This window comes from Burkholderia sp. lig30 (assembly GCF_000687455.2).
Taxonomy (GTDB): domain Bacteria; phylum Pseudomonadota; class Gammaproteobacteria; order Burkholderiales; family Burkholderiaceae; genus Burkholderia.
Genome location: NZ_JGVW01000080.1, coordinates 54,834 through 112,504, shown reverse-complemented (window position 1 = coordinate 112,504; position 57,671 = coordinate 54,834). Strand labels below are relative to the sequence as shown.

The 57,671-nt window shown below is 67.4% G+C and carries 49 protein-coding genes (2 of these 49 cut by a window edge); 31 read left to right on the top strand and 18 right to left on the bottom strand.

The genetic code is table 11. The annotated features are described in order from the left end of the window. Positions 1-1,340: the 5' portion of a threonine ammonia-lyase, biosynthetic gene (gene ilvA / locus LIG30_RS13985; RefSeq protein ID WP_038713144.1), read on the bottom strand. 184 nt of this gene lie to the left of the window's left edge; the window shows 1,340 of its 1,524 coding nt (coding positions 1-1,340); it begins with the start codon at positions 1,338-1,340; its stop codon lies beyond the left edge, outside the window. Positions 1,341-1,916: 576 nt separating this feature from the next. Here ilvA and LIG30_RS13980 point away from each other — a divergent pair. The 23 genes from LIG30_RS13980 (at position 1,917) to LIG30_RS13870 (ending at position 29,451) form a co-directional block, all read left to right on the top strand. Next, entirely contained in the window at positions 1,917-5,927 is a 4,011-nt protein-coding gene (locus tag LIG30_RS13980) for a DUF3683 domain-containing protein (protein ID WP_038713143.1), read from the top strand. Positions 5,928-5,956: 29 nt separating this feature from the next. After that, on the top strand, positions 5,957-6,400 hold the full coding sequence (locus LIG30_RS13975; protein WP_038713141.1) for an HIT family protein: 444 nt from the start codon (positions 5,957-5,959) through the stop codon (positions 6,398-6,400). Next, complete coding sequence (locus LIG30_RS13970; protein ID WP_038713140.1) at positions 6,397-6,810, top strand: gamma-butyrobetaine hydroxylase-like domain-containing protein; 414 nt, start codon at positions 6,397-6,399, stop codon at positions 6,808-6,810. Before LIG30_RS13975 ends, LIG30_RS13970 begins: the two co-directional genes overlap by 4 nt. A gap of 52 nt (positions 6,811-6,862) precedes the next feature. After that, positions 6,863-7,594 (top strand): bifunctional demethylmenaquinone methyltransferase/2-methoxy-6-polyprenyl-1,4-benzoquinol methylase UbiE, encoded by a 732-nt coding sequence (gene ubiE / locus LIG30_RS13965; protein WP_038713137.1) that lies wholly within the window; start codon positions 6,863-6,865, stop codon positions 7,592-7,594. A 41-nt stretch (positions 7,595-7,635) separates the two neighbouring features. After that, on the top strand, positions 7,636-8,646 hold the full coding sequence (locus tag LIG30_RS13960; RefSeq protein WP_038713136.1) for a Tim44 domain-containing protein: 1,011 nt from the start codon (positions 7,636-7,638) through the stop codon (positions 8,644-8,646). Positions 8,647-8,765: 119 nt separating this feature from the next. Next, positions 8,766-9,392, top strand: a complete 627-nt coding sequence (locus tag LIG30_RS13955) for a ubiquinone biosynthesis accessory factor UbiJ (protein WP_038713135.1) — start codon at positions 8,766-8,768, stop codon at positions 9,390-9,392. Positions 9,393-9,404: 12 nt separating this feature from the next. Then, the gene (gene ubiB, locus LIG30_RS13950) at positions 9,405-10,982 is read left to right on the top strand and encodes a ubiquinone biosynthesis regulatory protein kinase UbiB (RefSeq protein WP_038713133.1); all 1,578 of its coding nucleotides are present in this window, start codon (positions 9,405-9,407) and stop codon (positions 10,980-10,982) included. Between the two features lie 18 nt (positions 10,983-11,000). Continuing rightward, complete coding sequence (locus LIG30_RS13945) at positions 11,001-11,627, top strand: hypothetical protein (protein ID WP_038713131.1); 627 nt, start codon at positions 11,001-11,003, stop codon at positions 11,625-11,627. A 96-nt stretch (positions 11,628-11,723) separates the two neighbouring features. Next, positions 11,724-12,062 carry an FmdB family zinc ribbon protein gene (locus tag LIG30_RS13940; RefSeq protein WP_038713129.1) on the top strand — a complete coding sequence of 113 codons (339 nt, stop codon included), beginning with the start codon at positions 11,724-11,726 and terminating at the stop codon, positions 12,060-12,062. A 67-nt stretch (positions 12,063-12,129) separates the two neighbouring features. Further along, on the top strand, positions 12,130-12,783 hold the full coding sequence (locus tag LIG30_RS13935; RefSeq protein ID WP_038713126.1) for a DUF502 domain-containing protein: 654 nt from the start codon (positions 12,130-12,132) through the stop codon (positions 12,781-12,783). A 63-nt stretch (positions 12,784-12,846) separates the two neighbouring features. Continuing rightward, the gene (gene aspS, locus LIG30_RS13930) at positions 12,847-14,649 is read left to right on the top strand and encodes an aspartate--tRNA ligase (RefSeq protein WP_038713125.1); all 1,803 of its coding nucleotides are present in this window, start codon (positions 12,847-12,849) and stop codon (positions 14,647-14,649) included. 143 nt (positions 14,650-14,792) lie between these two features. Continuing rightward, on the top strand, positions 14,793-15,269 hold the full coding sequence (gene nudB, locus LIG30_RS13925) for a dihydroneopterin triphosphate diphosphatase (protein WP_038713204.1): 477 nt from the start codon (positions 14,793-14,795) through the stop codon (positions 15,267-15,269). Further along, positions 15,266-16,540 carry a cardiolipin synthase ClsB gene (gene clsB, locus LIG30_RS13920; protein ID WP_038713123.1) on the top strand — a complete coding sequence of 425 codons (1,275 nt, stop codon included), beginning with the start codon at positions 15,266-15,268 and terminating at the stop codon, positions 16,538-16,540. The genes nudB and clsB overlap by 4 nt, the downstream gene beginning before the upstream one ends. A gap of 218 nt (positions 16,541-16,758) precedes the next feature. Further along, entirely contained in the window at positions 16,759-17,358 is a 600-nt protein-coding gene (locus tag LIG30_RS13915) for a TetR/AcrR family transcriptional regulator (RefSeq protein WP_038713121.1), read from the top strand. 56 nt (positions 17,359-17,414) lie between these two features. Next, the gene (locus LIG30_RS13910; RefSeq protein WP_038713119.1) at positions 17,415-19,202 is read left to right on the top strand and encodes an acyl-CoA dehydrogenase C-terminal domain-containing protein; all 1,788 of its coding nucleotides are present in this window, start codon (positions 17,415-17,417) and stop codon (positions 19,200-19,202) included. Positions 19,203-19,317: 115 nt separating this feature from the next. Further along, positions 19,318-21,753, top strand: a complete 2,436-nt coding sequence (locus LIG30_RS13905) for a 3-hydroxyacyl-CoA dehydrogenase/enoyl-CoA hydratase family protein (RefSeq protein WP_038713116.1) — start codon at positions 19,318-19,320, stop codon at positions 21,751-21,753. Positions 21,754-21,822: 69 nt separating this feature from the next. Then, positions 21,823-23,022 (top strand): acetyl-CoA C-acyltransferase, encoded by a 1,200-nt coding sequence (locus LIG30_RS13900; protein WP_038713114.1) that lies wholly within the window; start codon positions 21,823-21,825, stop codon positions 23,020-23,022. A gap of 90 nt (positions 23,023-23,112) precedes the next feature. Then, positions 23,113-23,880: an enoyl-CoA hydratase gene (locus LIG30_RS13895; protein ID WP_038713113.1), complete on the top strand. Its 768-nt coding sequence runs from the start codon at positions 23,113-23,115 to the stop codon at positions 23,878-23,880. A gap of 456 nt (positions 23,881-24,336) precedes the next feature. Continuing rightward, complete coding sequence (gene cyoA, locus LIG30_RS13890; protein WP_038713110.1) at positions 24,337-25,227, top strand: ubiquinol oxidase subunit II; 891 nt, start codon at positions 24,337-24,339, stop codon at positions 25,225-25,227. 3 nt (positions 25,228-25,230) lie between these two features. Beyond that, the gene (cyoB, locus tag LIG30_RS13885; protein WP_038713109.1) at positions 25,231-27,243 is read left to right on the top strand and encodes a cytochrome o ubiquinol oxidase subunit I; all 2,013 of its coding nucleotides are present in this window, start codon (positions 25,231-25,233) and stop codon (positions 27,241-27,243) included. Continuing rightward, positions 27,243-27,854, top strand: coding sequence for a cytochrome o ubiquinol oxidase subunit III (cyoC, locus tag LIG30_RS26330; protein WP_038713108.1), 612 nt, complete (start codon positions 27,243-27,245; stop codon positions 27,852-27,854). The genes cyoB and cyoC overlap by 1 nt, the downstream gene beginning before the upstream one ends. Further along, the gene (cyoD, locus tag LIG30_RS26325) at positions 27,855-28,187 is read left to right on the top strand and encodes a cytochrome o ubiquinol oxidase subunit IV (protein ID WP_038713106.1); all 333 of its coding nucleotides are present in this window, start codon (positions 27,855-27,857) and stop codon (positions 28,185-28,187) included. A gap of 88 nt (positions 28,188-28,275) precedes the next feature. Then, positions 28,276-29,451: a fatty acid desaturase gene (locus LIG30_RS13870; protein WP_038713104.1), complete on the top strand. Its 1,176-nt coding sequence runs from the start codon at positions 28,276-28,278 to the stop codon at positions 29,449-29,451. On the opposite strand, the gene fdhD is transcribed toward LIG30_RS13870, so the two are convergent. Next, the gene (gene fdhD / locus LIG30_RS13865) at positions 29,436-30,260 is read right to left on the bottom strand and encodes a formate dehydrogenase accessory sulfurtransferase FdhD (protein ID WP_038713102.1); all 825 of its coding nucleotides are present in this window, start codon (positions 30,258-30,260) and stop codon (positions 29,436-29,438) included. The genes LIG30_RS13870 and fdhD overlap by 16 nt on opposite strands. A gap of 123 nt (positions 30,261-30,383) precedes the next feature. Between fdhD and LIG30_RS13860 the strand changes: the two genes are divergently transcribed. Then, a complete protein-coding gene (locus LIG30_RS13860) occupies positions 30,384-30,863 on the top strand; it encodes a nitrate reductase associated protein (protein WP_038713100.1) in 480 nt (159 codons plus the stop codon). Positions 30,864-30,931: 68 nt separating this feature from the next. Here the strand turns inward: LIG30_RS13860 and LIG30_RS13855 are convergent, their stop codons facing one another. Beyond that, entirely contained in the window at positions 30,932-31,345 is a 414-nt protein-coding gene (locus LIG30_RS13855) for an acyl-CoA thioesterase (protein WP_200929685.1), read from the bottom strand. Positions 31,346-31,518: 173 nt separating this feature from the next. On the opposite strand from LIG30_RS13855, the gene LIG30_RS13850 reads away from it, so the two are divergent. Continuing rightward, positions 31,519-33,390: an ABCB family ABC transporter ATP-binding protein/permease gene (locus LIG30_RS13850; RefSeq protein WP_038713096.1), complete on the top strand. Its 1,872-nt coding sequence runs from the start codon at positions 31,519-31,521 to the stop codon at positions 33,388-33,390. Between the two features lie 52 nt (positions 33,391-33,442). Here the strand turns inward: LIG30_RS13850 and murU are convergent, their stop codons facing one another. Continuing rightward, positions 33,443-34,162 (bottom strand): N-acetylmuramate alpha-1-phosphate uridylyltransferase MurU, encoded by a 720-nt coding sequence (gene murU, locus LIG30_RS13845; RefSeq protein ID WP_038713094.1) that lies wholly within the window; start codon positions 34,160-34,162, stop codon positions 33,443-33,445. Positions 34,163-34,164: 2 nt separating this feature from the next. Next, on the bottom strand, positions 34,165-35,199 hold the full coding sequence (locus LIG30_RS13840; protein ID WP_038713093.1) for an aminoglycoside phosphotransferase family protein: 1,035 nt from the start codon (positions 35,197-35,199) through the stop codon (positions 34,165-34,167). Positions 35,200-35,414: 215 nt separating this feature from the next. On the opposite strand from LIG30_RS13840, the gene LIG30_RS13835 reads away from it, so the two are divergent. The 4 genes from LIG30_RS13835 (at position 35,415) to rsmA (ending at position 41,084) form a co-directional block, all read left to right on the top strand. Continuing rightward, positions 35,415-37,778: an LPS-assembly protein LptD gene (locus LIG30_RS13835; RefSeq protein WP_038713090.1), complete on the top strand. Its 2,364-nt coding sequence runs from the start codon at positions 35,415-35,417 to the stop codon at positions 37,776-37,778. Between the two features lie 78 nt (positions 37,779-37,856). After that, complete coding sequence (locus tag LIG30_RS13830) at positions 37,857-39,215, top strand: peptidylprolyl isomerase (protein WP_038713089.1); 1,359 nt, start codon at positions 37,857-37,859, stop codon at positions 39,213-39,215. Positions 39,216-39,226: 11 nt separating this feature from the next. After that, complete coding sequence (gene pdxA / locus LIG30_RS13825) at positions 39,227-40,222, top strand: 4-hydroxythreonine-4-phosphate dehydrogenase PdxA (RefSeq protein ID WP_038713086.1); 996 nt, start codon at positions 39,227-39,229, stop codon at positions 40,220-40,222. Positions 40,223-40,256: 34 nt separating this feature from the next. Continuing rightward, positions 40,257-41,084 carry a 16S rRNA (adenine(1518)-N(6)/adenine(1519)-N(6))-dimethyltransferase RsmA gene (gene rsmA, locus LIG30_RS13820; protein WP_038713084.1) on the top strand — a complete coding sequence of 276 codons (828 nt, stop codon included), beginning with the start codon at positions 40,257-40,259 and terminating at the stop codon, positions 41,082-41,084. Between the two features lie 101 nt (positions 41,085-41,185). On the opposite strand, the gene LIG30_RS13815 is transcribed toward rsmA, so the two are convergent. Continuing rightward, on the bottom strand, positions 41,186-42,121 hold the full coding sequence (locus LIG30_RS13815) for a DMT family transporter (protein ID WP_038713202.1): 936 nt from the start codon (positions 42,119-42,121) through the stop codon (positions 41,186-41,188). A 292-nt stretch (positions 42,122-42,413) separates the two neighbouring features. Here LIG30_RS13815 and gloA point away from each other — a divergent pair, with 292 nt between their 5' ends. Continuing rightward, complete coding sequence (gloA, locus tag LIG30_RS13810) at positions 42,414-42,803, top strand: lactoylglutathione lyase (protein ID WP_038713082.1); 390 nt, start codon at positions 42,414-42,416, stop codon at positions 42,801-42,803. Between the two features lie 77 nt (positions 42,804-42,880). Here the strand turns inward: gloA and LIG30_RS13805 are convergent, their stop codons facing one another. The 12 genes from LIG30_RS13805 to LIG30_RS13750 all read right to left on the bottom strand — a co-directional run bounded on the left by LIG30_RS13805 (position 42,881) and on the right by LIG30_RS13750 (position 56,634). Next, entirely contained in the window at positions 42,881-43,741 is an 861-nt protein-coding gene (locus LIG30_RS13805) for a M48 family metallopeptidase (RefSeq protein ID WP_038713201.1), read from the bottom strand. Between the two features lie 46 nt (positions 43,742-43,787). Beyond that, entirely contained in the window at positions 43,788-44,552 is a 765-nt protein-coding gene (locus tag LIG30_RS13800) for a lysophospholipid acyltransferase family protein (RefSeq protein WP_038713200.1), read from the bottom strand. A gap of 43 nt (positions 44,553-44,595) precedes the next feature. Beyond that, entirely contained in the window at positions 44,596-45,159 is a 564-nt protein-coding gene (gene gmhB / locus LIG30_RS13795; protein WP_038713080.1) for a D-glycero-beta-D-manno-heptose 1,7-bisphosphate 7-phosphatase, read from the bottom strand. A 10-nt stretch (positions 45,160-45,169) separates the two neighbouring features. After that, complete coding sequence (gene glyS, locus LIG30_RS13790; protein ID WP_038713078.1) at positions 45,170-47,269, bottom strand: glycine--tRNA ligase subunit beta; 2,100 nt, start codon at positions 47,267-47,269, stop codon at positions 45,170-45,172. A 17-nt stretch (positions 47,270-47,286) separates the two neighbouring features. After that, positions 47,287-48,291: a glycine--tRNA ligase subunit alpha gene (glyQ, locus tag LIG30_RS13785; RefSeq protein ID WP_083494036.1), complete on the bottom strand. Its 1,005-nt coding sequence runs from the start codon at positions 48,289-48,291 to the stop codon at positions 47,287-47,289. A gap of 244 nt (positions 48,292-48,535) precedes the next feature. After that, positions 48,536-50,203 (bottom strand): apolipoprotein N-acyltransferase, encoded by a 1,668-nt coding sequence (gene lnt / locus LIG30_RS13780; protein WP_038713075.1) that lies wholly within the window; start codon positions 50,201-50,203, stop codon positions 48,536-48,538. Between the two features lie 70 nt (positions 50,204-50,273). After that, positions 50,274-51,161 (bottom strand): HlyC/CorC family transporter, encoded by an 888-nt coding sequence (locus LIG30_RS13775; RefSeq protein WP_038713074.1) that lies wholly within the window; start codon positions 51,159-51,161, stop codon positions 50,274-50,276. A gap of 237 nt (positions 51,162-51,398) precedes the next feature. Next, positions 51,399-52,031: a gamma-glutamylcyclotransferase gene (locus LIG30_RS13770; RefSeq protein WP_038713072.1), complete on the bottom strand. Its 633-nt coding sequence runs from the start codon at positions 52,029-52,031 to the stop codon at positions 51,399-51,401. Between the two features lie 15 nt (positions 52,032-52,046). Further along, entirely contained in the window at positions 52,047-52,826 is a 780-nt protein-coding gene (ybeY, locus tag LIG30_RS13765; RefSeq protein WP_038713071.1) for an rRNA maturation RNase YbeY, read from the bottom strand. A 199-nt stretch (positions 52,827-53,025) separates the two neighbouring features. Further along, positions 53,026-54,069, bottom strand: a complete 1,044-nt coding sequence (locus LIG30_RS13760; RefSeq protein ID WP_038713070.1) for a PhoH family protein — start codon at positions 54,067-54,069, stop codon at positions 53,026-53,028. A gap of 25 nt (positions 54,070-54,094) precedes the next feature. After that, entirely contained in the window at positions 54,095-55,468 is a 1,374-nt protein-coding gene (gene miaB / locus LIG30_RS13755; RefSeq protein WP_038713067.1) for a tRNA (N6-isopentenyl adenosine(37)-C2)-methylthiotransferase MiaB, read from the bottom strand. 233 nt (positions 55,469-55,701) lie between these two features. After that, on the bottom strand, positions 55,702-56,634 hold the full coding sequence (locus tag LIG30_RS13750) for a LysR family transcriptional regulator (RefSeq protein ID WP_038713066.1): 933 nt from the start codon (positions 56,632-56,634) through the stop codon (positions 55,702-55,704). A 140-nt stretch (positions 56,635-56,774) separates the two neighbouring features. Between LIG30_RS13750 and LIG30_RS13745 the strand changes: the two genes are divergently transcribed. Further along, positions 56,775-57,671, top strand: the 5' portion of a protein-coding gene (locus tag LIG30_RS13745; RefSeq protein ID WP_038713197.1) for an MFS transporter. Its footprint extends 279 nt past the window's final position; only the first 897 of its 1,176 coding nucleotides appear in the window; its start codon is at positions 56,775-56,777; its stop codon lies off the right edge, out of view.

Genomic DNA, 57,671 nt, shown 5'->3' with positions numbered 1-57,671 from the left:
ATCGACGACAGGAACTTCATCAGCGCGCCCGGCCGCTCGGGGAATTCGAAACGGAACAGGCGCTCGTCGAGCGCGAGCGGCGAGCGGCCGCCCACCATGTAGCGGATGTGCTGCTTCGACAGCTCGTCGCCCGTCAGATCGACGGCCGTGAAGCCGTGCGCGTCGAAATTCGCGGCGATTTCCGCCGATTCGCCGCGCCGCTTGATCTGCACGCCGACGAAGATGTGCGCCGACTGCGCATCGGCGATCCGGTAGTTGAACTCGGTGACGTTGCGGTCGCCGACGAGCGAGCAGAAGCGCTTGAAGCTGCCGCGCTCCTCGGGGATCGTCACCGCGAACACCGCCTCGCGCGCCTCGCCGACCTCGGCGCGTTCGGCGACGAAGCGCATCCGGTCGAAATTCATGTTCGCGCCCGACGTGATCGCGATGAGGGTCTGGTTCTCGATCCCTTCACGCTCCGCATAGCGCTTCGCGCCCGCGACCGCGAGCGAGCCGGCCGGCTCGAGCACGCTGCGGGTGTCCTGGAACACGTCCTTGATCGCGGCGCACAGCGCGTCGGTGTCGACCGTCACGACGTCGTCGAGATATTCGCTGCACAGCCGGAAGGTCTCCTCGCCGACGAGCTTCACCGCGGTGCCGTCCGAGAACAGGCCGACCTCGCTCAGCTCGACGCGTTTGCCGGCCTTGAGCGACTGCGCCATCGCGCACGAATCCTCGGTCTGCACGCCGATTACCTTGATCTCCGGGCGCACCGCCTTCACGTACGCGGCGACCCCGGCCGCGAGCCCGCCGCCGCCGATCGGCACGAAGATCGCGTGGATCGGCCCCTGGTGCTGGCGCAGGATCTCCATCGCGACCGTGCCCTGGCCCGCGATCACGTACGGATCGTCGAACGGATGGACGAACGTGAGGCCGCGCTCTTCCTGCACCTTGACCGCGTGCGCGTACGCGTCGCTGTACGATTCGCCCGCCTGGATCACCTCGACGGTCGGGCCGCCGTGCGTGCGCACCGCGTCCACCTTCACCTGCGGAGTCGTGACCGGTACGACGATCACCGCCTTCACGCCGAGGCGGGCCGCGGAGAACGCGACGCCCTGCGCGTGGTTGCCCGCCGACGCGGTGATGACGCCGCGCCCGAGCGCGTTGGCCGGAATGTGCGCCATCTTGTTGTATGCGCCGCGCAGCTTGAACGAGAACACCGGCTGGTTGTCCTCGCGCTTCAGGTAGACGGGGTTGCGCAGCCGGGCCGACAGGTTCCGGGCGGATTCGAGTTCTGTCTCGATCGCGACGTCGTAGACGCGTGCGGTGAGGATTTTCTTCAGATAATCGTGGGAGGCCATGGACGCTCGCGTGCAGTGCGGATGCAGACGTAAAAGATCAATGATAGCGCCTGGGCCCGCCTCGCAGCCGATTTCCCGGCATTCGCGCGCGCGTCGCCCCCGCGTTGCGGCTGCGCAAAAACACTCCGGCCCCCGATTTTTCGCGCTTAACCGGCTGGTTACCGACCGTCCGGACGGCCAGCGGGCGGCGAAAACCTTGCCCGGCGCGGCGCGGCGGGGTGCCGGGCGGCCCCGTGCGGCCGATTCTACGCCCCACGCGATGCCCGATCATGGGTTAGAATTCCGTTTTGAATCAAGGATCGGAAGATGCAAAGGCACCCTCGGATCGTCCATTTGAAGCCGTCGCCGCGCGCCGCCAGTCCAGCGGCGGAGCGGCACGCGCGCTGTGCGCGATCGTGCTGATGGCTCCGAGCGCCGCCAGGGCGCGTCGATCCGGAGCAGCGCTTCAGCGCTTGCTGCGGCCCCATGCGAAGCAGTCGCGCGCCTGGTAAGAGAACAGATTTCCCCAAGATTGCGCCCATGCGCTTGACCGACCGCCCCTTGTTAGCGGCGAGCGGCCCTCCGAGTCGTCCGAACATGAACGCACCACAAGTTTTCGATCCGCACGGCGCGGCTGCTGTTGTCGCCGCCGACCCCGCGCCCCGCCTGCGCGAGATTCCGTACAACTACACCTCGTTCTCTGATCGCGAGATCGTGATCCGCCTGCTGGGCGAGGAAGCCTGGGCCGTGCTCGACGAGCTGCGCGCCGAGCGTCGCACCGGCCGCTCGGCCCGGATGCTGTACGAAGTGCTGGGCGACATCTGGGTCGTGCGCCGCAACCCGTACCTGCAGGACGACCTGCTCGACAACCCGAAGCGCCGCGTGCTGCTGATCGAGGCGCTGAATCACCGCCTGACCGAGATCGAGAAGCGCCGCCGCGCCGACCTGTCCGCGAATCAGGACGACGCCGCCCGCGAACGCGCGGCCCGCGTGCAGATGCTCGCGGACGCCGCGCATCGCGCAGTCGACGCGTTCGCGCAGGAATTCGACCAGATGGCGGAATTGCGCCGCCGCGCGACGAAGGCGCTCGGCCGCTGCACGCAGAAGGACAACATCCGCTTCGACGGGCTGTCGCGCGTGTCGCACGTGACCGACGCGACCGACTGGCGGGTCGAGTACCCGTTCGTCGTGCTGACGCCGGACACCGAGGCCGAGATCGCCGGCCTCGTGAAGGCCTGCTTCGAGCTGGGCCTGACCGTGATCCCGCGCGGGGGCGGCACCGGCTACACGGGCGGCGCGGTGCCGCTCACGCCGTTCTCGGCCGTCATCAACACCGAGAAGCTCGAGCAACTGGGCGCGGTCGAGCTGACCGAGCTGCCGGGCGTCGCGCACAAGGTGCCGACGATCTTCTCCGGCGCGGGCGTCGTCACGCGCCGCGTGACCGAGGCGGCCGAAGCGGCCGGCTACGTGTTCGCGGTCGATCCGACCTCGCTCGACGCGTCGTGCATCGGTGGCAACGTCGCGATGAACGCGGGCGGCAAGAAAGCCGTGCTGTGGGGCACCGCGCTCGACAACCTGGCCTGGTGGCGGATGGTCGACCCGGACGGCAACTGGCTCGAAGTCACCCGTCTGGAGCACAACCAGGGCAAGATCCACGACATTCCTGTCGCCCGCTTCGAACTGAAGTGGTTCGACGGCGCGAGCGCGCCCGGCGAGAAGCTGCTGCGCAGCGAGACGCTCGACATCGAAGGGCGCCGTTTCCGCAAGGAAGGCCTCGGCAAGGACGTCACCGACAAATTCCTCGCCGGCCTGCCGGGCGTGCAGAAGGAAGGCTGCGACGGGCTGATCACGTCGGCGCGCTGGGTGCTGCACAAGATGCCCGCGCACACGCGCACCGTCTGCCTCGAATTCTTCGGCCAGGCGCGCGAGGCGATCCCGAGCATCGTCGAGATCAAGGATTACCTGTTCGAGACGTCGAAGAAGGGCGGCGCGATCCTCGCGGGCCTCGAGCACCTCGACGAGCGCTACCTGCGCGCGGTCGGCTACGCGACCAAGAGCAAGCGCAACGCGTTCCCGAAGATGGTGCTGATCGGCGACATCGTCGGCGACGACGCCGATGCGGTGGCCGCCGCGACGTCCGAAGTCGTGCGCATGGCGAACGGCAAGAGCGGCGAGGGCTTCGTCGCGGTGAGCGCGGAGGCGCGCAAGCGCTTCTGGCTCGACCGCAGCCGCACGGCCGCGATCGCGAAGCACACGAACGCGTTCAAGATCAACGAGGACGTCGTGATTCCGCTCAACCGGATGGGCGAATACACCGACGGCATCGAGCGGATCAACATCGAGCTGTCGCTGAAGAACAAGCTGCAGCTCGTCGACGCGCTCGAGGCGTTCTTCAGGACCGGCAACCTGCCGCTCGGCAAGACCGACGACGCAAGCGAGATCCCGAGCGCGGAGCTGCTCGAGGACCGCGTCCAGCAGGCGCTGGAGTTGCTCAAGCGCGTGCGCGCGCGCTGGGAATTCGTGCGCGACCGGCTCGACATGCCGTTGCGCGAGGCGCAGCACTACCTCGTGCAGCTTGGCTACGAGGCGCTGGCCGAGAAGTTCGCGGACCGCGTCGACGCGCAGCCGGGCGTGAACGTGTTCCACGTCGCGCAGGACCGCACGGTGCGGATCTCGTGGAAGCAGGAGATCCGCGCCGAGCTGCGCGCGATCTTCAACGGCGGCGCGTTCAAGCCGATCCTCGACGAGGCGCAGGCGATCCACAAGCAGGTGCTGCGCGGCCGCGTGTTCGTCGCGCTGCACATGCACGCGGGCGACGGCAACGTCCATACGAACCTGCCGGTCAACTCCGACAACTACGAGATGCTGCAGGACGCCCACGCGGCGGTCGCGCGCATCATGACGCTCGCGCGCTCGCTCGACGGCGTGATTTCCGGCGAGCACGGCATCGGCATCACGAAGCTCGAGTTCCTGACCGACGACGAGATCGCCGAATTCCGCGCATACAAGCAGCGCATCGACCCGCAGGGCCGCTTCAACAAGGGCAAGCTGCTCGACGGCGCGGACCTGCGCAACGCGTATACGCCGAGCTTCGGCCTGATGGGCTACGAATCGCTGATCATGCAGCAGTCCGACATCGGCGCGATCGCCGATTCGGTGAAGGACTGCCTGCGCTGCGGCAAGTGCAAGCCGGTGTGCGCGACCCACGTGCCGCGCGCGAACCTGCTGTACAGCCCGCGCAACAAGATCCTCGCGACGTCGCTGCTCGTCGAGGCGTTCCTGTACGAGGAGCAGACCCGCCGCGGCGTGTCGATCAAGCACTGGGACGAGTTCAACGACGTGGCCGACCACTGCACGGTGTGCCACAAGTGCGCGACGCCGTGCCCGGTGAAGATCGACTTCGGCGACGTGACGATGAACATGCGCAACCTGTTGCGCAAGATGGGCAAGAAGAAGTTCAATCCCGGCAGCGCGGCGGGCATGTTCTTCCTGAACGCGACGAATCCGCAGACGATCAACGCCGCGCGCAGCGTGATGATGGGCTTCGGCTACAAGGCGCAGCGCTTCGCGAACGACGTGTTGAAGAAGGTCACGACGAAGCAGACGCAGCATCCGCCCGCGACGACCGGCAAGCCGCCCGTCGTCGAGCAGGTGATCCACTTCGTCAACAAGAAGATGCCGGGCAACCTGCCGAAGAAGACGGCGCGCGCGCTGCTCGACATCGAGGACAACAAGATCGTGCCGATCATCCGCAACCCGAAGACGACGAGCGTCGATTCGGAGGCGGTGTTCTACTTCCCGGGCTGCGGCTCCGAGCGCCTGTTCTCGCAGGTCGGCCTGGCGACGCAGGCGATGCTGTGGGAAGCGGGCGTGCAGACCGTGCTGCCGCCGGGCTACCTGTGCTGCGGCTATCCGCAGCGCGGCGCGGGCCAGTACGACAAGGCCGAGCAGATCGTCACCGACAACCGCGTGCTGTTCCACCGGGTCGCGAACACGCTGAACTACCTCGACATCAAGACGGTGGTGGTATCGTGCGGCACCTGCTACGACCAGCTCGCGGGGTATGAATTCGACAAGATCTTCCCGGGCTGCCGGATCATCGACATCCACGAGTTCCTGCTCGAAAAGGGCATGAAGCTCGATGGCGTGAAGGGCACGCGCTACATGTACCACGACCCGTGCCACACGCCGATCAAGACGATGGACCCGGTCAAGCTGGTCAACGAGCTGATGGGTTCCGAGAAGGACGGCTACAAGATCGAGAAGAGCGAGCGCTGCTGCGGCGAGTCGGGCACGCTCGCGGTCACGCGGCCGGACATCTCGACGCAGGTGCGCTTCCGCAAGGAAGAGGAAATCCGCAAGGGCGCGGCGAAGCTGCGCGCCATTCCGGTCGTCGCGGGCGATGCGCCGGCGACGGGCGGCGCGGACGTGAAGATCCTGACGAGCTGCCCGTCGTGCCTGCAGGGCCTGTCGCGCTACAACGAGGACGCGAACATCGAAGCCGACTACGTCGTCGTCGAGATCGCGCGCCAGGTGCTCGGCGAGAACTGGATGGCCGATTACGTCGCACACGCGAACGACGGCGGCATCGAGCGCGTGCTGGTTTGATACGGGTGGTGCCTGCACAAGGAGCGACGATGGAATGCGTGTTTTGTCGTGAAGAGGGTGGCGAGGTGCTCTGGCGGGACGACGCGCTGCGCGTCGTCCTCGCGACGGGCGAATCGGACTATCCGGGCTTTTGCCGGGTGATCTGGCACGACCACGTCGCGGAGTGCTCGGATCTCTCGGACGCCGACCGCAGCCACCTGATGAACGTGGTGGTCGCGGTCGAGCGCGCGGTGCGGCGCGTGATGCAGCCGACCAAGGTGAATCTCGCCAGCCTCGGCAACATGGTGCCGCACATGCACTGGCACGTGATCCCCCGCTTCTCGAACGACGCGCATTTCCCGCAACCCGTCTGGGCGCCGCGCCAGCGCAGCGTGTCCGACGCGCTGCTGCGCGCGCGGGCCGCGCAAGCCACGTTGCTGCACAATGCGGTGCGCGAAGAGATTCAACGATTGTCCGATCCGAGGCAGGCATGAGCGGTTTGACTTCCACGACGCCGATTCCGTCAGGCGTCGTCGTGCACGCGGTGTCGCGCGTGCTCGAATTGCAGTACCCGAACGGCGAGAACTACCGGATTCCGTTCGAGCTGATGCGGGTCTATTCGCCGTCCGCGGAGGTGCGCGGACACGGGCCGGGGCAGGAAACGCTGCAGACCGGCAAGCGCGACGTGACGATCACGGCGCTCGAGGGCGTCGGCAACTACGCACTGCAGCCGACCTTCTCCGACGGTCACTCGACCGGCATCTATTCCTGGGATCTGCTGTACGACCTGGCGACCCGCCAGGATGCGCTCTGGCGCGACTATTTCGACAAACTGAAGGCGGCGGGCGTCGATCGCGACGCCCCGATGCCGGCGGCGGGCACGCCGCACGGCCACTGCCACTGAACGACGGCGCCGGTTTGCGGCGCCGTCTTGCCATTTACTGAGGATCAACGCGATGAGCAAAACCCACTTCGGCTTCGAGAGCATCGAGGAAACCGAAAAAGCGAAGAAAGTGGCGGGCGTGTTCCATTCGGTCGCAAGCAACTACGATTTGATGAACGACCTGATGTCGGCGGGCATGCACCGCGCATGGAAGGCATTCACGATCGCGCAGGCGAACGTGCGCCCCGGCTTCAAGGTGCTCGACATCGCGGCCGGCACCGGCGACCTGACGAAGGCGTTCGCGAAGGCCGCCGGGCCGACGGGCGAGGTCTGGCACACCGACATCAACGAGTCGATGCTGCGCGTCGGCCGCGACCGCCTGCTCGACAAGGGCATCGTGACCCCGTCGCTGTTGTGCGATGCCGAGAAGATTCCGTTTCCGGACAACTACTTCGATATCGTCACCGTCGCGTTCGGGCTGCGCAACATGACGCACAAGGACGCCGCGCTCGCCGAGATGCGCCGCGTCGCGAAGCCGGGCGGCCGCGTGATGGTGCTTGAATTCTCGAAAGTCTGGGAGCCGCTGAAAAAAGCCTACGACCTGTATTCTTTCAAAGTATTACCGTGGCTTGGAGACAAGTTCGCGAAAGATGCCGACAGTTACAAGTATCTTGCCGAATCTATCCGCATGCACCCCGATCAGGACACGCTGAAGACGATGATGGAACAAGCGGGCCTCGATGCCGTCAAATATTACAATTTGTCAGGTGGCGTGGTAGCTTTACACCTTGGAACCAAGTACTGAGGGGTTCTGTCCATACATTTGTCTTACATCTGGAGAAGCCGATGTCCGAATCTCGTTCGTTGTTCAACCGTAAAGAGCCGTCGAAGCCGTGGGCGCGACGGGTCGGCACGCTGCTGATGGTCGGCCTGCTGACGGCCGGCACGTTCGCGTCGCTCGATGCAGAGGCCAAGCGGATGGGCGGCGGGCGCAGCGTCGGCCGCCAGTCGCAGTCGATTACCCAGCGGCAGGCCACGCCGCCGGCGCAGCAGCCGATGCAGCAGGCCGCGCCGTCGCAGGCGCAGCGCGCGCAGCCGGGCGCGGCGGCACCCGCCGCGCAGCCGAACCGCTCGCGCTGGCTCGGGCCGATCGCCGGCCTCGCGGCGGGGCTCGGCATCGCGGCGCTGCTGTCGCACTTCGGCCTCGGCGGCGCGTTCGCGAGCATGATGGCGAACGTCATCGTGATCGCGCTGCTCGCGATGGTCGGCATCTGGGTGATCCGCAAGATCATGAACCGCCGCCGTTCGAACGAGCCGGCGTACGCGGCGGGCGGCACGGCGTCGTCGGCCGGCGGCCCGGGCGGTTACTCGCAGCAAGGCACGTCGTTCCAGTCGGGTTCGGGCAGCGGCTATGCGAGCGAGGCGCAGCAGGTGTTCGGCGGCGGCGCGCCGGCTGCGGCGCCCGCCGCAGCAGCGGTCCAGGTGCCGGCGGGTTTCGACACCGAGGCGTTCCTGCGCAGCGCGAAGGTGTATTTCGTGCGCCTGCAGGCCGCGTGGGATCAGGGCAACATGGCTGACATCCGTGAATTCACCACGCCGGAAATGTTCGCCGAGATCAAGATCGACCTCGACGGGCGCGGCAACGAGAAGAACCAGACCGATGTCGTGCAGCTCGACGCAGAGCTGCTGGAGGTCGATGATCGCGGCATCGGGCAGTCGGCGAGCGTGCGCTTCCACGGCCTGATCCGCGAATCGGCGGGCGCGCCGGCCGCGCCGTTCGAGGAAGTCTGGAATCTGTCGAAGTCGGGTGGGCAGGGCTGGCTGCTGGCCGGCATCCAGCAGCTCGGCACGCATTGACGGAATCGGCCCGGCCTGCCGCCGAGGCTTGCACTCGGACAGAGGGCTCGGCTGATCCGACGTTACAATAGAAACCCGCGCGGGCGTCCTGTCTGCGCGGGTTTTTCTTTCCTAACCCGATGACCTTTGCCGCCAAGCCTTTTGCTGCTGCTGTCAATCACCTGCTCGCGCGCGAATCCTGGGCGCGCGATCGCCTGATTCCCTACGCGGGCAAGACTGCCCGGCTCGACGTTCCGCCCGTGTCGCTGATGCTGCTCGTGCAGCCCGACGGCTATCTCGCCGCGGTCGAAGCCGGCGACGCAGGCCGTTTCGACGTGTCGATCGCACTTGCGGGCGATACCGTGGCGGCGTTCCTGCAAGGCGGGCAGGCGGCGGTGATGAAGCACGTGAAGATCGACGGCGACGCGGAGTTCGCGACGCAGATCGCGAAGCTCGCCGAACATCTGCGCTGGGAGCCGGAAGAGGATCTCGCGAAGCTGATCGGCGATGCGGCCGCGCACCGGATCGCGACGTTCGCGCGCGATGCGGGCGAACGCGCGCGCCGGACCGGACGCAACGTGCTCGATTCGCTTGCCGAGTATTGGCTCGACGAGAATCCCCAGGTCGTCCGGCGTGCGTCGCTCGCCGATTTCGACACCGAACTGGTGCGCGCGCGCGATGCGCTGGCGCGCGTCGAAAAGCGGATCGAACGACTCGAACACAGTATCGGCGCGCGTGCGGGCGGCAGCCCGCGCAGCGCGCATTGAGGGCCGCAGGGCATGCGCATTTTCCGTTTCATCAAGATTGTCTACACGGTCATCCGCTTCGGCCTCGACGAGGTCATGCTGTCGCGCATTACCGACCGGCGGCTGAAGCTCCTGTTGCGCATCACGACGATCGGCCGTCGCTATTCCGATCCGCCGGCGGTGCGCCTGCGCCGCGCGCTCGAGAGCCTGGGGCCGATCTTCGTGAAGTTCGGCCAGGTGCTGTCGACGCGGCGCGACCTGCTGACGGTCGATTTCGCGAACGAGCTGGCGAAGCTGCAGGACCAGGTGCCGCCGTTCGATTCGTCGGTCGCGATCTCGATCATCGAGAAATCGCTCGGCGCGCCGGTCGACGAGCTGTTCGACGCGTTCGAGCGCAACCCGGTCGCGAGCGCGTCGATCGCGCAGGTGCATTTCGCGAAGCTCAGGCAGGGCGTGCATGCGGGCAAGGCGGTCGCGGTGAAGGTGCTGCGCCCGAACATGCTGTCCGTGATCGACTCTGACCTCGCGCTGATGCGCGACATCGCGATCTGGACCGAGCGCCTGTGGGCCGACGGGCGGCGGCTGAAGCCGCGCGAGGTGGTCGGCGAATTCGACAAGTACCTGCACGACGAGCTCGACCTGATGCGCGAGGCCGCGAACGGCAGCCAGTTGCGCCGCAACTTCGCGGGCCTCGACCTGCTGCTCGTGCCGGAGATGTTCTGGGACTACTCGACGCCGAACGTGCTCGTGATGGAGCGCATGTCCGGCGTGCCGATCAGCCAGGTCGAGACGCTGCGCGCGGCCGGCGTCGACATCAAGAAGCTCGCGCGCGAAGGCGTCGAGATCTTCTTCACGCAGGTGTTCCGCGACGGCTTCTTCCACGCGGACATGCACCCCGGCAACATCCAGGTGAGCCTCGATCCGAATACCTTCGGCCGTTATATCGCGCTCGATTTCGGGATCGTCGGCGCGCTGTCCGATTTCGACAAGAACTATCTCGCGCAGAACTTCCTCGCGTTCTTCAAGCGCGATTACCACCGGGTCGCGACGCTGCACCTGGAGTCCGGCTGGGTGCCGCCGGACACGCGCGTCGAGGAGCTGGAAAGCGCGATCCGCGCGGTGTGCGAGCCGTATTTCGACCGTGCGCTGAAGGACATCTCGCTCGGCCAGGTGCTGATGCGGCTGTTCTCGACGTCGCGCCGCTTCAACGTCGAAATCCAGCCGCAACTCGTGCTGCTGCAGAAGACGATGCTGAACGTCGAGGGGCTCGGCCGCTCGCTCGACCCCGAGCTCGATCTGTGGAAGACCGCGAAGCCGTATCTGGAGCGCTGGATGACCGAGCAGATCGGCCTGCGCGGCTGGTTCGAACGCTTGAAGGTCGAGGCGCCGCAATGGAGCAAGACCTTGCCGCAGCTGCCGCGGCTGATCCATCACACGCTGGCGGCGCACCACAACGCACCGCGCGCCGCGAGCGAGGACCTGATGCGGCAGATCCTGGTCGAGCAGAAGCGCACCAACCGGCTGCTGCAGGCGTTGCTGCTGTTCGGGATTGCCGTGGGCGTCGGCGCGCTCGTCGCGCGGGTGCTGCTGGCAATCACGTACGGCACCTGACCGAAAGGAGACGACACGATGACCGATGCGACCCGCGCGACCCCGCCGTCCGCCGCAGATTTTTCGACACGCGATCCGGGCGATGCGTCGTTCTGGAACGAACGCTTCGAGCGCGGCATGACGCCGTGGGATCTCGCCGGCGCGCCGGCGGAGTTCCGCGCGTTCGCGTCGCGCCACCCGCAGTGTCCGGTCCTGGTGCCGGGCTGCGGCAGCGCGCACGAGGCGCTTTGGCTCGCGCAGGCCGGGTGGCCGGTGCGCGCGATCGACTTTGCCGAGCAGGCGGTCGCGGCGGCACAGGCGCAACTGGGCGAGCACGCGGGCGTGGTCGAGCAGGCGGACTTTTTCGGCTATGTGCCGCCGTTCGCCGTCCAGTGGGTATACGAGCGCGCGTTCCTGTGCGCGCTGCCGCGCGACCGGCGCGCAGACTACGCGGCGCGCATGGCCGAACTGCTGCCGGCGGGCGGCTGGCTGGCCGGGTACTTTTTCACCGGCGCGACGCGCACCGGGCCGCCGTTCGGTATCGACCGTTCGGAACTCGACGCGCTGCTCGCACCGTATTTCGAATTGGTCGAGGATCTGCCGGTCGAGGAATCGCTGCCGGTGTTCGCGGGGCGCGAGCGCTGGCTCACGTGGCGCCGCCGCTGACACGGTGCGCGTCGTCGCCGTTGCCGGACAGCGTCGGGCTTTCGGCTATAATTCAAGGTTTTGCAAGCCGTTTCTAGTTTCTGCGGGAAAAATATCATGCCGATCTACGCCTATCGATGCGAAGCGTGCGGTTACGCGAAGGACGTGCTCCAGAAGATGAGCGACGCGCCGCTGTCTCAATGCCCTGAATGCGGGAAGGACACGTTCCGCAAGCAAGTGACCGCCGCCGGCTTTCAGCTGAAGGGCTCGGGCTGGTATGTCACCGATTTCCGCGGCGGCGCGGGCGGCACCAGCGCAACGTCGACGTCGACACCGTCCGCATCGGGCGACGCGGCACCGGCGGCGCCGGCGGCATCCGGCACGGACGGCGCGGCGAGCGCCGCGCCCGCGGCTGCGGCCGCGCCGGCCGCCAAGCCCGCGACGAGCAGCAGTTGACCGCCGCGCGGCCCGCAGGGGCCGCGCCCACTCCGTACCGCGCGCCGGCGCGGCACTTTGACGGCAGATGATGAAAAAGACGACCCTGAAATCGGTGTTTCTGACCGGCCTGCTGGTTCTCGTCCCGCTCGCGATCACGCTGTGGGTGCTTGGCCTCATCATCGGGACGATGGACCAGACACTGCTGCTGCTGCCGGAATCGTGGCAGCCGGAGCGGGTCTTCGGCTTCCGCCTGCCCGGCATCGGCGCGGTGCTGACGCTCGCATTCATCTTCATCGTCGGGCTGGCGACGCGGAACTTCATCGGCCAGAAGCTCGTCACCTGGTGGAACGTCGTCGTGCGTCACATCCCGGTGGTCGGGCCGATCTACACGAGCGTCAAGCAGGTGTCGGACACGCTGCTGTCGAGCAGCGGCAATGCGTTCCGCAAGGCGCTCCTGATCGAGTATCCGCGCCGCGGCTCGTATACGATCGCGTTCCTGACCGGCACGCCGGGCGGCGACGTGGTCAATCATCTGACGGAAGAGTACGTGAGCGTGTACGTGCCGACGACGCCGAATCCGACGTCCGGCTTCTTCCTGATGCTCCCGAAGAGCGAAGTCATCGAACTCGACATGTCGGTCGATGCCGCGCTCAAGTACATCGTCTCGATGGGTGTCGTGGCGCCCCCGGCGCCGGCTCCGGCGGCGCCCGCCCGCCGTCCCGTCGAGCCGCCGCTTTAATGTGAACAGACCGTTGGGCCGCGCTGCGGCGCCTGTTGATCAAACCGAACGAAAGCAAACATCATGTCGATGCGAACTGAATACTGCGGTCTCGTGACCGAACATCTGCTGGGCCAAACCGTGTCGCTGTGCGGCTGGGTGCAGCGCCGCCGCGATCACGGCGGTGTGATCTTCATCGACCTGCGCGATCGTGAAGGCCTCGTGCAGGTGGTCTGCGACCCGGATCGCGCGGAGATGTTCGCGACCGCCGAAGGCGTGCGCAACGAATTCTGCGTGCAGGTGAAAGGCCTCGTGCGCAACCGTCCGGAAGGCACGGTCAACGCCGGCCTGAAGAGCGGCAAGATCGAAGTGCTGTGCCACGAGCTGAACGTGCTGAACGCGTCGGTCACGCCGCCGTTCCAGCTCGACGACGACAACCTGTCGGAAACCACGCGCCTCACGCACCGCGTGCTCGACCTGCGCCGTCCGCAGATGCAGCACAACCTGCGCCTGCGCTACCGCGTCGCGATCGAGGCACGCAAGTACCTCGACGGCCAGGGCTTCATCGACATCGAAACGCCGATGCTGACGAAGAGCACGCCGGAAGGCGCGCGTGACTACCTCGTGCCGTCGCGCGTGAACGCAGGCCAGTTCTTCGCGCTGCCGCAGTCGCCGCAGCTGTTCAAGCAGCTGCTGATGGTCGCGAACTTCGACCGTTACTACCAGATCACCAAGTGCTTCCGCGACGAGGATCTGCGCGCCGACCGCCAGCCGGAATTCACGCAGATCGACTGCGAGACGTCGTTCCTCGGCGAGCAGGAAATCCGCGACCTGTTCGAGGACATGATCCGTCACATCTTCAAGACGACGATCGACGTCGAGCTGGACGCGACGTTCCCGGTCATGCCGTACTCGGAAGCGATGGCGCGCTTCGGCTCGGACAAGCCGGACCTGCGCGTGAAGCTCGAGTTCACCGAGCTGACCGACGCGATGAAGGATGTCGACTTCAAGGTGTTCAGCACGCCGGCCAACGCGAAGGACGGCCGTGTCGCGGCGCTGCGCGTGCCGAAGGGCAGCGAGCTGTCGCGTGGCGACATCGACGGCTACACCGAGTTCGTGCGTATCTACGGCGCGAAGGGCCTCGCGTGGATCAAGGTCAACGAGAAGGCAAAGGGCCGCGACGGCCTGCAAAGCCCGATCGTCAAGAACCTGCATGACGCGTCGATCGCGGCGATCCTCGAGCGCACCGGCGCGGAAGACGGCGACATCATCTTCTTCGCGGCCGACCGCGCGAAGGTCGTCAACGACAGCCTCGGCGCGCTGCGCCTGAAGATCGGTCACTCGGAATTCGGCAAGTCGAACGGCCTCGTCGCAGCGGGCTGGAAGCCGCTGTGGGTCGTCGATTTCCCGATGTTCGAATACGACGACGAGGAAGCGCGCTACGTGGCCGCGCACCACCCGTTCACCAGCCCGAAGGACGAGCATCTCGAGTACCTCGAGACGGAACCGGGCCGCTGCCTCGCGAAGGCATATGACATGGTGCTGAACGGCTGGGAAATCGGCGGCGGCTCGGTGCGTATCCACCGCGAGGAAGTGCAGAGCAAGGTGTTCCGCGCGCTGAAGATCGGCCCGGAAGAGGCACAGCTCAAGTTCGGCTTCCTGCTGGACGCGCTGCAGTACGGCGCGCCGCCGCACGGTGGCATCGCGTTCGGTCTCGACCGCATCGTCACGATGATGGCCGGTGCCGATTCGATCCGCGACGTGATCGCGTTCCCGAAGACCCAGCGCGCGCAGTGTCTGCTGACGCAGGCGCCGAGCCCGGTCGACGAGCGCCAGCTGCGCGAGCTGCACATTCGCTTGCGTCAGCCGGAGCAGCCGAAGGCGTAATGCTTCGGTTTGCTTGATGATGCGCGTGGCGACACGCGCATCACGTGACGAAAAAGGCGCCGTGGCGCCTTTTTCGTTTTTTGCGGTACAGTCGCAGCACCTGCGGCGCCGCGTCGCGCGGTGTCGCGCAGCATGAAACGAAGATGACGAAGCCGCCGAAAATCCCCGAATCCGTTCTTGTCGTGATCTATACGCCGGCGCTCGACGTGCTGGTCATCGAGCGCGCCGATCAGCCGGGGTTCTGGCAATCGGTCACGGGCTCGAAGGACGCGCTCGACGAGCCGCTCGCCGTCACGGCCGCGCGCGAGGTCGCCGAAGAGACGGGCATCGTCGTCGGCAGTCCCGGGATACCGGCCGGTGCGCTCGCCGACTGGCGTCACCGGATCGAATACAACATCTATCCGCAGTACCTGCATCGCTATGCGCCGGGCGTCACGCGCAACACCGAGCACTGGTTCGGCCTGTGCGTGCCGGGCCGCGTCGACGTGACGCTCGCGCCGCGCGAGCACGTCGCGTATGCGTGGCTGCCCTACCTCGAAGCGGCCGCGCGCTGCTTCTCGCCGTCGAACGCCGAGGCGATCCTGCAACTGCCCGCGCGCTCGGTTCTCGGTCGCGCATGAGCGCACACGCGCGCCGGCGCTTCGCTCAGTTGCGGCAGATGTTCCTGCAGGAGCGGGGCTCCGAGTCGCGGCTCGCGTTCACGTCGGGCAACGCCGTGCGCCTGTGCCACGGCGGCGAAGCGTTCTTCGCCGCGCTGATCGCGCGGATCGACGCCGCGTGCGAGCAGGTCGCGCTCGAAACCTACATCTTCTGCGACGACGCGGCGGGGCGCCGCGTGTCCGACGCGCTGCTGCGCGCGGCGCGGCGCGGCGTGCGGGTGCGCGTGATCACCGACGGCATCGGCACCGCGCGCCTGCCGCTGTTCGACGCGTGGGCCGCGGCGGGCATCGAGCAGCGCATCTACAACCCCTGGCTGTTCGGCCATTTCGGCTTTTCCCGCACGCATCGCAAGCTGGCCGTCGTCGACCGCGCGTACGCGTATTGCGGCGGCATCAACATCGTCGACGACTATGCACAGAACGGCACGACGCTCGAATTCCCGCGCTGGGATTTCACCGTCGAGATGGCCGGCCCGGTCGTGTCGGACGTGCGCGCCGCGTTCGAGCTGCAGTGGCATCGCATCCGCTTCGGCCACAAGCCCTACGCGCAATACGCGGCGGAGCTGCACGGCGCCGACGCGTTCCCCGCCATTTTCCGCCGCTGGATGCGCAGCCACCGCTGGATCAAGGCGGGCGCGCTCAGGATCGTCACCGCGCCGAGCGTGGCGTTCGTCGCGCGCGACAACGTCGTCAACCGGCGCGCGATCGAGAAGGCGTATCTGGCCGCGATCGGCCGCGCGCGGCAGCGCATCCTGCTCGCGAATCCGTACTTCATGCCGGGGCGCAAGCTGCGCCGCGCGCTGGCGGGCGCGGCCCGGCGCGGCGTCGACGTGCGTATCCTGATCGGTCGCAAGGAGTTCGCGGCGCTCGACACCGCGGTGCCGTTCCTCTATCACGCGCTGCTGCGCGCCGGCGTGCGGATCGCCGAATACGACAAGACGATGCTGCACGGCAAGGTGGCCGTGATCGACGACAACTGGGCGACGGTCGGCTCGTCGAATCTGGACGCGTTGAGCCTGATGCTGAACAATGAAGCCAATGTCGTGCTGGTGCGGCACGACGTGCTGACGAACGAATTGCGCGACGCGATCGTCGCGGCGTTCGACGACGGCCGCGAGATCGACCCGGCGCGGTACGCGGTCCGCCCGCTGGCCGAACGCGCGCTGAACTGGCTCGCCTACACGGCGTACCGCACCGTCATGAAGGTGCTGACGGTCGGCAACTACGACTAGTGCGCCCCGGAGCCGTGCGCGGGGCAAGCCGCCGCCCCGTTCCGGCGGCGCCCGGATCGCGCAAAATGGCGGCACGGTCGGTCAGACACGGTCGGTTAGACACGGTCGGTTAGACCCCGGTTTCTAATAATTTCCTTGTTTCGCGGACGGCTGCGCTCAATAATAGTACGGCCGTTCGATTTTATTCGATCACCCCGAACGGTTACACAGAAATAGTTATGCGAAAAGGCGAACAGACGCGTGCCGCAATCCTTGAAGCTGCTTTGGACCTCGCCAGCCGTGACGGGCTGGAAGGGCTGACGATCGGCCTGTTGGCCGAGCGGATGCAGATGAGCAAGAGCGGCGTGTTCGCGCACTTCGGATCGCGCGAGGATTTGCAGGTGGAAGTCGTCCGCGAGTATCACCATCGTTTCGAGAACGAGGTGTTCTTTCCGAGCCTGCGCGAGCCGCGCGGCCTGCCGCGCCTGCGGGCGATGCTGGCGCGCTGGATAGAGAAGCGCATCCAGGAGGTGACGACCGGATGCATCTACATCAGCGGGGCCGTCGAGTACGACGACCGGCCGGACAGCCCGGTGCGCGAGCAGTTGATCGCGAGCGTGTCGGCGTGGCGCGCCGCGCTGCTGCGCGCCATTTCGCAGGCGATGGACGAGAAGCATCTGCGTGTGGACACCGATCCGGACCTGATGCTCTTCGAGTTGTACAGCTTCACGCTCGGCCTGCATCACGACGCGCGCTTCCTGCATTCGCCGGATGCGGTGCGCCTCACGTGGGCCGCGCTGGAGAAGACGATCGTTTCATATCAGAGCGAGAGCCGTTAGCGGGGCATGATCCGCCCGCAGCGAGCTCGAGCCGATTGCCATATTTGGAGAGAGTCATGGGACAGTACGCCGCGCCGCTGCGCGACATGCAATTCGTGTTGCACGAGCTTCTGAACGTCGAAGCCGAAGTCAAGCACATGCCCCGGCATGCTGACCTCGACGCCGACACGATCAACCAGGTTCTCGAGGAGGCAGGCAAGTTCTGCGCCGAGGTGCTGTTCCCGCTGAACCAGATCGGCGACCGGGAAGGCTGCACGTACGCCGGCGACGGCGTCGTGACGACCCCGACGGGCTTCAAGGAGGCGTATCGCCAGTACGTCGAGGCCGGCTGGCCGGCGCTCGGCTGCGATCCGGAATACGGCGGCCAGGGGCTGCCCGCGTTCGTCAACAACGCGCTCTACGAAATGCTGAACTCGGCGAACCAGTCCTGGACGATGTATCCGGGCCTGTCGCACGGCGCATATGAATGCCTGCACGCGCACGGCGCGCCGGAACTCCAGAAGGCTTACCTGCCGAAGCTCGTGTCCGGCGAATGGACGGGCACGATGTGCCTGACCGAGCCGCACTGCGGCACCGACCTCGGCATCCTGCGCACGAAGGCCGAGCCGGGCGGCGACGGCTCGTACTCGATCACCGGCACGAAGATCTTCATCTCGAGCGGCGAGCACGACATGGCGTCGAACATCGTCCATCTGGTGCTCGCGCGCCTGCCGGACGCGCCGCAGGGCACGAAGGGGATCTCGCTGTTCATCGTGCCGAAGTTCATTCCGGACGCGTCGGGCGAGCCGGGCGAGCGCAACGGCGTCAAGTGCGGCTCGATCGAGCACAAGATGGGCATCCACGGCAACGCGACCTGCGTGATGAACCTCGACAACGCGAAGGGCTGGATGGTCGGCGAGCCGAACAAGGGCCTGAACGCGATGTTCGTGATGATGAACGCCGCGCGTCTCGGCGTCGGCATGCAGGGCCTCGGCCTCACCGAAGTCGCGTACCAGAACTCGCTGACGTACGCGAAGGAGCGCCTGCAGATGCGCTCGCTGACCGGCCCGAAGGCGCCGGACAAGCCGGCCGACCCGATCATCGTCCATCCGGACGTGCGCCGCATGCTGCTCACGCAGAAGGCCTATGCGGAAGGCGCGCGTGCGTTCACGTACTGGTCCGCGCTGCAGATCGACAAGGAGCTGTCGCACGGCGACGAAGCGGTGCGCAAGGAAGCGGCCGATCTCGTCGCGCTGCTGACGCCGATCATCAAGGCGTTCCTGACCGACAACGCATTCGAGTGCACGAACCATGCGATGCAGATCTACGGCGGCCACGGCTTCATCTCCGAGTGGGGCATGGAGCAATACGTGCGCGACGCGCGGATCAACATGATCTACGAAGGCACGAACTCGATCCAGTCGCTCGACCTGCTGGGCCGCAAGGTGCTCGGCGACATGGGCGCGAAGCTGAAGAAGTTCGGCAAGCTCGTCAGCGACTTCGTCGAGGCCGAAGGCGTGAAGCCGGAAATGTCCGAGTTCATCAACCCGCTCGCCGACATCGGCGACAAGGTGCAGAAGCTGACGATGGAAATCGGCATGAAGGCGATGCAGAACCCGGACGAAGTCGGCGCCGCGGCCGTGCCGTACCTGCGCACCGTCGGCCATCTGGTGTTCTCGTACTTCTGGGCGCGCATGGCGCGCATCGCGCTCGACAAGGAAGCGTCCGGAGACCCGTTCTACAAGTCGAAGCTCGCGACCGCGCGCTTCTACTTCGCGCGCCTGCTGCCGGAAACGGCGGCGACGATCCGTGCCGCGCGCGCCGGCTCGAAGACCTTGATGGAAGTCGACGAAGCGCTGTTCTGACGCGGTTTCGGGCGGAGCGCGCTGCGTTCCGTCCGGACGGTCCGGTTCCTGATACTCACTCCGCCGTGCGGCGCCCGACACGACTCGCGCCGCCCGGCACTATCGGAGACATCCCGTGAGCAATTTCATCATTCGCAAGGTGGCCGTGCTGGGCGCCGGCGTGATGGGCGCGCAGATCGCCGCGCATCTCGTCAACGCGCGCGTGCCGGTGCTGCTGTTCGACCTGCCGGCCAAGGAAGGCCCGAAGAACGCGATCGCGCTGAAGGCGATCGAGAACCTGAAGAAGCTGTCGCCTGCGCCGTTCGGCGTGAAGGACGACGCGAAATACCTCGAAGCCGCGAACTACGAGGATGACATCGGGAAGCTCGCCGAGTGCGATGTCGTCATCGAGGCGATCGCCGAACGGATGGACTGGAAGCACGACCTGTACAAGAAGGTCGCGCCGCACATCGCACCGAACGCGATCTTCGCGACCAACACGTCGGGCCTGTCGATCACGGCGCTGTCGGACGGTTTCTCCGACGCGCTGAAGGCGCGCTTCTGCGGCGTGCACTTCTTCAACCCGCCGCGATACATGCACCTCGTCGAACTGATCCCGACCGCGCACACGCGCCCCGAGATCCTCGACCAGCTCGAATCGTTCCTGACGAGCGTCGTCGGCAAGGGCGTCGTGCGTGCGAAGGACACGCCGAACTTCATCGCGAACCGCGTCGGCGTGTTCTCGATCCTCGCCGTGATCGCCGAGGCCGCGAAGTTCGGCCTGCGCTTCGACGAGGTCGACGACCTGACGGGCAGCCGCCTCGGCCGCGCGAAGTCGGCGACGTTCCGCACTGCGGACGTGGTCGGCCTCGACACGATGGCGCACGTGATCAAGACGATGCAGGACAACCTCGCGGACGATCCGTTCTTCCCGGTCTACGAGACGCCCGCCGTGCTCGCCGGGCTGGTGAAGCAGGGCGCGCTCGGCCAGAAGACGGGCGCCGGCTTCTACAAGAAGGAAGGCAAGGCGATCAAGGTGCTCGACGCGAAGACCGGCACCTACGTCGACTCGGACGCGAAGGCCGACGAGCTGGTGGGCCGCATCCTGAAGCGCCCGCCGGCGGAGCGCCTGAAGCTGCTGCGCGAGACCGACCATCCGCATGCGCAGTTCCTGTGGTCGATCTTCCGCGACGTGTTCCATTACATCGGCGTGCATCTCGAATCGATCGCCGACAACGCGCGCGACGTCGATCTCGCGATCCGCTGGGGCTTCGGCTGGAACGAAGGGCCGTTCGAAGGCTGGCAGGCGGCGGGCTGGAAGCAGGTCGCCGAATGGGTGCAGGAAGACATCGCCGCCGGCAAGACACTCGCGAACGCGCCGCTGCCCGCATGGGTGCTCGAAGGGTCGGTCGCCGACATGGGCGGCGTGCACACGGCCGAAGGCTCGTGGTCGCCGGCCGCGCAGCGCTTCGTGCCGCGCTCGGACCTGCCGGTCTACCGCAAGCAGGTGTTCCGCGCGCCGCTCCTGGGCGAAGCGGGCACCGATCCGAAAACCTACGGCAAGACGCTGTTCGAGACTGACTCGGTGCGCGCATGGGTCGACGACCGCGCGGGCGAGGACGACGTCGTGATCGTGTCGTTCAAGTCGAAGATGAACACGATCGGCCCGGGCGTGATCGACGGCCTCGTGCAGGCGATCGAGCTCGCGGAGCAGGAATACAAGGGCGTCGTGATCTGGCAGCCGACGTCGCTGAAGCTCGGCACGCCGGGCGGCCCGTTCTCGGCGGGCGCGAACCTCGAAGAGGCGATGCCGGCCTTCATGATGGGCGGCGCGGCGGGCATCGAGCCGTTCGTGAAGAAGTTCCAGGAAGGCATGCTGCGCGTCAAGTACGCGAACGTGCCGGTCGTGGCGGCCGTGTCGGGCATCGCGCTCGGCGGCGGGTGCGAACTGATGCTGCACAGCGCGAAGCGCGTTGCGCACGTCGAGAGCTACGTCGGCCTCGTCGAAGTGGGCGTCGGCCTCGTGCCGGCCGGCGGCGGGCTGAAGGAAGCGGCGCTGCGCGCGGCGGACGCGGCGGCCGCGGCCAACGCGACCACCGACATCCTCAAGTTCGTCACGAAGTCATTCGAGAACGCGGCGATGGCGAAGGTGTCGGCGTCCGCGCACGATGCGCGCGCGATGGGCTACCTGAAGCCGTCCGACACGATCGTCTTCAATGTGTTCGAGCTGCTCGATACCGCGAAGAAGGCGGCACGCGCGCTGGCCGACGCCGGCTACCGCGCGCCGCTGAAGGCGAAGGACGTGCCGGTCGCGGGGCGCTCGGCGATCGCGACGATCAAGGCGTCGCTCGTCAACATGCGTGACGGCCGCTTCATCAGCGACCACGACTACCTGATCGCGAGCCGCATCGCCGAAGCCGTGTGCGGCGGCGACGTCGAAGCCGGCAGCCTCGTCGACGAGCAGTGGCTGCTCGCGCTGGAGCGCCGCGCGTTCGTCGAGCTGCTCGGCACGCAGAAGACGCAGGAACGGATCATGGGCATGTTGCAGACCGGCAAGCCGGTGCGTAACTGAGCGAGCGGACAACTTTGCATGGGACGGAGCCGGCGCCGAAGCGCCCGCTCCGCCCGACTGGAGTTTGAAATGAGCAAACAATTGCAAGACGCATACATCGTCGCCGCCAGCCGCACCCCGATCGGCAAAGCCCCGCGCGGTGTCTTCAAGAACACGCGCCCGGACGAGCTGCTGGTCCACGCGATCAAGTCGGCGGTTGCGCAGGTGCCCGGCTTTGACACGAAGCTGATCGAAGACGCGATCATCGGCTGTGCGATTCCGGAAGCCGAGCAGGGCCTGAACGTCGCGCGGATGGGCGCGCTGCTCGCCGGCCTGCCGAACACGGTCGGTGGCGTGACCGTCAACCGCTTCTGCGCGTCGGGCATCACCGCGCTCGCGATGGCGGCCGACCGCATCCGCGTCGGCGAATCGGATGCGCTGCTCGCGGGCGGCTGCGAATCGATGAGCATGGTGCCGATGATGGGCAACAAGCCGTCGATGTCGCCGCACATCTTCGATCGCAGCGAGGATGTCGGCATCGCGTACGGGATGGGCCTGACGGCCGAGCGCGTCGCCGAGCAGTGGAAGGTGAGCCGCGAAGACCAGGACGCGTTCTCGGTCGAGTCGCACCGCAAGGCGCTGGCCGCGCAGCAAGCCGGCGAGTTCAACGACGAGATTGCCGCGTACACGCTGACCGAGCGCTTCCCGAATCTCGCGACCGGCGCAGTCGACGTGAAGACGCGCACCATCGCGCTCGACGAAGGCCCGCGCGCGGACACGTCGCTCGAAGGCCTCGCGAAGCTGCGCGCGGTGTTCGCGAACAAGGGCTCGGTCACGGCCGGCAACAGCTCGCAGACGTCGGACGGCGCGGGCGCGCTGCTCGTCGTGTCGGAGAAGGTGCTCAAGCAGTTCAACCTGACGCCGCTCGCGCGCTTCGTGAGCTTCGCGGTGCGCGGCGTGCCGCCGGAGATCATGGGCATCGGCCCGAAGGAAGCGATCCCGGCCGCGCTGAAGGCCGCTGGCCTGAAGCAGGATGATCTGGACTGGATCGAGCTGAACGAGGCGTTCGCCGCGCAGTCGCTCGCGGTGATCCGCGACCTCGGCCTCGATCCGGCGAAGGTCAACCCGATCGGCGGCGCGATCGCGCTCGGCCACCCGCTCGGCGCGACGGGCGCGATCCGCGCGGCGACCGTCGTGCACGGCCTGCGCCGCCGCAACCTGAAGTACGGGATGGTGACGATGTGTGTCGGCACCGGCATGGGCGCCGCGGGCATCATCGAACGCCTGTAAGCGGGGCGAACCGGCAGGACGACGGTGCGTGGGCCATGAGCTCGCGCACCGTTTTTTTCATTCGGATTGGATACAGCCAAGGAGACGCTTGTGACGGACATCCAGGTGGAACGCGCCGACGGCGTGATGACGATCACCATTGCGCGGCCGGCGAAAAAGAACGCGCTGACGGCCGCGATGTACCAGACGATGGCCGACGCGCTCGGCCAGGCGCAGGAGGACAAGGCGGTTCGCGCGATCCTGCTGCGCGGCAGCGACGGCAACTTCAGCTCAGGCAACGATCTCGAGGATTTCATGAAGGCGCCGCCGAAGGACGACAGCGCGCCGGTCTTCCAGTTTCTCGCGCGGATCAGCAGCGCGTCGAAGCCGATCGTCGCGGCGGTGCCGGGCATCGCGGTCGGCGTCGGCGTGACGATGCTGCTGCATTGCGACCTCGTCTACGCAGCCGACACGGCGACGTTCTCGCTGCCGTTCGTGCAGCTCGGGCTGTGCCCGGAGGCCGCGTCCAGCCTGCTGCTGCCGCGTCTCGCGGGGCATCAGGTCGCGGCCGAGAAGCTGCTGCTCGGCGAGCCGTTCGATGCGCTCGACGCGCACCGGATCGGCATCGTCAACCGCGTGCTGCCGGCGGCCGAACTCGACGCGTTCGCGGCGAAGCAGGCGGCGAAGCTCGCGGCGCTGCCGGCCGCGTCGCTGCGCGTGACGAAGGCATTGCTGAAGAACACGGGCGGCGTGTCGATCGCCGACCGGATGGCGGAAGAGGGGCAGCAATTCGGCGCGATGCTGCGCGCGCCGGAAGCCCGCGAGGCGATGACCGCGTTCTTCGAGAAGCGCAAGCCGGACTTCCGTCAATTCGACTGATACGCGGCGCGCGCCGCGCCGTCCTGGATTCGTTCGCACGCCGGCGCGGCGAAGCGCTCCTTTCTCCCCGCATCCGTCCGGGTGCCGCGCGTCGGCGCCACGATCTGGCGCCGTTCAATCCTCATCGCAGTATCGGCGGCGCGAGTCGCGGCGCCGGCTGCGGGCCGGGTGCATCACCGACATCCTTCCGGCTTCGCCGCCGCCCGCGCACCGCGGGTTGAGCGGGTAACGCCTGTCTGCCTTGCCCCATCTACCGTTGCCGGCCATCGCATGCGCCGGCGTCGCGACCGCTCCCGGCCAGTTTTCGCTCAACTCGGCAAAGTTTGTTCGCCGTCAAGATGCGCTGCGGCAACTTTCCGTACAGTTCGCGCGGCACGCAGCCGTGGCCGACACGGGGTTGCACATTGGCGGTGCACGATCGGCAGTCCTTCTCAACGACACTCAGGCAAACGAACAATGATCAGACGAATCACCGGTGGTGCGCGGGCGGCCCCCGTCATCGCGATACTGGCGGGACTGGCCGGATGCAGCGACCTTCACGTGCTCGATCCCAAGGGCGCGGTGGGCGTGGCGGAGAAGTCGCTGATCGCGACGGCCACGTGGACGATGCTGATCGTCGTCGTGCCGGTGATCCTGCTGACGCTGTTCTTCGCGTGGCGCTATCGCGCGTCGAACCGCAGCGCGACCTATGCGCCGGAGTGGTCGCATTCGACGGCGATCGAAGTCGTGATCTGGACGGTGCCGACGCTGATCATCCTGTTCCTCGGCATCCTCACGTGGAGGACCACGCACGAGCTCGACCCGTATCGGCCGATCGAATCGTCGGTGAAACCGATCGATGTCGAGGTCGTCGCGCTTGACTGGAAGTGGTTGTTCATCTATCCGGAGCTCGGCATCGCGTCGGTCAACCAGCTCGCGATCCCGGTCGGCACGCCGGTCAACTTCCGCATCACGTCGGATTCGGTGATGAATTCGTTCTTCATCCCGCAGCTCGGCAGCCAGGTCTATGCGATGGCCGGCATGCAGACGCGCCTGCACCTGATCGCCGACGAAGCGGGCGATTACGCGGGGGTGTCCGCCAACTACAGCGGCCGCGGCTTCTCCGACATGAAGTTCCGCACGCTCGCCGAGCCGCGCGAGCAGTTCGACGCGTGGGTGCAGAAGGTGAAGGCGTCGTCCGACCGGCTCGACATGACCGCGTACGGCGCGGTCGCGCAGCCGAGCGAAAAGGCGCCGGTGCGCTACTTCTCGTCGGTCGATCCGAAGCTCTTTCACAACATCATCGCGAAATACAACGACGGCCACGTCCTCGATCTGAAGGACGCTGCCTGTACGACGAAGGGGTAACGCATGTTCGGCAAACTGACACTTTCGGCGATCCCGTTCGATCAGCCCATCATCATGGGGGCAGGCTCCGTGATGGGGCTGGCCGTGCTGGGCATTGTCGCGGCATTGACGATCACCGGCCGGTGGAAATGGCTGTGGAACGAATGGCTGACGTCGGTCGATCACAAGAGGATCGGCGTGATGTACCTGATCGTCGCGGTGCTGATGCTGCTGCGCGGCTTCGCGGACGCGGTCATGATGCGGCTGCAGCTCGCGCTCGCATACAACGGCCCCGGCTACCTGCCGCCGCACCACTATGACCAGGTGTTCACCGCCCACGGCGTGATCATGATCTTCTTCATGGCGATGGCGCTGCTGGTCGCGTTCTTCAACCTGATCGTGCCGCTGCAGATCGGCGCGCGCGACGTCGCGTACCCGTTCCTGAACTCGCTGTCCTTCTGGATGACGGCGGTCGCCGCGATCCTGATCAACATCTCGCTCGTGGTCGGCGAATTCGCGCAGACCGGCTGGCTCGCGTATCCGCCGCTCTCCGAGCTGCAGTTCAGCCCGGGCGTCGGGGTCGACTACTACATCTGGGCGCTGCAGATCTCGGGCGTCGGCACGCTGATCACCGCGATCAACTTCTTCGTGACCATCATCAAGATGCGCGCGCCGGGCATGACGCTGATGAAGATGCCGGTGTTCACGTGGACGGCGCTGTGCTCGAACGTGCTGATCATGGCGACGTTCCCGATCCTGACCGTCGCGCTCGCGCTGCTCGGCCTCGATCGCTACCTCGACATGCACTTCTTCACGAACGATGCCGGCGGCAACGCGATGCTGTACCTGAACCTGATCTGGGCATGGGGCCATCCGGAGGTGTACATCCTCGTGCTGCCCGCGTTCGGCATCTACTCGGAAGTGATCGCGACGTTCGCGAAGAAGCCGCTGTTCGGCTACAAGACGATGGTGTACGCGTCGTGCGTGATCATGGTGCTGGCGTTCCTCGTGTGGCTGCATCACTTCTTCACGATGGGCTCGGGAGCGGACGTGAACGCGTTCTTCGGCATCATGACGATGATCATCGCGATCCCGACCGGCGTGAAGATCTTCAACTGGCTGTTCACGATGTACCGCGGCCGGCTCGAGTTCACCGCGCCCGTGATGTGGACGATCGGCTTCATGGTCACGTTCACGATCGGCGGGATGACCGGCGTGATGCTGGCGATTCCCGGCGCGGACTTCGTGCTGCACAACAGCCTGTTCCTGATCGCGCACTTCCACAACACGATCATCGGCGGCGTCGTGTTCGGCTATTTCGCGGGCGTCCATTACTGGTTCCCGAAGGTGTTCGGCTTCCGGCTCGACGAGAAGCTCGGCAAGCGCGCGTTCTGGTGCTGGTTCACCGGCTTCTACGTGGCGTTCATGCCGCTGTATGTGCTCGGCTTCATGGGCATGACGCGCCGCCTGAACCACTATGACAACCCGGCATGGCATCCGTGGCTGGTCGCCGCCGCGTTCGGCGTGGTACTGGTCGCCGTCGGGGTGCTGCACCAGGTCGCCTCGGTGTGGGTCGGCTGGCGCAACCGTCACCAGCCGCAATACCGCGACGCGACCGGCGATCCGTGGAACGGCCGCACGCTCGAATGGGCGACGTCGTCGCCGCCGGCGGTCTACAACTTCGCGGTGATCCCGAACGTGCACGAACTCGACGAGCTCGCCTTCCGCAAGGCGAAGGGACTCGGCCTCGGGCTCGGCAGGAACGTCGTGTACCAGGACATCCACATGCCGTCGAACACGAGCGCGGGCCTCTTCGTCGGCGTGTTCAGCCTGCTGCTCGGCTTCGCGCTCGTGTGGCACATCTGGTGGCTCGCGATCGCCGCGCTCGTCGGCATCGTCGCGACGGTGGTGCTGTACAGCGCACAGGACAACGAAGGCTATTACATTCCGGCGGATACCGTCCGCAAGATCGAGGAACAACGCGCGGGCGCGCGGACCGGTGCGCCGTCGCCGGAAGCCGAACTGGAGGCGAACTGATGTCATCTCAATCTCTCGCGGGCACCGCCCGCCATCCGGCGGCGCACCACCATCCGCCGTCGCATTCGGTATTCGGCTTCTGGCTGTACCTGATGACCGACTGCGTGATCTTCGCGTCGCTGTTCGCGACGTTCGCGGTGCTCGGCAACCAGTTTGCAGGCGGCCCGACCGCGAAGGCGCTGTTCGACATTCCTGGCGTCGCGCTCGAGACCGCCGCGCTGCTGCTCTCCAGCATCACGTACGGCTTCGCGATGCTCGGCGCGCAGCGCCGCCGGCGCGGCACGGTGTTCGTCTGGCTCGCAGTGACGTTCGTGCTCGGCGCGGCGTTTCTCGCGATGGAGCTCCGCGAATTCTCGCACCTGATCGCGGAAGGCGCAGGGCCGCAGCGCAGCGCGTTCCTGTCGGCGTTCTTCGCGCTGGTCGGCACGCACGGCCTGCACGTGGCCGTCGGCCTGTTGTGGATGATCGTGCTCGCCGTGCAGATCGCCCGCGGCCCCGGCATGACGGAGCGCGACTTCCGGCGCCTCACCTGCCTGAGCCTGTTCTGGCACTTCCTCGACATCGTCTGGATCTGCGTGTTCTCCTTCGTCTATCTCGCGAGCGTGATCTAAATGGCCCATTCGGAACTCATTCACCATGATGACGCACACGGCACGGCCGGCGGCTACATCGTCGGTTTCGTCCTGTCGGTGCTGCTGACGGCCGCGTCGTTCGGCCTCGTGATGGGCGGCGTGCTGTCGCCGAAGGCGGCGATCATCGCGATCGCGGTGCTCGCGTTCGCGCAGATCCTCGTGCATCTCGTGTGCTTCCTGCACATGAACACGTCGTCCAGCCAGCGCTGGAACGTGATGGCGTTCAGCTACACGGTGCTCACCGCGCTGATCCTGATCTTCGGGACGCTGTGGGTGATGCACAACGTCAGCATGAACATGATGTCGCGCTAGCCGGTCACCCGGTTCGCGCATTCGCGCCGTGCATGCCGCACGGCTGGCTTCCTTACGGGGGCGCGCGGTACGTGCGCCTTTCTGCATCATGCGCAACAACGATTCCCAGACACCGGTTCGCGCCGACGAGCCGATTCCGCACCGCAAGGTCATCCGCTCGTGGCTCGTGCCGTTCGCCGTGCGCGAGATCGCGCGCCCGATCCTCCTGCTGGTGCTCGACTACCTGCTGCTGTTCGCGATGTTCGCGGGCGCGCTGCTGATCCCGTCGATCGTCGGCAAGATCGCCTGCGGGATGGCGGCCGGCTTCGTCACGGGGCGGCTCTTCATCATCGGGCACGATGCGTGCCACCAGAGCCTGACGCCCGACCGCCGGCTGAACCGCTGGCTCGGCCGCATCGCGTTCCTGCCGTCGCTGACGCCGTACAGCCTGTGGGAAGTCGGACACAACGTGGTGCACCATGGCTATACGAACCTGAAGGGCTTCGATTTCGTGTGGGCGCCGCATACGCCGGCGGAATACGCGGCGCTGTCGCCGACGCGCCGGCTGCTGGATCGCATCTACCGAAGCGGCTGGGGGCCGGGGCTCTACTATCTCGTCGAGGTCTGGTGGCTGCGGATGTATTTCCCGACCCGCGCCTATATCGGCGCGTCGCGGCCGGTGTTTCGGCGCGACTGCCTGCTGGTGACCGGCTTCGCGGCCGTGTGGATCGCCGCAGTCGTCTGGGTGGCGACGGCGACGCAGCAGTCCGTCGCGCTGCTGCTCGCGACCGGCGTGCTCGTGCCGTTCCTGTTCTGGTGCTCGATGATCGGGTTCGTCATCTATGTCCACCATACCGATCCGCGCATCGCGTGGCACGCGAACCGGGCCGAATGGTCGAACGCCGCGCCGTTCGTGTCGACCACGCTGCACCTGACGTTCCGGTTCGGCATCGGCGGCCTGCTGCATCACATCATGGAGCACACGGCCCATCACGTCGACATGAGCGTGCCGCTGTACCGGCTCAAGCCCGCGCAGTCGAAGCTGGAGGACATGCTGCCCGGGCGCATCGTCGTGCAGCGCTTCAGCTGGCGCTGGTACTTCGACACGGCCCGCCGCTGCAAGCTCTACGACACCGACCGCAAGCTGTGGACGGACTATGTCGGCAACCGGACGAGCGAGCCGGCGCACGAGCCGCTCCCGCCGGCCGCCGAGCAGGAGCCGCCGGCCGCGGTGCCCGAGCCGGCGGGTGCCGCGCCCGCCGAGCGCACTCACGCGGTGCCGTAATCGACGTAGCCGGTTTCGCGGCAGAAGCTGACGAGCCGCAGGCCGGCCTGCTGCGCGATCGCGATCGCGAGGGACGACGGCGCGGAGATCGTCGCGACCATCGGGATGCCGACGCGCGCGGCCTTGCGCACCAGCTCGTAGCTTGCGCGGCTCGACAGGAATACGAAGCCGTCCGTCGTGTCCGCGCGCGCGAGCACGAGCGAGCCGATCAGTTTGTCGAGCGCATTGTGGCGGCCGACGTCCTCGAACGCCATCCGGATCACGCCTGTTGCATCGCACCACGCGGCCGCGTGCAGGCCGCCGGTGAGCTGCGTCAGCGCCTGATGAGCCGGCAGTTCGCGGGCGGCGCGCGCGAGCGCGTCGGGCGCGAGGCGCGCGAGAAAGCCGGTATCGGGCACGCGCTCCGGCGCCAGGTCGAGCAGGTCGATGCTCTCGATACCGCATACGCCGCAGCCGGTGCGGCCGGCGAGCGCGCGGCGCTTGTCCTTCAGCGCGGCGAACGCCTGCTGGACGACGTCCAGATGCACTTCGGCATGCGGCAGCGGTGTGTCGTCGTGCAGGACCACCTCGATATCCTTGATGTCGCTGCCGCGCGACACGATGCCTTCCGAAATCGCGAAGCCGACCGCGAACGCCTCCAGGTCGCGCGGCGTGCACATCATCACCGCGTGCGAAATGCCATTGAAGACCAGCGCGACGGGCCATTCCTGGCCGACGTGGTCGCGCGCCGTCTCGAGCGCGCCGCCGCGCAGCCGACGCACGGTCAGTTCGATCGCGCCGTCCGGTTCGGCGGTATCGGTCGGATTCACAAGGAGACTCCCGTAGGTTGAGCGCGGCGTGCGGACGATCGCGTCCGCCGTTCGCGCGTAGAGGATCTAAAATACCTCAGGCAGGCCAATCGCGCCGGCACTTGTCATTTCTCGGGTATGACCATGGGACTCAGCGACGCACCGTTGCTATTCAATTTCGAACGCGATTCGTCGGAAAATTTCACCTATATCCCGATGATCGTGCGCTTCAACCTCGACCGCTTCGGCTTGCGGATTTCGCTCGAACAGTGGCAGTTGCTGCCGATCGAGGATCGCAAGCTGCTCGCCCGCTTCCCTGCCGATGACGACACCGGGATCGAGCCCAACTTCGATCATGCGCTGTTCGAGATGCTGCGCACGCACGCCGATCTCGAGCCGGGCTGGTTTCAGCCGGACGAGCATCCGGCCTGGCGCAGCATCGACGCGGTGCCGGCGGCACTCGTGCAGCAAAGCGTGCTCGCGGGATTGAGCGCGCCGGATCTGGCGCAATGGAACGGGCTGGCGCCATTCCAGCGCTATGTGCTGATGAAGCTGTCCCGCAAGCCGAAACTCAATCACGATTTCGTGCCGGCGATGCAGGAGTTCGGGCTCGCCGCGCACTGACGCGCGGCCGCCCGGGGCGGCTCGATTGGCGCGCTGCCGCCTGACGCGGGCGGCGCGCCGGCCGCGCGTCAGGCGATGTCGGGCAGCGGGCGGGGCCGGCGGTCCGGGCCGGTGGCGACGTAGGTGAGCGTGGCCTCGGTGACTTTCACGATTTCGCCCGTCAGCCCCATGCGGTGCGCGTAGACCTCGACGTCGACGGTGATCGACGTGCGGCCGGTCTTGAGGATGCTCGCGTAGAAGCTCAGCAGATCCCCGACGAACACCGGCTGCTTGAACACGAACGAATTGACCGCGACGGTCGCGACCCGGCCGTTCGCGCGGCGGCTCGCCGGAATCGAGCCGGCGATGTCGACCTGGGACATGATCCAGCCGCCGAACACGTCGCCGTGGACGTTGGCGTCCGCCGGTTGCGGGACGACGCGCAGCGCCGGCTGCTTTTGCGGGAGTTCGTGGGTCGGTTCGGTCATGGCGGGAGCTTTCATCCTGTAATCGGGCGGGGCGGTCGGCGTGCGCGGCCGGCGAGCCCGCGGGCAGCGGCGCAAACCGGCTTCTGCGACAATACAACGTCCGCAAATTGTACGAGAAAGCGTGCGATCGAGCCCTGTGCCGCCGTGTGCCGCGCGCCGCTCGACCGAACGCTTCCCCCCCGCCCCCCATGCGCCGATTTCCCGCTTCAGGCGAGCCCGCGCCGGTTCAGACCGGCCCTCGCAACGACTGGCAGACCATCCGTTCGCTGCTGCCTTACCTGACGACCTACAAAGGGCGGGTCGTGCTCGCGCTGTGCTGCCTGATCGGCGCGAAGGTCGCGAACCTCGGCGTGCCGGTCGTGATGAAGCGCATCGTCGATCATCTCGCCGCCGTCCAGCAGCTGACCGCGCTCGGCCGCGCCGAGCAGTCGGCCGGGATCGTGCTCGCGGGCGGCGTCGGCCTGCTCGTCGTCGCCTATGCGCTCGTGCGGCTGTCGACCTCGCTCTTCACCGAGCTGCGCGAAATCCTGTTCTCGAAAGTCACCGAAAGCGCGGTGCGCCGGCTCGCGCTGCAGGTGTTCCGGCATCTGCACGGGCTGTCGCTGCGCTTTCATCTCGAACGGCAGACGGGCGGCATGTCGCGCGACATCGAGCGCGGCACGCGCGGCATCCAGCAGCTGATCTCGTATTCGCTCTACAGCATCCTGCCGACCCTCGTCGAGGTCGGCCTCGTGCTCGGCTTTTTCGTCGTCAAGTACGAGGCGTACTACGCGTACGTGACGTTCGCCGCGCTGATCGTCTACATCGGGTTCACCGTGAAGGTGACGGAGTGGCGCACGCATTTCCGCCGCACGATGAACGAGCTCGATTCGCGCGCGAACTCGCGTGCAATCGACTCGCTGATCAACTACGAGACGGTCAAGTATTTCGGCAACGAGGACTGGGAGGCGCAACGCTACGACGAGAACCTCAAGCGCTACCGCACGGCCGCGATCCGGTCGCAGAATTCGCTGTCGCTGCTCAATTTCGGCCAGCAGGCGATCATCGGCACGGGCCTCGTGCTGATCCTGTGGCGCGCGACGCAGGGCGTGCTCGCGGGCAAGCTCACGCTCGGCGATCTCGTGCTGATCAATACGTTCATGCTGCAGCTGTACATTCCGCTGAATTTCCTCGGCGTCGTCTATCGCGAGCTGAAGCAGAGCCTCACCGACATGGACCGCATGTTCGGCCTGCTGTCGTCGGCGAAGGAGGTGGCCGACGCGCCCGATGCGCAGCCGCTCGCGGTGGCGGGCGCGCAGGTGCGCTTCGAGCACGTGAATTTCGCGTACGAGCCGTCGCGGCCGATCCTGCATGACGTGACGTTTACGATCGAGGCGGGCACCACGACCGCGGTGGTCGGGCACAGCGGCTCGGGCAAGTCGACGCTGTCGCGCCTGCTGTTCCGCTTCTACGATCTCGATCGCGCGGCGGGCGGCGCGATCCGCATCGACGGGCAGGATATCCGCGACGTCACGCAGGACTCGCTGCGCGCGTCGATCGGCATCGTGCCGCAGGACACGGTGCTGTTCAACGACTCGATCTACTACAACATCGCATACGGACGGCCGAGCGCGTCGCGCGACGAGGTGATCGCTGCCGCGCGCGCCGCGCACATCCACACGTTCGTCGAGAGCTTGCCGAAGGGGTATGACACGCCGGTCGGCGAGCGCGGGCTCAAGCTGTCGGGCGGCGAGAAGCAGCGCGTCGCGATCGCGCGCACGCTGCTGAAGCGCCCGCCGATCCTGCTGTTCGACGAGGCGACCTCCGCGCTCGATTCGCGCTCCGAGCGCGCGATCCAGCACGAACTGGAGCAGATTGCGCGGCATCGCACGACGCTCGTGATCGCGCACCGTCTATCGACGGTCGTGCACGCGCAGCAGATTCTCGTGATGGATCACGGCCGGATCGTCGAGCGCGGCACGCATGACGAACTGATTCGCGCGGACGGGCTGTACGCGCAGATGTGGGCGCTGCAGCAGCAGCGCGCGGCGGCCGCGGGCGAGGCGGCCGAAGAAGTCTGACGGCCAGGCCGGCGCCGCGCGGTGCGCGGCCCGGCCGGGTTCGCGGCGGCCGTCAGCGCGCGCCGCGCAGCCGCAGGTCGAGCTCGCCGAGCTGCGCGGGCGTGCCGACGTTTTCCCACGGCCCGTCGTATCGCTCGCCGGTCGCGCGGCCTGCCTCGATCGCCGCGCGGTAGTACGGCGTCAGCGCGCGCCGCGTGCCGGCCGCGAGGTCGCGGAACATCCGCGTGTCATAGAGCCCGATGTTGCCGAACGTGAGTCGCACATCGCCCGCGAGCGACAGCGCGCCGCTCGCGCCGAGCGCGAAATCGCCGGCCGGATGGAACGGCGGATTCGGCACCATCACGAGGTGCATCGCCGGCTCGGCGGATGCGGCCATCTGCGCGGCGTGCGCGGCGAGCGTGCGGTAGTCGAATTCGCAGAATACGTCGCCGCTCACCGCGACGAACACCGCCGGCCCGCCACCGCGCTCGAGGAGCGGCAGCGCCTGCGCGATGCCGCCAGCGGTCTCCAGCGCCTCGTCCTCGGCCGAGTATGCGAGCCGCACGCCCCAGCGCGAGCCGTCGCCGAGCGTGGCCTCGATCTGCGCGCCGAGCCATGCGTGGTTGATCACGATCGTCTCGATGCCCGCTTGCGCGAGCCGCTCGATCTGCCAGACGATCAGCGGCTTGCCGCCGGCTTCGAGCAGCGGCTTCGGGCAGGTGTCGGTGAGCGGGCGCATCCGCTCGCCGCGCCCGGCGGCGAAGATCATCGCCGTGGTCAGGGTATCGGTCATCTTCAGAACGTGTAGCCGACGTCGGCCGTCTTGCCTTCGAGATCGTCGAGCAGTTTCGCGAGCGGCACGAGCGGCCGGTAGCGCAGCGCGACCTTGCGCGCGTAGTCCAGGAAGCGCGGCAGGTCGGCCAGGTAGTGCGGCTTGCCGTCGCGGTAGTTGATCCGCGCGAACAGGCCGAGGATCTTGATGTGCCGCTGCAGGCCCATCCATTCGAGCTGGCGGTAGAACTCGCCGAAATCCGGATCGACGGGCACGCCGGCCTTCTTCGCCTTTTCCCAGTAGTACGCGAAGCAGTCGAGCTCGAATTCCTCGTCCCAGCTGATGAACGCGTCGCGCAGCAGCGACACGACGTCGTAGGTCAGCGGGCCGTAGACCGCGTCCTGGAAATCGAGCACGCCGGGGTTCGGCTGCGCGACCATCAGGTTGCGCGGCATGAAGTCGCGCAGCATGAAGCCCTGCGGCTGCGCCCGGGCGCTCGCGATCAGCAGCGCGAAGGTGCGCTCGAGCGTGCCGCGCATGTCGTCGGTCAAGGTCCGGCCGAGGTGGCGGCCCACATACCACTCGGGCAGCAGGTCCATCTCGCGGCGCAGGAACGCGTCGTCGAACGGCGGCAGTACGTCCGGCGCGGACGCGAGCTGGAAGCGGATCAGCGTGTCGAGCGCGTCGCGCATCAGCGGCCGCGCGGCGGCCGGGTCGGCCGCATCGAGCACCGAGATGTATTGCGTGCGCCCGAGGTCGGTCACGAGCATGAAGCCCGCGTCGAAGTCGTGCGCGAGCACCTGCGGCGCGTGGATGCCCGCATCGGCGAGCAGTTGCGCGACCTGGACGAATTCGCGGCACTTCTCGGGCGGCGGGGCGTCCACGGCGATCAGCGAGCCGCCGGGGCTCGTTGCCGACGCGACGCGGAAGTAGCGGCGGAAACTGGCATCCGCGGAGGCGGGCGCGAGGGTGGCGAGATCGAGGGCGTGGCGCTCGGCGAGCGGGCGCAGCCAGGCGCAGAGCGCGTCGAAGCGGGAATCGGCAGAAGGGGGCGTCATGAAACTCGGCGGAGGGAGGAACGTCTTGCCATATAATACCCCACGACTTTTTTGACGCGCCCCGTGTCAGCTCTCGCCGGTGCAGGCCCGCCGCCTGCGGCGCCGTTCGCCCGATCGCTTCCCCTGGTATGCGCACAGCCGCAGTCACGGTTCGATTGCGCGGGCCGCGACGCGCGAAAGCCAGGGTTGACGAGGGGCGATTCGCCAAACGATAGATGCCGCCCAAACCGCTATTCCCGATTGTTATCCCCGGTAACGGGGCGCCGCGCAAACGGCGGCTCGCACTCGCGCTCCTGGCCGTGCCCGGCCTCGTGCCGGCGGTTTCGCACGCGCAGCTGACGGGCACGGCCGCGCAGCCGCAGCAGCTCGATTCGCCGTGGGATCTGCGCCTTGCGCCCCAGCTCGAGGATCACCCGCAACAGGGCGGCGGCAAGCCCGCCGCGTTCGTGATTGCCGATCACACGAGCGGCACGGCCGATCAGGATCTGGCTGCAAAGGGCTCCGCGGAGATTCGCCGCGGCCGCGCGATCATCAAGGCCGACGCGATTCATTACGATCAGGACACGGACGTGGCCGATGCGTACGGCCAGGTCAGGGTGGTCAACGGCGACACGTCGTTCGCCGGACCCGAGGCGCATCTGAAGGCCGAGGCGAGCCAGGGCTACATGCCCGCCCCGAAGTATCACTTCAACGTGACGGGCGGCTCGGGCAGCGCCGAGCGCGCCGACATGCTCGACAGCGAGCGCTCGGTGTTCGTCGGCGGCACCTACACCGCGTGCCAGTGTGCGACGAACCCGGCGTGGTACATCAAGGGCAGCCGCTTCGAGTTCGACACCGGCACGGACGAAGGCTCCGTCCGCAACGGCATCGTGTTCTTCCAGGGCGTGCCGATCATGGCGAGCCCGTGGCTGATGTTCCCGCTTTCCGGCGAACGGCGCAGCGGCGTGTTGCCGCCGACCTTCTCGATGAGCTCGAACAACGGCTTCGAACTGTTGCTGCCGTACTACTTCAACATCGCGCCGAACCGGGATCTGACGATCACGCCTCGCATCATCTCGAAGCGCGGGGTGCAGACGCAGGCGACGTTCCGCTACCTGTCGCCGACCTATTCCGGCACGTTCACGGGCGAATTCCTGCCGCATGACGCGCTCGCGAAGCGCGACCGTTATGCGATCTACTGGCAGCACCAGCAGAACTTCGGCAACGGCTTCGGCGGGTACGTGTATTACAGCAAGGTCTCGGATAACACCTATCCGGAAGACCTGACGGCGATGTCGAACCAGTTCGTGAACGGCACGCAGATGCTGTATCAGCAGGAAGCCGGGCTCACGTACGGCAACGGCCCGTGGTCGGTGGTTGCCCGCTACCAGCACTGGCAGACGCTGCCGCCGTCGACTGCGCCTTACAGCCGCGAGCCGCAGCTGAACGTGAAGTACACGAAATACAACGTCGGCGGGTTCGACTTCGGCGCGGAAGCGGACTATTCGCGTTTCCGCATCACGACCGGCGACTCGACCGAAGGCGACCGGATCGTCTTCAACCCGTACATCGCCTACGGCGTGTACGGCCCCGGCTATTTTGTGGTGCCGAAGGTCCAGTATCACGTCGCGTCCTACGACCTGAGCTACATATCGACGGGCACGCCGAACGTCCCGAAGCGCTTCACGGAGTCGGTTCCGACGGTGAGCCTCGACTCGGGGCTGATCTTCGACCGCTCGGTGCGCCTGTTCGGAGAGGACTTCATCCAGACGCTCGAGCCGCGCCTGTACTACGTCTATACGCCATACCGGAACCAGTCGAACGCGCCGCTCTTCGACACGGCCGAGTCCGATTTCGGGATGGCCGAGATGTTCCAGCCGAACACGTACGTCGGCAACGACCGGATCGCGGACGCGAACCGCCTGACGGCGGCGCTTACCACCCGCTTCATCAATCCGACGACGGGTGACGAACGCGCGCGCTTCATGATCGCGCAGCAGTACTACTTCACCGATCAGCGCACGACGCTGACGTCGGGGCAGCCCGTGTCGCAGGCGCAGCATTCGGACCTGATCGTGGGGGCGGCGATCAAGCTGGGCGCCGGCTTCGCGTCGGAGACGGCGTTCCAGTACAACATGGACAACAACCAGCTCGTGAAGTCGAGCGTCGGTTTCGGCTACAGCCCCGAGCTGCGCAAGGTGATCAACGTCGCGTACCGATACACGCGCTCGAACACGACGCTCGACGGCCAGCCGATCAACCAGTTCCTGGTGTCCGCGCAATGGCCGCTGACCCACCGCCTGTATGCGATCGGCCGCTTCAACTACGACCTGCACTACGACCGGATTGTCGACGGCCTGCTCGGCATACAATACGACGCTGACTGCTGGGCGCTCGGGGTCGGTATCCAGCGCTACGCGAACGGCGTGAACTCGTCCGGGCAGCAGAATTCGTCCACCCGGTTCATGGCGCAGCTGACGCTCAAGGGCCTGTCGAGCGTCGACAACGGCCTCGTGTCGGCGTTCCGCACCGGGATTCCGGGCTATACGCCGTTGCCGCCCGCGCCGCCGCCGCTGTCCCGCTTCAGCAACTACGAGTAACGCCCAGGCGCCTGCGGCAAGCGGCAGCAGGCGGCGCCGGCACCGGATCAGCCCGATTTCAATGGAGTATCAGTGGCAATGAAGAAAACCCTTCGCTTCGCGGCAATCGCGTCCACGCTGGCCGTATCCGCCGCGCTGCTCGCCGCCACGCCGGCGGCGGCGCAGTCGCTCGGCACCCCGGGCGCCCAGCTCGCCGACGAAGTCGTCGCGGTCGTCAACAACGACGTCATCACGGGCCGCGAACTGGATGAGCGCCTGGGCCTCATCGTCCGCCGGCTGCAGCAGCAGAATGCGCCGGTGCCGTCGATGAGCCAGCTGCGCGGCCAGGTGCTGAACCAGATGGTGCTCGAGCGAATCCAGGTGCAAAAGGCCAAGGATGACGGCATCCGGATCGACGACGCGACCGTGCAGTCGACGCTGCAGCGGCTCGCCCAGGCGAACGGCATGACGCTCGATCAGTACCGCACGCGGCTCGTGGCCCAGGGCGTGCCCTGGAGCGTGTTCCAGAACGACGCGCGCACCGAGCTGATGCTCTCGAAGCTGCGCGAGCGCGAGGTCGACAGCAAGATCACGGTGTCGGACGCCGAGGTCGCGAGCTACATCGCGAGCCAGCGCGGGCCGAGCGCATCGCAGCAGCAGGACCTGCGGTTCCAGCACATTCTCGTGAAGGCGGCGACCAACGCGCCGCAGACCGACATCGAGATCGCGCAGAAGAAGGCCGACGCGCTGCTGAAAAAGGCGCTGTCGGGCGACAGCTTCGAGCGGCTCGCGAAGGACAACTCCGAAGCGAGCGACGCGAAGAAGGGCGGCGACCTCGGCTTCAAGGCACCCGCGTCGCTGCCGCCGGAGGTCGTCGACGCCGCATCGAAGCTGCGTCCGGGCCAGGTCAATCCGACGCTGATCCGCGTGCCCGACGGTTTCGAGATCGTGCGTCTCGTCGACCGCCGCCAGAGCCAGGGCGCGACGGCCGCGGCGCCGAAGATCATGCAGACGCACGTGCGCCACATCCTGCTGCGCGTCGGCGAAGGCAAGTCCGAAGGCCAGGCGCGTCAGCAGCTGATCGACATCCGCCAGCAGGTGGAGGCCGGCGCCGACTTCGCGAAGTTCGCCCGCACCTACTCGCAGGACGGCTCGGCGTCGCAGGGCGGCGATCTGGGCTGGATCAGCCCGGGCGAGACGGTGCCGGAATTCGAGCGCGCGATGAACGGGCTGCAGGACAACCAGGTCAGCAACCCGGTTCGCACCGAATACGGCTACCACCTGATCCAGGTGCTCAGCCGCCGCGAGGCCGAAGGCTCGGTGCAGCAGCAGATGGAAATCGCACGTCAGGCGATCGGCCAGCGCAAGGCGGAGCAAGCGTATTCCGACTGGCTGCGCGAGCTGCGCGATTCTTCGTACGTCCAGTACAAGTTCGGCGGCCTGAGCCAGGCGAACTGAGCGAGCTGCCGATGACCTCGCTCGCGCCCGCGCTGCACATCGCGATCACCACCGGTGAGCCGGCCGGTGTCGGCCCCGAACTGACCGCGCAGGCGCTGCGCGACGCCGCGCGGCGGTGGCCCGACGCGCGCTTCACCGTCCTCGGCGACGCGGCGCTGCTCGGCGCGCGCGCGGCGGCGGTCGGCGTCGATTGGGCCGCGCTCGTGGCGGCCGGCCAGGTCGCCGTCGCCGATCGCCCGCTCGCCGTGCCCGCCCGGGCGGGCACGCTGGACGCCGCAAACGGCAAATACGTGCTCGCGCTGCTCGACGCGGCGATCGACGGCGCGCTGGCGGGCGAATTCGACGCGATCGTCACCGCGCCGCTGCAAAAGAGCACGATCAACGATGCCGGCGTGCCGTTTACCGGCCATACCGAATATCTCGCCGAGCGCACCGGCACGCCGCGCGTCGTGATGATGCTGGCCGGTACCGGCGAGAGGCCGCTGCGCGTCGCGCTCGCGACGACGCATCTGCCGCTCAGGGACGTGCCGGCGGCGCTGACCGTCGACGGGCTGCTCGAGACGCTCGCGATCATCGATCGCGATCTGCGCCGCGACTTCGGCCTTGCCGCGCCGCGCATCCTCGTCACGGGGCTCAATCCGCATGCCGGCGAGAACGGCTATCTCGGCCGCGAGGAGATCGACGTGATCGCGCCGGCGCTCGGGCGCGCGCAAGCGCAGGGCATCGACGCGCGCGGGCCGTATCCGGCCGACACGCTGTTTCAGCCGCGCCATCTCGCCGATGCCGACTGCGTGCTCGCGATGTTCCACGACCAGGGATTGCCGGTGCTCAAGTACGCGACGTTCGGCGAGGGCATCAACGTTACGCTCGGCTTGCCGATCATCCGCACGTCGGTCGATCACGGCACGGCGCTCGATCTTGCGGGCACCGGCCGCGCCGATCCGGGCAGCATGGTCGCCGCGCTCGATACCGCAGTCACGATGGCGCGCCACCGCCGCGCCGCCTGATTCCACCTTTCGCGTTTTTCGTTTTTCATTGTCGATGTCGAACAGCAGACAGCATCAGGGCCATTTCGCGCGCAAGCGCTTCGGGCAGAACTTCCTCGTCGATCAGGGCGTGATCGATTCGATCGTCAGGACGATCGGGCCGGTGCGCGGGCAGCGCATGGTCGAGATCGGCCCGGGCCTCGGCGCGCTGACCGAGCCGCTGATCGAGTGGCTGGCGACGCCCGAATCCCCCCTCCACGCGGTCGAGCTCGACCGCGACCTGATTGCCCGGTTGCAGAAGCGCTTCGGGCCGTTGCTCGAATTGCACGCGGGCGACGCGCTCGCGTTCGACTTCCGCTCGCTCGCCGCGCCGGGCGACGCGCCGTCGCTGCGCATCGTCGGCAACCTGCCGTACAACATCTCGAGCCCGCTGCTGTTTCACCTGATGACGTTCGCCGACGTGGTCGTCGACCAGCATTTCATGCTGCAGAACGAAGTGGTCGAGCGGATGGTCGCGGAGCCGGGCACGAAGGCGTTTTCCCGGCTGTCGGTGATGCTGCAGTACCGCTACGTGATGGACAAGATGATGGACGTGCCGCCGGAGTCGTTCCAGCCGCCGCCGAAGGTCGATTCCGCGATCGTGCGGATGATTCCGTACGCGCCGCACGAGTTGCCCGACGTCGATCCGGCGCTGCTGGGCGAAATCGTGACGGCGGCGTTCTCGCAGCGCCGCAAGATGCTGCGCAACACGCTCGGCGATTATCGCGAGGCCCTCGATTTCGACGCGCTCGGCTTCGATCTCGCGCGCCGTGCGGAAGACGTGAGCGTGGCCGAATACGTCGGCGTCGCGCAGGCGCTGGCGGCATCGCGCAAGGCCGGCTGAGCGGCGCATCGCGGATGGGCGCGCCTGCCGCGCCGACGCAGGACTGACCCAGGGCCGCCCGGCAGATCGGGCGGCCTTTTTTGTCTGGACCGGACCGTGCGCTACGTGCGCTTGCGCGCAGGCGCGTTGACGAAACCGATGCCGGTCAGCACGAGCGCCGCTGCGAACATGAAGCGCCAGCCGACCGATTCGCCGAGCAGCAGCACGCCGAACGCGACGCCGAACAGCGGCGACAGGAACGTGAACACGGACAGCCGCGACGCGATATAGCGGGTCAGCAACCAGAACCACGACAGATAGCTGACGAATGCGACGATCACCGACTGGTACGCGAGGCTCGCGAGCGCGACCGGCGTGACGTGTGCGAACGTGACCTGCCCGAGCAGCGCGGCGAGCGCGAGCATCACGACGGCCGACACCGCAAGCTGATAGAGCAGCGTCTTGCTCGGGCTCGCATGGGCGAGCGAGCTTGCGCGCACGACGATCGTCGTGGCTGCCCACATCGCGCCGCCGAGCATGCCGAGCGCGTCGCCGGCCAGCCCGGCGAGCGCCGACGTGCCGGGCGCGACCGGTCGCGTGAAGCCGTCGGCGAACGCGAGCGCGATGCCGGCGAACGCGAGACCGACGCCGAACCATTGCATCCGCTGGATCCGTTCGCCGGGCACGAACAGGTGCAGCCCGAGCGCGGTGAAGCAGGGCGCCGTGTACAGGAAGATCGCCATGCGCGACGCGCTCGTCAGCGTCAGGCCGAAGAATACGCAGATGAACTCCCCGGCGAACAGCGCGCCGGCGGCGAGACCGGCCGGGAAGGTGCCGTCGGCGCGAAACAGCGGCGTGCCGCGCAGGCTCGTCCAGATCCACACGAGCAGCGCGGCGATCGCCGAGCGCAGGCCGGCCTGGAAGATCGGCGGGATCGCGGCATTGGTGCTCTTGATCGCGACCTGCTGGAAGCCCCAGATCGCGCAGAGCAGGAGCATCAGGGCGACCGCGCGCGCGTCGAGCGCGCGCCGCGCCGGCATCGCGGCGAGGGTGCTCATCGGCATGCCTCGCGCAGACGGATGGAAGGATTCACGGACAGGCGGAAGGCGCGTTCGGCGCGCTCGAATCGAGGGGTTCGCACGGGCGGATCGGTCGAGTGGTCGGAAGGCCGCGCACGCGCGATGCGGCGTTCGGCGCGCGGGCGTCGGGGCTGGCCGAACGGGCATCGACAGATGCCCGGCGGCACGATCGGGAACGATGTTACCCGATTGGCGCCCGCCGCGCCGTCGGCGAAATCCCCGTGACTCTGGTACATTTGGCCGTTCCGGAAAGTCCCCATGGAGTACAGGAATGCGTTTGCTGCACACGATGCTGCGAGTCGGCGATCTCGACCGCTCGATCAAGTTCTACACCGAATTGCTTGGCATGAAAGTGCTGCGCCGCCAGGATTATCCGGAAGGCCGGTTCACGCTCGCGTTCGTCGGCTATGAAGACGAAAGCCGCGGGACGGTGATCGAGCTGACCCACAACTGGGACACGGCGTCCTACGATCTGGGTACCGGTTTCGGCCACCTGGCGGTGGAAGTCGACGACGCGTACCAGGCCTGCGAGCGGATCAAGGCGCAAGGCGGCAAGGTCACGCGCGAGGCGGGCCCGATGAAGCACGGTACGACCGTGATCGCGTTTGTCGAGGACCCGGACGGCTACAAGATCGAGTTCATCCAGACGAAGGCGCACTGAACGCCGGATCACCCAGTCGCGGTGCGCATCGCGCGTGCCCGCGCGACGGGCGGCTCGGCCGCTGCTGCGCCGCCCGCTCAGAGCGGCGGCAGCAGCTCGGGCGGATGGTGCTTGAGGGTATGCCGCGCTTCGCGGAATTCAGGGAAGATCGATTCGACGGTCTGCCAGAAGCGCGGACTATGATTCATCTCGCGCAGATGCGACAGCTCGTGCGCGACCACGTAGTCGATGATCGACATCGGGAAGTGGATCAGCCGCCAGTTCAGGCGGATCTTGCCGTCGCTCGTGCAACTGCCCCAGCGCGTCGCGGCCGACGACAGCGCATACATCGAATACGTGACCCCGAGCTTGTCCGCATAGAACGCGAGCCGTTCGCCGAAAATGCGCTTCGCCTCGCCCTGCAGCCAGCCTTGCACCCGATCCTTGATCTGCTGCGCGTCCGCGTGCGCGGGCAGCGGCAGCGCGAGCCGCGCCGTGTTAGCGTCAGCGTCGAACCCGACCGTGCCGGCTTCGGGCGACAGCGCGATCGTCACCGATTTGCCGAGATACGGAATCTGCGCGCCGTCGCGCCAGTCGATCTGCGGCAGCGCGCGCTGCTCGGCGCGCGTCTTCCACTCCGCGAGCTTCGTGAAGATCCAGCGCCGCTTTTCGGTGATGGCCGCTTCGATGTCGGCGAGCGTGACCCAGCGCGGCGCGGTGATCGTGAGCCCGCTGCCGTCGATCGTGAAGCCGATCGTGCGGCGCGCGGAGCGTTTCAGCCGATATTCGAGCACCCGGCTGTCGAGCGCGAGCGTGCGCACGCGTGCGCCTGCCGACGCGGGCTCGGGCGGTGACGCCGCCGTCGACGGCGCGGCAGCCGGCCCGTCGAACAGGGGCAGGTCGAGCTGGCGATGATCGAGCGCCACGACGGCGGGCCGCGGACGTGGCCGGCTCGTCATCGGTTCGCTGCGTTTCGGTGCGCGCAACGGATGCACCCTGTGCGACTCAGACACGCGCGGCATTGCGCCGTGCGGCGCCGTCCTGCTGCGGGTACGCGTCCGGATCGATGCGGCGCATTTCGGCCTCGATCCAGGCTTCCACGCGCTTGTTCAGCTGGTCGGGCGTGAGCCCCTGCACGTCGATCGGCTTGCCGATCGACACCGTGACGACGCCCGGAAACTTCGTGAACGAATTGCGCGGCCACACGCGGCCGGCGTTGTGCGCGATCGGCACGACGGGCGCGCCGGCCTCGATCGCGAAGCGCGCGCCGCCCGTCTTGTACTTGCCTTGCTTGCCGACCGGCGTGCGGGTGCCTTCCGGAAACATGATGACCCACGCGCCTTCGGCGAGGCGCTTCTTGCCCTGTCGGATCACCGAGTCGAACGCGTGCTTGCCTTCCTTGCGGTCGATATGGACCATGTGCAGCATGCCGAGCGCCCAGCCGAAGAACGGCACGAAAAGCAGCTCGCGCTTGAACACGAAGCACAGCGGGCGCGGCATCAGCGCCGGAAACGCGATCGTCTCCCACGCGGACTGGTGCTTCGACAGCAGCACCGCGGGGCCGTCGGGCAGGTTCTCCTGGCCTTCGATCCGGTACCGGATGCCGTTCAGCCAGCGCACGGCGAACAGCGTCGACTTGCACCAGCCGGCCGCCATCCAGTAGCGCGCGTCGGGGCGCAGGAACGGGAACGCGATGAAGCACGCGGTCGCATACGGCACCGTGTACAGGAAGAAATAGATCAGCAGCAGCAGGGAGCGGACAAAGCGCATCGGCGTAACCGGTTCGTAGTGGAGCATGCGCGCGGCGGCCGCATCACTCGTGTTCGTGAGAGAGGAAATCGAGGGCGAACGCGCGCAAATCGTCGTGAACCTTCGTGCCGGGCGGCAGGCCGCCCGCCGCGAGCGTCTTCTTGCCCTTGCCGGTCAGCACCAGATGCGGCTGGAAGCCGAGCGCGAGGCCCGCCTGCAGGTCGCGCAGCGAATCGCCGACCACCGGCGTATGCTCGGGATCGACCTCGAAGCGCTCGGCGATCATCTTCATCATGCCGGGCTTCGGCTTGCGGCAGTCGCAGTGGTCTTCCGCCGTGTGCGGGCAGAAGAACACCGCGTCGATGCGCGCGCCGACCGCCGCCGCCGCGCGATGCATCTTCATATGCATCGCGTTCAGCGCCGCCATGTCGAACAGGCCGCGGCCGATGCCCGACTGGTTGGTCGCGACCACGACGCGATACCCGCCGTGATTGAGCCGTGCGATCGCCTCGAGGCTGCCGGGCAGCGGGACCCACTCGTCGGGCGTCTTGATGAACGCTTCCGAATCGACGTTGATCACGCCGTCCCGGTCGAGGACGACAAGTTTCTTGCTGGCGCTGATCGGCATCGTGTGGCCCTTACGCGGCAAGCTTCGAGATGTCCGCGACGCAGTTCATCTGCTGATGCAGCGCGGACAGCAGCGCGAGCCGGTTGGCGCGCAGCGCCGGATCCTCGGCGTTGACCATCACGTCGTTGAAGAACGTGTCGACGGGCGCGCGCAGCGCGGCGAGCGCCGACAGCGCGCCGGTGTACGCGCGCGCCTCGAGCTGCGACTGCACGCGCGGCGTCACCTCGGCGAGCTGCTCGTGCAGCGCCTTCTCGGCGGCTTCGACGAACAGCGTCGGCTGCACTGCGCCGTTCGAGCCGCTTTCCGACTTCTTCAGGATGTTCGAGATGCGCTTGTTCGCGGCCGCGAGCGCTTCCGCTTCGGCGAGGCGCGTGAACTCGCGCACCGCGTCGAGGCGCGCGACGACGTCGTCGAGGCGCGACGGGTTGAGGCTCAGCACCGCGTCGATTTCGCCCGCCGAGTAGCCGCGCTCGCGCAGCAGGCCGCGCAGGCGGTCCATGAAGAACCCGTAGATCGCATCGGTCGATTCCGCGACGTCCGGCAGTGCCGAGAAACGCGCGTGCGCGGTCCGCAGCAGCGACAGGAGATCGAGCGGCAACTGCTTTTCGAGCAGCAGGCGCAGCACGCCGAGCGCGTGGCGGCGCAGCGCGAACGGGTCCTTCTCGCCCGTCGGCGCGAGGCCGATGCCCCAGATGCCGACGATCGTCTCGAGCTTGTCGGCGAGCGCGACCGCGGTGCTGACCGGCGCGGCCGGCAGCGCGTCGCCCGAGAAGCGCGGCTGGTAGTGCTCGGTGCAGGCGATCGCGACGTCTTCCGGCTCGCCGTCGTGGCGCGCGTAGTACGTGCCCATCGTGCCCTGCAGCTCGGGGAACTCGCCGACCATGTCGGTCAGCAGGTCGGCCTTCGCGAGACGCGCGGCGCGCTTCGCGAGCGCGGCATCGGCGCCGATCGCGGGCGCGATCTCGCCGGCGAGCGTCTCGACGCGCTCGACGCGCGCGAGCGTCGAGCCGAGCTTGTTGTGATAGACGACGTTCGCGAGCAGCGGCACGCGGTCGGCGAGCGGCTTCTTCTTGTCCTGCTCGAAGAAGAACTTCGCGTCGGCGAGGCGCGGGCGCACGACGCGCTCGTTGCCTTCGATGATCTCCACCGGCGTCCTGGTCTCGATGTTCGACACGATCAGGAAGCGCGAGCGCAGCTTGCCGGCGATGTCGGTCAGCGCGAAATACTTCTGGTTGGTCTGCATCGTGAGGATCAGGCATTCCTGCGGCACTTGCAGGAATTCATCCTCGAAGCGGCACGGATAGACGACCGGCCATTCGACCAGCGACGTCACTTCGTCGAGCAGCGACTCGGGCATCACGACCGTATCGCCTTCCGCGTATTCGTTGAGCTGCGTGCGGATCGTCTCCTTGCGGTCGACGAAATGAGCGATCACGCGGCCCTTGTCGCGCAGCGTGTCGGCGTATGCGCTCGCGTGCGGGATCGCGACGAGGCCGTCGGACAGGAAGCGATGGCCGAGCGTCGTGTCGCCGGCGTCGATGCCGAACGCGGCGACCGGCACGATGCGGTCGTCGTGCAGTGCCGTCAGGCGATGCACCGGGCGCACGAACTGCACGTCGGTGCCGTCCGGACGCTGATAGGTCATGACCTTCGGAATCGGCAGCTTCGCGAGCGTCTCGTCGAGCGCGGCCTGCAGGCCGTCGGCGAGCGTCGCGCCGGCTGCGGCGTAATTGACGAAGAACGCTTCGGCCTTGCCGTCCTGCGCGCGCTCGAGATCGGCGATCGACAGGTTCGGGAAGCCGAGCGCCGCGAGCTTCTTCGCGAGCGGTGCGGTGGGCATGCCGGCCGCGTCGAGCGCGACCGACACCGGCAGGACTTTTTCGCGGACTTGCTTTTCGGGCGCGACGGTGCGCACGTTCTGGACGACGACGGCGAGACGGCGCGGGGTCGCGTAGCGTTCGAAGACGAGCTCGCCTTCGATCAGGTCGCGCGCGGCGAGGCGTTGCGCGAGGCCTTCGGCGAATGCGTCGCCAAGGCGCGCGAGCGCCTTCGGCGGCAGCTCTTCAGTCAGCAGTTCGACGAGCAGGGGGGCGGGATGGGTGTGCGTCATGATGTGAGGAAATCTCGTCAGTCCTGATCGATCTTGCGTTCGACTTTGAGCGGCGGCGCCCAGGCCGGCTGGGCGGCATCCTGGGCATCGGTGGTGAGGCCCGGCACGCCCGGCGGATTGCCGAGCATCGGGAAGCCGAGCTTTTCACGCGAGTCGTAGTACGCCTGCGCGACGAGGCGCGACAGCGCGCGGATGCGGCCGATGTACGCCGCACGCTCGGTCACCGAGATCGCGCCGCGCGCATCGAGCAGGTTGAACGTGTGGCCGGCCTTCAGCACCAGCTCGTACGCGGGCAGCGCGAGCTGCGCGTCGATCATGCGCTTCGCTTCCGCCTCGTAGTTGTTGAAGAACGTAAACAGCAGGTCGACGTTCGCGTGCTCGAAGTTGTATGTCGATTGCTCGACTTCGTTCTGGTGGTAGACGTCGCCGTAGGTCAGGCGGCGCAGCTCGGGGCCTTCCGGGCCCTGCTCTTCCCATTCCGTCCAGATCAGGTCGTAGACGTTCTCGACCTTCTGCAGGTACATCGCGAGACGCTCGAGACCGTAGGTGATTTCGCCGAGTACCGGCTTGCAGTCGAGGCCGCCGACCTGCTGGAAGTACGTGAACTGCGTGACTTCCATGCCGTTCAGCCACACTTCCCAGCCGAGGCCCCATGCGCCGAGCGTCGGGTTCTCCCAGTCGTCCTCGACGAAACGGACGTCGTTCTGCTTCAGGTCGAAGCCGAGCGCTTCGAGCGAGCCGAGATAGAGGTCGAGGATGTTTTCCGGCGCCGGCTTGAGCACGACCTGGTACTGGTAGTAGTGCTGCAGGCGGTTCGGGTTCTCGCCGTAGCGGCCGTCCTTCGGGCGGCGCGACGGCTGCACGTAGGCGGCGCGCCACGGCTCGGGGCCGACCGCGCGCAGGAACGTGTGGACGTGCGAGGTGCCCGCGCCGACTTCCATGTCGATGGGCTGGAGCAGAGCGCAACCCTGCTTGTCCCAGTAGGACTGCAGCGTCAGGATGATTTGCTGAAACGTAAGCATGAAGAGCCTTCGTGGCGCTGGCGCTCCGTTGCGGGCGGCGCCGCGGGCAGGGTGCCCGGGGTGCGGCTCGCGCGGCGGCGCGGCTTGTTAGTGTGCTGAAACGCGTAATTTTACCGGATCGGCGGCAGGATGCGGCTGGAACGGGGGGAGGGAGCCGCCGACGTGCGAACGAGAGGGCGGCGCGCGCTTGCGGCGGATGCGTGCGCACGTGTCGCGATCCGCCGCGTCCGGGCGTGCCCGGCGCTTACTGTCCGTTGCGCCGCCGCAGTCCCGGCCCGAACGTGAAGCCGAACGCGAGCAGCACGAACGTCACCGCGAGCACGGTGTTGTTGCCGCTCGTCACGTACGGCGTGAAGCCGCTCGTGCCTTCGATGCGCACGTCGAGCGAGCCGATCGTGAACGGCTTGAGCTGCCCGAGCACGCGGCCGCGCGCGTCGATCGCGGCCGTCATCCCGGTGTTGGTCGCGCGCAGCATCGGCCGGCCGCTCTCGAGCGCGCGCATCCGCGCGATCTGCAGGTGCTGGTCGAGCGCGATCGTGTCGCCGAACCAGGCGAGGTTCGTCACGTTGACGAGCACGCCGGGCGGCTGCGGATTGTCGCGGATCGACGCGGCGATTTCCTCGCCGAAGATGTCCTCATAGCAGATGTCCGCCATCACCGGCTGGTTGCGCACGAAGAACGGCTTCTGCACCGGTGCGCCGCGCGCGAAGTCGCCGAGCGGCATCTTCATCAGATTGACGAACCAGCGAAAGCCCCACGGAATGAATTCGCCGAAGGGCACGAGATGGTGCTTGTCGTAGTGGTAGATGTCGCGCACGTTCGGCGTCACGCCGTACAGGCTGTTCGTGTAGTCGACGTACCGCCCGTCGTCGGTCACCGACGCGCCGACCGCGCCGAACAGCACCGCCGAGCCCGTGCTGTCGCTGAACGTTCGCACCGCGCGCGCGAACGGTTCGGGCAGATCCTGGATCATCACGGCGATCGCCGTCTCGGGCGTGACGATCAGGTCCGCGGGCTTCTCGACGATCATCTGCTGGTACATCCTGATTGCCGCGTCGATACCCGCCTGCTCGAACTTGATGTCCTGCTTCACGTTGCCCTGCAGCAGCCGGACATCGAGCGGCGCGTTGGCGGGCACGGTCCACTGGACCTGCGACAGCGCGAGGCCGATCGCGACGAGCGCGGCCGCGACGCCGGCGGGTGCCGCGACGCGCACGCGCCGGTTGCCGGCGGCGGCGCTTTCGCGCGCGGGAGACGGACGGGCGGCGGCGAGCGCCTGGACGACGAGCGCGGCGAACAGCGCCAGCATCCAGCCGACGCCATACACGCCGGCGATCGCGGCGAAGCCGGCGAGCGGCCCGTCGACCTGCGGATAGCCGCTCGCGAGCCACGGAAAGCCGGTGAAGAGGGTGCCGCGCAGCCATTCGCCGAGCGCCCATGCGCTAGCGAATGCGAATGCGCCATGCCAGGTCGGCGAGAACGGCCGCGGGTCGGGCTCGCGGCGATGCCACGCATGGCCTGCGCAGAACGACCACAGGCCCGCCGAGAACGCCGGATACAGCGACAGGTACAGCGAGAACAGCACGAGCGCGGCGCCGGCGATCGGCGCGGCCATCTCGCCGTACACGTGCATGCTGATGTAAAGCCACCAGATGCCGGTGATGAAATTGCCGAAACCGAACGCGCCGCCGGTGAGCGCGGCGCTTTTCCAGCTGTTGGTGCGCGTCAGCTGCGCGAAAAACCCGACGAATACCGCGAGCTGCAGCCAGCCGCCGTGCGGCGTCGGCGCGAAGCTGAGCGTGTGGGCCGCGCCGGCGAGCAGCGCGACCGGGTAATGCCAGCGCGGCAACGTGCGGCCGAGCGGCGGCGCGAGGAGGCCGCCTGCCGGGCGGGACGGGATCGGTTCAGCCATGCGATGCGAAAGGTGGCGAAGCGGTTGGGAAAAGCGCCGCGCGGCCTGCGTCGCACGGCCGGCGGCGCACTCAGTCCTGGTGCGCGGCCTCGGTGCGCCGGCCCGCGAGCGGATCGCGGCGCACCAGCAGCACGTGGATCTGGCGCGCGTCCGCGCGCTGGATCTCGAACACCAGGTTGCCGAGTCGCAGCTTTTCGCCGCGATGCGGCACGCGTCCGAAATGGTGCGAGATCAGGCCGCCGATCGTGTCGACTTCGTCGTCGGAGAAATCGGTCGCGAACGCCTCGTTGAACTGCTCGATCCCGGTCAGCGCGCGCACGCGGAAGCGGCCGTCCGGCGCGGAGATGATGTTGCCGGCTTCCTCGTCGAAATCGTATTCGTCCTCGATGTCGCCGACGATCTGCTCGAGCACGTCCTCGATCGTGATCAGGCCCGCCACGCCGCCGTATTCGTCCACGACGATCGCGAGGTGGTTGCGGTTCACGCGGAAGTCGTGCAGCAGCACGTTCAGGCGCTTCGATTCCGGGATGTACACGGCGGGGCGCAGCATCCCGCGCACGTCGAATTCCTCTTCCGCGTAAAAGCGCAGCAGATCCTTCGCGAGCAGCACGCCGATCACGTTGTCGCGGTTGTCTTCGTAGACCGGATAGCGCGAGTGCGCCTTTTCGAGGACGAATGGAATGAAATCCTCCGGCTTGTCCGCGATGTTGATCGCGTCCATCTGCGCGCGGGGGACCATGATGTCGCGGGCGCACAGCTCGGAGACCTGGAACACGCCCTCGATCATCGATAGCGAATCGGCGTCGATCAGGTTGCGTTCGTGGGCGTCCTGCAGGATTTCCAGCAGCTCGCCGCGGGACTCGGGCTCGGGCGAGATGAAGTCGGTCAGGCGCTCGAGCAGCGAGCGCTTCTCATGCGGTTTGTCGTTCGGTTTTCGACTGGGATAGGAATCGTTCATGGTGGTGCGCCCGGCTTACATCGGGGCGCGCTGTCACGGAGTTGGCAAGGATACACCAAGGGCGTGGCGCGGCCGTGTCAAGCCGGGCGGTGCCGGCCGGGACGGGCGGCGCGCGCGGCCCCGCTCGCGGGGCGAGTGCGGCGCTTCGCCGGCCGGCCCCTTGGTTTCCATCCTATCTCAGAAAAGGGCGGCGGGGCATCCATGGACAAAATACCGGCGCGTGCCGGCCGGGTGGCGTCAACGGCAGCGCGCGAGGAGCGCTTCGAGCGCGCGGTCGGGAATGCCGCTCGCGCGCAGCGCGTCGACGGTGCGGCTCACGTAGTCGAGCGTCGTGCCGTAGCGCCCCTCGGCGCGGTCGAACACGGCCTTCACGACATGATCGGGCAGCTTGCCGGTGTAGCTCGGCACGTCGCGACGCATCACGAACGCGAGTGCCATCACGCGTTCGCCGTTCGCGAGCGAGCACGGCAGCCAGGCCGGCCGGTACGACCCCATCGGCATTTCGCGTTTCCACAGCGTCTCGAGGTGCGGCATCGCGGTCGGGCCGGCCAGGCGGAACGCGATGCCGGCGCAGGAGCCGCCGCGGTCGAGCGCCAGCACGAGGCCGGGGTGCTCCGGCGTGCCACGGTTCACGCGCGACCACAGGTACAGGCCGCGGTGATAGCCGTGCACTTTGCCGCGCACCGCGTCGGCGGTCGGCAGGCCCGGGTTCCAGATCAGCGAGCCATAGCCGAACAGCCACAGATCCTGCCGGCCGTCCCAGCCGCTCAGCGTCGCGGCGAGGGAGTCGGCCAGTTCCCGCTCCGACAGCAGCCGCCCTTCGCCGATCGACGGCGGATAGTCGGCCATGAGCTTGGCGGCGTCGAGCATCGGTCGCGCCCGGGCTTACTGATACGGATTCGGGAAACCCAGTTTCGCGAGGACGTCGATTTCGATCGCTTCCATCTCGGCGGCGTCCTCGTCGCTCGTCTCGTGGTCGTAGCCCTGCGCGTGCAGCGCGCCGTGCACGAGCAGGTGCGCGTAGTGGGCGTCGAGCGGCTTGCCCTGCTCGAGTGCCTCCTTTTCGACGACCGGGCAGCACAGCACGAGATCGCCGACCACCTTGCCGTCCGGCGCGTCGTCGTACGCGAAGGTCAGCACGTTGGTCGCGTAATCCTTGTGGCGGTAGCTGTCGTTCAGCGTGCGGCCTTCTTCGTCGCCGACGAAGCGCACGGTCAGCTGCGTATCGGCGAAGAGCGCCGGCGCGAGCCATTCGGCGATCAGCTTGCGCTTGGGCAGCGCCTTGCGTTGCGCGGCGGTGATTTCGTCGCCGTACTGCACGGCCAGCTCGAGCTCGGGCTCGCGGGCGGCGTCGGCCGCGTGGCCGATTTCCGCGGGCGCGGTTTCGGCGCCGACGTGCAGCGTGATGCTGTCGTAGTGTTCGGGACTCAGCGCAAGCGTCGCGCGCATCGCAGGATCGGCGTGCTGCGCGACGATCGCGACGGCGGCGTCCCCCGAGCTGCCCGACAGGTCGAACATCAGGCTGCGGCCGTCGCTGAAGTCAATCCGCAGCGCTTGCGCGTCGACGGTCCTGACCTTGCCTTTCGCGTCGAACAGCGACAGGCGGGGCGTTTCGGGCGCGGCTTTCTCGGCGCGGGCGGACTTGCTGGAACGGGAGGATTTCATGACGCGTGCGGCGAACGGAACGCGTTGAGGATACACCAAACCGCCTTTCGCGCCCGAATTTGCGGCGCGCGGCCGCGCGCCCGAAAAAAACAGCCCGATCAGCGTAAGCCGATCGGGCTGTTTCGGTCAGGCTGACCATCTTGTTGGCCCGGCCTGCCGGAGGGCAGCCGGGCCGCTTGACGCCGCGACGGCGCGCGCGTCACTCGTCCTTGTGCTGCGCGTGGAACTCGTCGTAGGCCTCGACGATGCGCGCGACGAGCGGATGGCGCACGACGTCCGCGCTCGTGAAGCGGGTGAGCGCGATGCCGCGCACGCCGCTCAGCACCTGCTGCGCCTCGACGAGGCCGCACTTCTGGCCGCGCGGCAGGTCGACCTGGCTCGTGTCGCCGGTGACGACCGCCTTCGAGCCGAAGCCGATCCGTGTGAGGAACATCTTCATCTGCTCGGGCGTCGTGTTCTGCGCCTCGTCGAGAATGATGAACGCATGGTTCAGCGTGCGGCCGCGCATGTATGCGAGCGGTGCGATCTCGATCATCTGGCGCTCGAACATCTTCGCGGTCTTGTCGAAGCCGAGCAGGTCGTACAGCGCGTCGTACAGCGGGCGCAGGTACGGGTCGACCTTCTGCGCGAGGTCGCCGGGCAGGAAGCCGAGGCGCTCGCCCGCCTCGACGGCCGGGCGCGTCAGCACGATGCGCTTGACCTGGTCGCGCTCGAGCGCGTCGACCGCGCAGGCGACCGCGAGATAGGTCTTGCCGGTACCCGCCGGGCCGATCCCGAACGTCACGTCGTGCGACAGGATCTGCTTCAGGTACTCGCGCTGCGCGGGCGTGCGGCCGCGCAGGTCGGCGCGCCGCGTGTAGAGCTTCGGCCCGGCCTCCTCGAGCGCTTCGGCGTCGAGACTCACGACCGGTTCGTCGAACGGATGGTCCGGGTCGCCGCGGAACCGCACGTCGATCGCGTCCTGGCGGCCGTTGCCGCTCGTGTGGCGCACCTCGACGAGCGCGAGCTGGATGTCGTCGACCGACAGCGGATCGCGCGAGCGGTTGTAGAAGTTCTCGAGCGCGGTGAGCGCGAGCCTGGCGCCGCGTCCGCGAATCGCGATCCGGTGGCCGCGTCGCGACAGCGTCACGTCGAGTGCCTGTTCGATCTGCCGCAGGTTCTCGTCGAGCGGGCCGCAGAGATTCGCGAGGCGCGCGTTGTCGTCGCGCGGCGCGGTGAATTCCAGTGCTTGAACGGTTTTCAAAGTGGCGTCGGGCTCCTGTTGGGCGTCAGTGCGCCGTGGCGTTCGCATCGTCGTGGGCGAGCACGAGCTCGCCGCGCAGCGAGTGCGGATACGCGTGATTGATCTTCACGTCGATCATCTGGCCGATCAGGCGCGGGTGCGAAGCGAGCGGCGCCGGGAAATTCACGACCCGGTTGTTCTCGGTGCGGCCCGCGAGCTCGTTCGGGTCCTTGCGCGACGGCCCCTCGACGAGGATGCGCTCGACCCTGCCGACCATCGACTGGCTGATGCGGGCGACGTTCTCCTCGATCGTCGCCTGCAGGTGCTGCAGGCGCTTGAGCTTGACCTCGCGCGGCGTGTCGTCGGCGAGGTTCGCGGCCGGCGTGCCGGGGCGCGGGCTGTAGATGAACGAGAAGCTCGTGTCGTAGCTCATCTCGTCGACGAGCGCCATCGTCTTGTCGAAGTCGCTTTCGGTTTCGCCGGGGAAGCCGACGATGATGTCGGTCGACAGCGACAGGTCGGGGCGGATCGCGCGCAGCTTGCGGATCACCGACTTGTATTCGAGCACGGTGTAGCCGCGCTTCATCGCCATCAGGATGCGGTCGGAGCCGTGCTGCACCGGCAGGTGCAGGTGGTTCACGAGCTTCGGCACCTTCGCGTACACGTCGAGCAGGCGCTGCGTGAATTCCTTCGGGTGCGACGTCGTGTAGCGGATGCGCTCGATGCCGGGGAGATCGGCGACGTATTCGATCAGCGTCGCGAAATCGGCGATCTCGTGTGAGCCGGCCGTCAGCGCGCCGCGATACGCGTTCACGTTCTGGCCGAGCAGCGTGACTTCGCGCACGCCCTGATCGGCGAGGCCGGCGATCTCGGTCAGCACGTCGTCGAGCGGGCGCGACACCTCGTCGCCGCGCGTGTACGGCACCACGCAATAGCTGCAGTACTTGCTGCAGCCTTCCATGATCGACACGAACGCGCTCGGGCCGTCGACGCGCGCGGGCGGCAGGTGGTCGAACTTCTCGATTTCCGGGAACGTGATGTCGACCTGCGCGCGGCCGCTCGCGCGGCGCGCGTCGATCATCTGCGGCAGGCGGTGCAGCGTCTGCGGGCCGAACACGAGATCGACGTACGGCGCGCGCGCCACGATCGATTCGCCTTCCTGGCTCGCGACGCAGCCGCCGACGCCGATCAGCAGCGCGGGATTCGCTTCCTTCAGCTCGCGCACGCGGCCGAGGTCGGAGAACACCTTTTCCTGCGCCTTTTCGCGCACCGAGCAGGTGTTGAACAGGATGATGTCCGCGTCTTCCGGGCTATCGGTCTTTTCGAGGCCTTCGGCGGCATTGAGCACGTCCACCATCTTGTCCGAGTCGTACTCGTTCATCTGGCAGCCGAAGGTCTTTACGTAAACTTTCTTGGTCATGGGGATTCGCCGTTCGCAGTGGTTGACCTGGGGGCGTCGTCAAGGGTGAATCGGGACGGCGGCCGGTCGCCGCGCGGCAGCGCCGTGCATGTGGCCGGGAGAACCGTCGGGAAAGCTTTCCATTATAGCTTTTCGACGCCACGCCACAGTGCGTGCGCGCCGCTCCCCGCACCGCGTCCCGGCCGGGTGGTGCGACCCTCGTCGCGGCTTTCCCCGGGGCTGTTGTCGCGCCCTTAACGGCAGGCGTTCAGCAGGTCGTCCAGCGCCGCTTCCTCGCGCGCGAACCGCTCGATCAGGAAGTCGAGCAGCGTGCGCACGCGCGGCGCCATGTAGCGCTTGCTGTGATAGAGCGCGTGCAGCGGCGCGTCGTGGTGGCGCCAGTCGGGCAGCAGCACCTTCAGCCGGCCGGCGCGCACGTCGTCGGCGATGTCCCAGATCGACTTCAGCGCGATCCCGTATCCGCGTATCGCCCATTCGCGCAGCAGCGCGCCGTCGTTCGTCTCGCGCGCGGTCGCGAGCGGCACCGTATAGACCTGCGTGTCGTCGCCGCGCGTGAAGCGCCACTGGTTCATCGGGCCGGACGCGATCGTGATCACGATGCACGGAAATCGCGCCAGATCGTCCGGGGCGGCCGGCGCGCCGTGGCGCGCAATGAAGTCCGGCGACGCGCACAGCACACGGCGGTTCGCCGCGAGGCGCCGGGCGATCAGCGCGCCGTCCGGCGGCGCGGCGAAGCGGATCGCCAGGTCGATCTCCTCCTGCCACAGGTTCGACGACGAATCGGACGCGGTCAGCGCGAAAGTGACGTCCGGATACAGCGCGTTGAAGTCGTCGAGCCAGTCGAGCAGCAGGTTGCGGCCGAAGTCGGAGGTCGTCGACAGCCGCACCTTGCCGCTCGCGACGTTGCGGCCGTGCTGCAGCATCGCGTCGGCGTCGTCGAGCGCCTGCAGCGCCTGGCGGCAGCAGTTCAGGTAAAGCCGGCCTTCCTCGGTGAGCCGCAACTGGCGGGTCGAGCGCTCGAACAGCCGGGTCGCGACGCTGGCCTCGAGTTTCGCGAGGCGCGCGCTGGCGGCGGCCGGCGTGAGGCCCAGCTTGCGTCCGGCGGCGGTCAGGCTGCCCAGCTCGGCCGCTTCGGCGAACAACCGGATATCGCCCAGTCGGTCCATACGATTATTCGAAGATTTTTGAAAATACTTCAAATGCTACGCCAATTATCAAAACTGGCCGTGTTCGGGACAATGCGCGCTCGAATCATCTTTTGCTGCGGTGCGGCATGCGCGTCGTGCCACGCAGTCTGGAGAATCTCATGCCTGTCCCGTTACTGGCGCTCGCGATCAGCGCCTTTGCCATCGGCACCACCGAATTCATCATCATGGGCCTGTTGCCCGAGGTCGCGCGCGATCTCGCCGTGTCGCTGCCGTCCGCCGGACTGCTCGTGACCGGCTATGCGCTTGGCGTCGCGGCCGGCGCGCCGCTGCTCGCGGTGCTGACGAGCCGCATGCCGCGCAAGACCGCGCTGCAACTGCTGATGGCGATCTTCGTCGTCGGCAACGTGCTGTGCGCGCTGGCGCCCGGCTACGCGATGCTGATGGTCGCTCGGGTCGTCACGTCGTTCGCGCACGGCTCGTTCTTCGGCATCGGCGCGGTCGTCGCCGCGTCGCTCGTGCCGGCCGACAAGCGCGCGAGCGCGATCGCGCTGATGTTCACCGGACTCACGCTGTCGAACGTGCTGGGCGTGCCGTTCGGCACGTTCGTCGGGCAGACGCTCGGCTGGCGCGCGTCGTTCTGGATCGTCGCGGCGCTCGGCGTCGCGTCGCTCGCCGGGATCGCCGCGCTCGTGCCGAACCGGCACGACAGCGCCCCGGCAGGCCTCGGCCACGAGGTGCGCGTGCTGAGGGAGCCGCAGGTGTGGCTCGCGCTCCTGATGACCGTGCTCGGCTTCGGCGGCGTGTTCGTCGTGTTCACCTATATCGCGCCGATCCTCGAGGAAGTCGCCGGCTTTTCGCCGCGCGCGGTGTCGCTGATCCTCGTGCTGTTCGGCGCGGGGCTCACCGTCGGCAACGCGATCGGCGGCAAGCTCGCCGACCGCGCGCTGATGCCGTCGCTGATGGCGATTCTCGTCGCGCTGATGGCGGTGATGGCCGTATTCGCGAAGACGAGCCACCTGCCGGTCGCGGCGGTCGTCACGGTGTTTGTGTGGGGG

Bases quoted from the DNA above. Each gene is read 5' to 3' on its own strand.
- LIG30_RS13980 (WP_038713143.1), top strand. From the start codon at position 1,917: ATGAACGCACCACAAGTTTTCGATCCGCACGGCGCGGCTGCTGTTGTC.
- LIG30_RS13975 (WP_038713141.1), top strand. From the start codon at position 5,957: ATGGAATGCGTGTTTTGTCGTGAAGAGGGTGGCGAGGTGCTCTGGCGG.
- LIG30_RS13970 (WP_038713140.1), top strand. From the start codon at position 6,397: ATGAGCGGTTTGACTTCCACGACGCCGATTCCGTCAGGCGTCGTCGTG.
- ubiE (WP_038713137.1), top strand. From the start codon at position 6,863: ATGAGCAAAACCCACTTCGGCTTCGAGAGCATCGAGGAAACCGAAAAA.
- LIG30_RS13960 (WP_038713136.1), top strand. From the start codon at position 7,636: ATGTCCGAATCTCGTTCGTTGTTCAACCGTAAAGAGCCGTCGAAGCCG.
- LIG30_RS13955 (WP_038713135.1), top strand. From the start codon at position 8,766: ATGACCTTTGCCGCCAAGCCTTTTGCTGCTGCTGTCAATCACCTGCTC.
- ubiB (WP_038713133.1), top strand. From the start codon at position 9,405: ATGCGCATTTTCCGTTTCATCAAGATTGTCTACACGGTCATCCGCTTC.
- LIG30_RS13945 (WP_038713131.1), top strand. From the start codon at position 11,001: ATGACCGATGCGACCCGCGCGACCCCGCCGTCCGCCGCAGATTTTTCG.
- LIG30_RS13940 (WP_038713129.1), top strand. From the start codon at position 11,724: ATGCCGATCTACGCCTATCGATGCGAAGCGTGCGGTTACGCGAAGGAC.
- LIG30_RS13935 (WP_038713126.1), top strand. From the start codon at position 12,130: ATGATGAAAAAGACGACCCTGAAATCGGTGTTTCTGACCGGCCTGCTG.
- aspS (WP_038713125.1), top strand. From the start codon at position 12,847: ATGTCGATGCGAACTGAATACTGCGGTCTCGTGACCGAACATCTGCTG.
- nudB (WP_038713204.1), top strand. From the start codon at position 14,793: ATGACGAAGCCGCCGAAAATCCCCGAATCCGTTCTTGTCGTGATCTAT.
- clsB (WP_038713123.1), top strand. From the start codon at position 15,266: ATGAGCGCACACGCGCGCCGGCGCTTCGCTCAGTTGCGGCAGATGTTC.
- LIG30_RS13915 (WP_038713121.1), top strand. From the start codon at position 16,759: ATGCGAAAAGGCGAACAGACGCGTGCCGCAATCCTTGAAGCTGCTTTG.
- LIG30_RS13910 (WP_038713119.1), top strand. From the start codon at position 17,415: ATGGGACAGTACGCCGCGCCGCTGCGCGACATGCAATTCGTGTTGCAC.
- LIG30_RS13900 (WP_038713114.1), top strand. From the start codon at position 21,823: ATGAGCAAACAATTGCAAGACGCATACATCGTCGCCGCCAGCCGCACC.
- cyoA (WP_038713110.1), top strand. From the start codon at position 24,337: ATGATCAGACGAATCACCGGTGGTGCGCGGGCGGCCCCCGTCATCGCG.
- cyoB (WP_038713109.1), top strand. From the start codon at position 25,231: ATGTTCGGCAAACTGACACTTTCGGCGATCCCGTTCGATCAGCCCATC.
- cyoC (WP_038713108.1), top strand. From the start codon at position 27,243: ATGTCATCTCAATCTCTCGCGGGCACCGCCCGCCATCCGGCGGCGCAC.
- cyoD (WP_038713106.1), top strand. From the start codon at position 27,855: ATGGCCCATTCGGAACTCATTCACCATGATGACGCACACGGCACGGCC.
- LIG30_RS13870 (WP_038713104.1), top strand. From the start codon at position 28,276: ATGCGCAACAACGATTCCCAGACACCGGTTCGCGCCGACGAGCCGATT.
- LIG30_RS13860 (WP_038713100.1), top strand. From the start codon at position 30,384: ATGGGACTCAGCGACGCACCGTTGCTATTCAATTTCGAACGCGATTCG.
- LIG30_RS13855 (WP_200929685.1), bottom strand. From the start codon at position 31,345: ATGAAAGCTCCCGCCATGACCGAACCGACCCACGAACTCCCGCAAAAG.
- LIG30_RS13850 (WP_038713096.1), top strand. From the start codon at position 31,519: ATGCGCCGATTTCCCGCTTCAGGCGAGCCCGCGCCGGTTCAGACCGGC.
- murU (WP_038713094.1), bottom strand. From the start codon at position 34,162: ATGACCGATACCCTGACCACGGCGATGATCTTCGCCGCCGGGCGCGGC.
- LIG30_RS13840 (WP_038713093.1), bottom strand. From the start codon at position 35,199: ATGACGCCCCCTTCTGCCGATTCCCGCTTCGACGCGCTCTGCGCCTGG.
- LIG30_RS13835 (WP_038713090.1), top strand. From the start codon at position 35,415: ATGCCGCCCAAACCGCTATTCCCGATTGTTATCCCCGGTAACGGGGCG.
- LIG30_RS13830 (WP_038713089.1), top strand. From the start codon at position 37,857: ATGAAGAAAACCCTTCGCTTCGCGGCAATCGCGTCCACGCTGGCCGTA.
- pdxA (WP_038713086.1), top strand. From the start codon at position 39,227: ATGACCTCGCTCGCGCCCGCGCTGCACATCGCGATCACCACCGGTGAG.
- rsmA (WP_038713084.1), top strand. From the start codon at position 40,257: ATGTCGAACAGCAGACAGCATCAGGGCCATTTCGCGCGCAAGCGCTTC.
- LIG30_RS13815 (WP_038713202.1), bottom strand. From the start codon at position 42,121: ATGAGCACCCTCGCCGCGATGCCGGCGCGGCGCGCGCTCGACGCGCGC.
- gloA (WP_038713082.1), top strand. From the start codon at position 42,414: ATGCGTTTGCTGCACACGATGCTGCGAGTCGGCGATCTCGACCGCTCG.
- LIG30_RS13805 (WP_038713201.1), bottom strand. From the start codon at position 43,741: ATGACGAGCCGGCCACGTCCGCGGCCCGCCGTCGTGGCGCTCGATCAT.
- LIG30_RS13800 (WP_038713200.1), bottom strand. From the start codon at position 44,552: ATGCGCTTTGTCCGCTCCCTGCTGCTGCTGATCTATTTCTTCCTGTAC.
- gmhB (WP_038713080.1), bottom strand. From the start codon at position 45,159: ATGCCGATCAGCGCCAGCAAGAAACTTGTCGTCCTCGACCGGGACGGC.
- glyS (WP_038713078.1), bottom strand. From the start codon at position 47,269: ATGACGCACACCCATCCCGCCCCCCTGCTCGTCGAACTGCTGACTGAA.
- glyQ (WP_083494036.1), bottom strand. From the start codon at position 48,291: ATGCTTACGTTTCAGCAAATCATCCTGACGCTGCAGTCCTACTGGGAC.
- lnt (WP_038713075.1), bottom strand. From the start codon at position 50,203: ATGGCTGAACCGATCCCGTCCCGCCCGGCAGGCGGCCTCCTCGCGCCG.
- LIG30_RS13775 (WP_038713074.1), bottom strand. From the start codon at position 51,161: ATGAACGATTCCTATCCCAGTCGAAAACCGAACGACAAACCGCATGAG.
- LIG30_RS13770 (WP_038713072.1), bottom strand. From the start codon at position 52,031: ATGCTCGACGCCGCCAAGCTCATGGCCGACTATCCGCCGTCGATCGGC.
- ybeY (WP_038713071.1), bottom strand. From the start codon at position 52,826: ATGAAATCCTCCCGTTCCAGCAAGTCCGCCCGCGCCGAGAAAGCCGCG.
- miaB (WP_038713067.1), bottom strand. From the start codon at position 55,468: ATGACCAAGAAAGTTTACGTAAAGACCTTCGGCTGCCAGATGAACGAG.
- LIG30_RS13750 (WP_038713066.1), bottom strand. From the start codon at position 56,634: ATGGACCGACTGGGCGATATCCGGTTGTTCGCCGAAGCGGCCGAGCTG.